Below are 57,671 nucleotides of genomic sequence, written 5' to 3'. Positions count from 1 at the left end.
CCCTGCGCGCTTAACAGGCCAGCAAGGCGTTTTTCAATCGCCGTATCGCGGGTCGCTATCGCGCGCATATTTTTACTGCGCGTGGCTTTATCGTGAACGTCCGCCATCTGCCGTCTCTCTCTGACGCAGCGTCACCGCCTGGTGAATTTTGGGTTCCAGCAGCTTTGCTACCGCGGCAAATACCGGCACCACCACGGAGTTGCCAAACTGGCGATAGGCCTGCGTATCCGAGACAGGTATCCTGAACTGGTACGTTTGCGGCGCCTCAAATCCCATTAAACGCGCGCACTCTCTCGGCGTGAGTCGGCGGGGACGATGTTGTTGGTTGCCAGCATCGTCGAAATTCACTTCGCCTTTCGCCATATCCCAACCACGATCGATCAGAATTTCGGCGCCATCTTTGTAGTAGCGAGCAGATAACGTGCGCGCCACACTTTCCGGATTGTCAGGATAAACCATGCCATAGCCAAAACCGTTTCCCCGCGCCTGGTGCTTTTTCGCGTAGCGATATAAATATTTCCACAGCACCGGCGTCAGGATATATTTGGCTTCGACGACGGGCTCCAGCAGTTCTGCCAGCGTCGGACGGCGCGGTGGATAACAACGGGCGATATTGCGTAACGTAAAATCGGTTTTCAGGTTTAAATCGCGACGGAATCCCACCAACACAATACGTTCCCGATGCTGAGGAAGAAAGTGCTGCCCGTCGATAATTTTCGGATCGTCCGGGCCATTGTCAGCGGCATCCGCCACGTCATATCCCAGTTCATCGAGCGTTTGCATAATAATGCGGAAGGTGTTGCCCTGGTCGTGACTTTTAAGGTTTTTCACGTTTTCCAGCACAAACAGCGCGGGGCGGCGGGCGTCGATAATTCTTACGACATCAAAAAATAACGTCCCCTGAGTCTCGCAGGCAAAGCCGTGGGCGCGGCCCAGCGCATTTTTCTTGGAAACGCCCGCCAGAGAAAATGGCTGACAGGGAAAGCCCGCCAGCAGGACATCATGTTGCGGAATATGCTGGCGAATGTGTTCCGCCGCCTCATCATCGCTGACCCCTTCCCGGTGGCTCAATGTGATATCGCGGATATCTTCATTAAAGCGATGTTGCAGCGGATCGCAAAAATAGTTCGCTTTATATGTCCGTACCGCGTGCTTATTCCATTCGCTGGTAAACACGCACTGTCCGCCTATCGCTTCAAATCCGCGGCGAATGCCGCCGATGCCCGCGAAGAGATCGATAAAACGAAAGGCGTAATGTGGATGATGCGCTGGCGGCGTCGGCAACTCTGTTTTAAGACAGCTGAGTTCATTGTCGCTCAAACGATGCCATGCCGCGTTCATCATTACGCGCTTGAAGATGGCCGGGCTCCAGTGCTGTTCGCCCAGGCCGTTAAGGTGCGCCACCAGCGTTTTAACATCGTAGATTTCCAGCAATTGACTCAGCATCGCCTGGATCTCGCTTCCGGCGTCGTCGGCGATGAGGTTCCGGGCGTGTGTTACTGAAATATTTTCCTGCATACATTTAACCGGCCAAAAATAATTGCCGACAGACTAACATAAAATGACGCGGTTTACGTTTCAGCGGCAGGGGTTACTGATACGTAGCAAACATCTGGATGACCGCATCATCCCGTGTTTCATAGTCGCCTTTCAGCTCAGCGCTCAGTTTCGCCATGTACGACACCAGAAAATCCGCATTACGCTGCGCCAGGTGCTTGCCCCGTTCGGTCTGCATCGTCAGCGGCAGTTTCAGCAGTTTGGTTTTAAAATGGTCGAGCGCGAATTGCTTATCGTTAAGAGGCCGTCTGTTGGCAAAGGGATCGTCGGCATCAAACAGCGCGACGCCCAGCGCGCCGGAGACCGCGAAGACCCGCGCCAGACCAATGGCGCCCAACGCCTCCAGCCTGTCTGCATCCTGTACGATTTTTGCCTCTGGCGTGGTAGGCGCAATTTTTGCGCTGAAGCTATGCGCTTCGATAGCATGACAAATGCCCGCCAGTTTTTCTGCCGGAAAGTCAGGAAAATCCCGCAGAAAAATACGCCGGGTTTCTGCCGCCGCCAGAATGGAAGAACGATGCCGCTGCGGATGATTTTTCGCCAGGCTGACGATGTCATGGAAATAACATGCCGATAGCACCACCAGCCAGTCGACAGGACTGTTTTCCCCGAGCGTTTGCGCGGTTGCCCAAACACGACGAAAATGGAAGATGTCATGGGCGGCATCCTGTTCCTGGTGGTGGTGACGTAGCCAGTCTTCAAACTGCGATTGCCAGTATCCTGAGTCCATACGCCCTCTCTTTATAGCAGACCATTTTTATTACATGCCTGAGCACAGGGTTCGCTATCCTGACATATCCGCCACCACTTTACATCCTTGCGTGCTTGCGCGTTTCTGGCTGAGTGTCGGCGGGATACCCCCTGTTTTTGCGAGGCCGGGTGTACCAGGCAATACTCCCCAGAATAAGCCAGACGACGCCCAGCGAAAGCGCGTTAAGCCATTTTTCCGTTGCGCTGCCAGGAGTGCTGATTGGGCCGAGAACCGGCTCGGTTTGTATGGCGGACATCAGCCACACGCAACGCGCCATCGCCCAGATGAAGTAGCCGCAAAAGGTATAAAAAACCCATAACGCTAATTTACCGCCCATGCTACGGGTGGCGTTGTCCTCCCTGGTACTCAAACTTTACTCCGCTTTTGTGATGTAAGTCATATGACATTAATTACATTATAATGTGATATTAGTCACATTTCGACCATGGAATACCTTATCCACCTGTTCTGGTTATTCATTCCACAAATAGTTTATTCTCAGTTAATGTTGCGTCTGGCGCTGAACCTGCTGTTAAATAAGGGAATGGTAATTGAATCGCACTCTGATGCAGAATAACCCATAACCAGAACAACTTATTTTTACGCACCGCGATAGCGTTTTATTTTATTAGCATTAAATGTCAGAATGATTCGGTTATTAGCCTTTTATCATTTATTTTATCATTACCCACATTACCGGCATTTATGCCGGTTTTTTTTTATGCTTTTTCATAATCAAAGCATCAAATACATATAAAAAACAAATTATATTCACGCCAGCAGCCATCAAATCAAAACACATAACTCATTGATAAAAAATGATAATTATAGACTATATATTCTTAGTCACTTATATATCCTGTATTATAAAAAACCAAATAGAAACAAATTGAAATATTTTAAATATCTTTGTTACATGTTATTTTTTAAATTCCATGAACTTCATAGAATAGTATCAATTTGTAGTTTTGTTGAAGTGGCTACATATTCATATAAATTATTATCATAAGGGAATACATAATGAACAGAAAAGTTCTGGCACTGCTTGTCCCGGCGTTATTAGTGGCAGGCGCAGCAAATGCGGCTGAAATTTATAATAAAAATGGCAACAAACTCGACCTGTACGGCAAAGTTGATGGTCTGCGTTACTTCTCTGACAATGCAGGCGACGATGGCGATCAGTCCTACGCCCGTATTGGCTTTAAAGGCGAAACGCAGATCAACGATATGCTGACCGGCTATGGTCAGTGGGAATACAACATTAAGGTGAACACCACCGAAGGCGAAGGTGCAAACTCCTGGACTCGTCTGGGCTTTGCCGGTCTGAAATTCGGCGAGTACGGCTCTTTCGATTATGGCCGTAACTATGGTGTTATCTACGACATTGAAGCCTGGACCGATGCGCTGCCGGAATTCGGCGGTGATACTTATACCCAGACCGATGTCTATATGCTGGGCAGAACCAACGGCGTTGCCACCTACCGTAATACCGACTTCTTCGGTCTGGTGGAAGGCCTGAACTTCGCGTTGCAGTACCAGGGTAATAATGAAAACGGCGGTGCTGGTGCTGGTGAAGGTACAGGTAACGGCGGCAACCGCAAACTGGCCCGTGAAAACGGCGACGGTTTCGGTATGTCTACCTCCTACGACTTTGACTTCGGGTTAAGCCTGGGTGCGGCCTACTCTTCCTCTGACCGTTCGGACAATCAGGTTGCTCGTGGTTATGGCGACGGCATGAATGAGCGCAACAACTATGCCGGCGGTGAAACCGCTGAAGCCTGGACCATAGGTGCCAAATATGACGCCTACAATGTTTACCTGGCGGCCATGTACGCTGAAACCCGCAACATGACCTATTATGGCGGCGGCAATGGCGAAGGTAATGGCAGTATTGCTAACAAAACCCAGAACTTTGAAGTGGTTGCGCAGTACCAGTTCGATTTCGGTCTGCGTCCGTCCATCGCCTACTTGCAGTCTAAGGGCAAAGATTTAGGCGGTCAGGAAGTCCATCGTGGCAACTGGCGTTACACCGACAAAGATCTGGTTAAATATGTTGACGTCGGTATGACTTACTACTTCAACAAAAATATGTCCACCTACGTTGATTATAAAATCAACCTGCTGGACGAAGATGATGACTTCTACGCAAACAACGGTATTGCAACCGATGATATCGTAGGTGTTGGTCTGGTCTACCAGTTCTAAGACGCTTTATGTTATTCAAGCCCGTGCTTAGCGCGGGCTTGTTATTATAGGGCAAGAATTAAATAACGGATAACGGCGCAAAGACAGGTGACCAGGCTTCATCGGATAGATGAAGACAACGTCGCTCTTTTCAGGCGCTGTCTGCAAGAGAAATAACACCTTTGGGGAAAGGTAAATGCCACTATAGATGATGGATGTCAGCGTCTATAGATGATAATCATCCGGGCATAAAAAAAGCTCCTGTACGGAGCTAATATGAATTATTTTCTAAAATCTAGCGGAACCTGTCCTGAGCGAATGTATAATCCAACATTATCAAAAGTGATCATGGTTGACTTACAAAAAATACATTTCGCGCCAAACGGGTTTTGCTCAGTAACATCGAATGTCGATGTTCTGTATTGTGAACCATGGCAACATGGACACCGGAAGTGAATTTTATTAGTAATATCAGTTGCCTTAAAGCGCCACAACGTTGACCGCTGATGGACCTTTTGGTCCCTGCTCTGCTGAAAACTCCACTTCCTGATTTTCATTCAGAGTGCGGAATTCATTACTTTGAATGGCGGAAAAATGCACAAACACATCTTTGCTGCCATCTTTAGGCGTAATGAAACCAAAGCCCTTTTCAGGGTTAAACCATTTTACTAAACCAGTGATTTTCGTCGTCATAATATTGTTACCTTTTGAATGAGCCCTTGGGCGAAATGGCCTGAAGAAAATTATCAGAGAGAAAAAAACCTAAAGGAGATCTCAAGAGGAACAAATGATGAGAAATATTACAATCACTACTTCAGATAAGTTTGTATCAAACCGCACAACCATTAACGCATGGTTAACTGAACATAGCAAGCTTTAGTTTTGTTAAAAAAATATTAATTGTTTTTTAGCATTATCACGCTGATTGCCATACTCTTTTTATCCATGCCCATCGCTACGGCTGAAACCAGGCGTAAATAAGTTACGTCTCACAACGCCTGCCTGGCAATAAACGCGCCACATTTCCTGATGTCGTAAACCAGGATACATGCGCATTATCGTGAGAGGTTCCTGTGATCTTGTGCGACCAAAAGAACGGGGACGATTTAGCAACTATCTCAGGCATTGATCGCACAAGTTACTTAACACGCAGTAGATCAGAGTATCTTGTGGTGTACCGAGGCGAAAGCATTTCTCGCTTCATAGCCCACTGTTGCGACATCCCCTGCCCGGCGAAGTACAGCGTCCCCTTCCCGTCTTTTGCGTTAAGATGGTCCAGTACTTCCATCAACTTCGCACTACCGGCGCGCGGCGCGTTATCGTCGAAAAGGTTGAGTTGCGCTACGCCCTGGCTGAAGAAGCCACCCAGCATCACCCCCGCTTTCTGGTAGCGATGGCCGTCGCGCCAGATTTTATCCAGACATTTCACAGCCGCATTGATAATGTCACGTGAATCCTGCGTGGGGGTGAGAAGCGTCACCGCGGCGCTGTTACCGTAGTAGGGCTCGTTCAGGGCAAAGGGTGATGTTTTGACGAATGTTGAAATGAAACAGCAGTACTGGTGCTCGCCGCGGAGTTTTTCTGCCGCGCGCGCAGCGTAGCTGTAAACAGCCTGGCGCATTTCCTCATAGTCTGTGACCCGCTCGCCGAAAGAGCGGCTACAAACGATTTCCTGCTTTGCCGGCGCAAACTCTTCAAGCTCCAGACATGGCTCTCCGCGAAGCTCTCTCACGGTACGCTCCAGCACGACATTGAAGTGTTTCCTGATGATCCAGGTACTTTGTTCAGAGAGATCGAGAGCAGTCTTGATGCCCAGGGCATTGAGCTTCTTACTGATGCGTCTGCCGACACCCCAGACATCCTCTACGGGTATCAGGGCCAGCAGCCGACGCTGGCGATCGATGTTCGACAGGTCAACCACCCCGTCGGTCTGGCGCTGCCACTTTTTCGCAGCATGGTTAGCCAGCTTGGCAAGGGTTTTCGTCTGGGCAATGCCTACACCGACAGTCAGGTGCGTGCGCTTCAGGACCGTCGCTCTTATCTCGTGCCCGAAATCTGTCAGATCCCGGCAGTTTCGTACCCCCGTCAGATCACAAAAAGCCTCATCAATGCTGTAAATTTCTACCCGCGGCACCATCTCCTCTAGTGTGGTCATTACCTGGTTCGACATATCAGCGTAAAGCTCGTAATTACTGCTGAAGCAAACAACACCGGATCGCCGGAAGCGTTCTTTCTGTTTGAAGTATGGCTCACCTGCTGCGATACCGAGTTGTTTCGCCTCGGCGCTACACGCGATAACGCAGCCATCATTGTTTGATAACACCACCACCGGTCGGCCACATAAATCAGGACGAAAGACCGTTTCGCAGGAGGCGTAAAAGCTATTAACATCGCAGAGCGCGAACATAATCAACTGACCGCTTTAATGATAAAGGTCACCACCCCGAATATGTCGAGCGTGTCTTCACTGCCGACAGGTATGGGTCGATAGGCGCCGTTCATGGGGATTAACTGCACTGTCGGACGCAACTGCAACCGCTTTACGGTGAACTCTCCTTCAATTGCCGCAATTACAATGTCACCGTGGTCAGCGTTCCGTGAGCTATCCACCACCAGCAGGTCACCGTCGCTGATGCCTGCTTCAATCATTGAATCCCCCGTTGCTTTGACAAAATATGTTGAGCTGGGATGAGAAACGAGCAACTCATTAAGATCGATACGCTGCTCAATATAGTCCGCCGCGGGGCTGGGGAATCCACACGGCACTAAGTAACTGAAAAATGGGAGAGGAATAATTTCGCGCAACTCTGTAGGTCTGAAAAATTCCATAATCCATACCTCGAATACTGTTTTTATATACAGTAGTGTTATTTGAACATGCGCGCAAGATACCGGAGTCGCTACGACTGTTTAAATCTTCGTCGCTTCGTTTGTAAGTTTCTCTCTCAGTTCAAATTATGCGTTTTGTAAATTTTCCGGTTGTATTGTCATGTGTGCATATTTAAGCCAGTCTGGAGGCCAGATTTTCTGTACAGCGTCGACAGTCCCGCAGCGTAAGTTATCGCCACGCGCCAGCGCGTTTCCCTGACAGCAATTAATCTTCTGCCCGGCGCCCATGTCTACAGGGGAACATTTCGGGCAACAGGCCGGGTGCGACGATTACCGAGGACGACGGCGTTAAGTCGCCGCAAGTGACATCACTGTGAATCCCGATGGGGTACAGCGAAATAGCGGGGCAGAAAACCAGGAGTTGACTTATGATCGAAAAGTAAAAATAACACCATCCCTGGCCCCCTCTTCTGGCAGAAAAAGCATAAGATGGCGATACGTTTTTCACGTAATATTCTAACAGAATACTCTAAGTGTATTCTAAGTGTGAGACTGATCGCTGAAAGAAGATGAGCTAAGTGTTTGAATTGTGGCGGAGAGAGGGGGATTTGAACCCCCGGTAGAGTTGCCCCTACTCCGGTTTTCGAGACCGGTCCGTTCAGCCGCTCCGGCATCTCTCCGTATATTGCAATGATGCCAGGTAATTTGGCATTTTAACAGACCCTATTCGGGTAATTTTGTTCAAGTGACGAGTTTACGAGCAAAACGATGATTAAGTGGCCCTGGAAAGCACAAGAAATAACCCAGAACGAAGACTGGCCGTGGGATGATGCGCTGGCTATACCTCTTCTGGTAAACCTCACCGCGCAAGAACAGGCTCGGCTTATTGCGCTAGCCGAACGTTTTTTGCAGCAGAAAAGACTGGTAGCGCTACAGGGATTTGAGCTCGACTCGTTAAAAAGTGCACGTATTGCGTTAATTTTTTGCTTACCGATCCTGGAGCTCGGTATTGAGTGGCTTGATGGTTTTCATGAAGTGCTCATTTATCCCGCGCCCTTTGTGGTAGATGATGAATGGGAAGATGACATAGGTCTGGTGCACAGCCAGCGTGTCGTACAGTCGGGGCAAAGCTGGCAACAAGGGCCCATCATTCTGAACTGGCTGGATACCCAGGACTCGTTCGATGCTTCGGGTTTCAACCTCATTATTCATGAAGTTGCGCACAAACTGGATATGCGTAATGGCGATCGCGCCAGCGGCATCCCTTTCATCCCGTTACGCGATGTGGCTGGCTGGGAACACGATCTCCACGCGGCAATGAATAATATTCAGGATGAAATCGATCTTGTTGGCGAAAGCGCTGCCAGTATAGATGCCTATGCCGCCACCGACCCTGCAGAATGTTTTGCCGTGTTGTCAGAGTATTTTTTCAGCGCGCCAGAACTGTTTGCTCCACGTTTCCCGGCGCTATGGCAGCGTTTTTGCCAGTTCTATCGCCAGGATCCTTCTCAGCGCTTACGGGTAAGCGCTGCCGAAGGCGACTACGGCGAGGAATCCGAACATTAATTCCTCACTTTGTGGGTTAATTAACCAATTGAATTGGCGCGTTAATTTTACTGTTGACACGTTATAGCCGGCCCAGTATTCAACGCCTCGTTGAAACAATTCCTCTGTAGTTCAGTCGGTAGAACGGCGGACTGTTAATCCGTATGTCACTGGTTCGAGTCCAGTCAGAGGAGCCAGATTTAGGAAAGCAGACGTTCACTGACGTCTGCTTTCTGCATTTATATCAACTGATTATCCCCTTCTTCAAGTTTACTCTCGTTTACTAAAAACCACTCGAAGCCATACCCTTTTGCTGGTAAAGCTGGTTTGCCATAATTCTGCCTGTGATATTGACGGAAATCTTTTCGCCTGCACCAGAAATTTATCTGCCATTTCCGCTACCGGCGTCAGACTGCCTGTATCAACCATTTTCACAAAATATTTCACGTCTAAAGTTCATTCTGCCCCCTGCCCTTAATCTCTACGGCGTTATGTCTCAGAATTATTTGCCAAGTGCCTGCCAATTTTTCACGCCTCATCAGGCGCTGGTACATAGCCATTGCGGTAAGGTCACAGCATTTGACTTGTGCAATGACAGACAAAGTTGCGCCATGCCGGGGCAAAGTAGGAATTAGATCAAAACTTCAACGCTTTGTTGTTTTTGTCAGCAAACAAACGCGCAATCTTATTTCCCCCTTTGACAAGCCGATCGCACATCGTTACTATGCGCCCCGTTCACACGATTCCTCTGTAGTTCAGTCGGTAGAACGGCGGACTGTTAATCCGTATGTCACTGGTTCGAGTCCAGTCAGAGGAGCCATTTTCAAGAAAGCAGACGTTCACTAACGTCTGCTTTCTGCATTTCTATCAATTGGTTATCCCCTCTCAGTCGTTCACCCTCGTTCACTAAAAACCACTCGAAGCCATATCATTTTGATGGTAAAAATGCTGGTAATGCTGGTTCGATTTCCCTTTTACCAACAAATGAGGGGGTGTTTTCATGTCACTGACTGATATTAAAGCAAAAAATGCAAAACCCCTTGAGAAGGAATACAAGCTTACTGATGGCTTTGGTATGTTCCTTCGTGTTACCCCTAAAGGTTCGAAATACTGGCAAATGGCTTACCGCTTCGAAGGGAAACAAAAACTCTTCTCTATTGGTGTTTACCCTGCTGTTTCTCTTTCTGACGCAAGACAGCGCCGTGATGAGGCCAGAAGGCTTCTTGCTCAGGGTATTGACCCTAATGCAAAGAAACAGGCAGAGGTTAAAGAGCTTAAAGCCAAACGTGATAATACACGCTCCTTCAGAACAGTAGCCAAAGCGTGGTTCTCCACGAAAACAAAATGGTCTGATGATTATGGTGATGCCGTATGGAAGCGCCTTGAAACTTATGTCTTCCCGGTAATCGGTGACAAAGATGTTGCCGAACTGGATACGGGTGATCTGCTGGTTCCGGTGAAAAAAGTTGAGGCTCTTGGTTATCTTGAAGTTGCCATGCGCATTCAACAATACATTACGGCAATCCTGCGTCATGCCGTCCAGCAAAAGCTGATACGCCATAACCCAGCCTATGATATGGAAGGTGCAGTTCAGAAACCACAAACTGAACACCGCCCTGCACTTGAGCTGGAAGAAATACCCCAGTTACTGAACAAAATTGCCGAATACAAAGGCCGCAGGTTAACCATACTGGCAATACAGCTCAATCTGATGATTTTCATTCGTTCCAGTGAGCTGCGTTTCGCTCGCTGGTCAGAAATTGATTTCAAAAGTAAGTTATGGGTGATACCCGAACAGCGTGAAGCGATTGAAAACGTCAAACATTCAACTCGTGGGGCTAAAATGAAGCGTAAGCACTTAGTTCCCCTTTGTAAGCAGGCCATGAAGATACTCAAAGAGATCCGACAACTGACTTATGAAGAAGGTCATGATGACGGATTAATCTTTACTGGTTGTTATGACTCGTTTAAACCCATGAGCGAAAACACCATCAACAAAGCGCTTCGCAATATGGGCTATGACACAAAGCAGGACATCTGTGGACACGGTTTCCGCACTCTGGCCTGTAGTGCCTTAATTGAGTCCGGGCTATGGTCAGAAGACGCTGTAGAGCTTCAAATGAGCCATAAGGAAAGCAATAGCGTCCGTGCTGCTTATACCCACAAGGCAAAACACCTTGACCAGCGCCGCCTGATGCTCCAGTGGTGGGCTGATTTCCTTGATGCTAACAGCAACGATATGGTCAGGCCGTTTGAGTTTGATTCAAATAAATAAAGGGAAAGGCCGTTCGCGGCCTTTCAACTTCATGCTTAATTACAGTCTATGCTGAATATGATACTGAATCTTTCTCTATCGCTAAACCAGCGATTTTTTCCAGCATTATTTCCCAGAGTGCGTATTTTCTTTTGTGCTCAATAAACAGAGATTTTAAATACTCTTCTGTTGAAGGGATTTTTTCAGTCCATGCAATATCTTTACTGTAATCAATGCTTTTTTTCATATCAGATGCCGCATAGGTGTAGTATTTACTCTGAGAACGACTGATACTGTCCTCTGCCAGCACTCTACGGAGCAGAGTTGCAGAACATGCATAACCATGCCTGTAAAGCTCACTCGATAAGGTACGAACAAAAGAACCGCGTAATAAAGACATCATCTCTGCGATTTCATTTTCACTCGCATTCATGACTTCAGAATCAAGTTTTCCATAACTATCTGTCCCGGACAAGAAAAGAATAACAAACGGAAAGCCTTTTTTCTTTGCTATGCCAGAGAACAAATCCAGTGAGTCATTATTTTTCTCCACCAGATTATAGATATTATAAAAAATAACATCACACCTGTTCTTAAATCCGTCTATACAAATTGTTTTTGCCTGCTGAATCTCGCCTTCTTCAATCAACGCCAGAGCCAACACCTCAGTCCATTTATCACGAAGCCCTGCCTGATCAACTGATTTATCTTCTTTGATTTTATTGAGAACCTGAATGGCCTCCTCAGTACACAGTTCATCAACCAGCAACTCAGCAAACTTAATGATATATTCTGGCTGATTCAGTTTTCTTTTCTCAAAGCATTGCCTGATGAAATCAACATCCCTGATATACAGACTTAACTCAACAGCACCATTGACATCACCTGTCTTAAGAAGACTTTCCCTTAAAACACGAATAACATTGTATCCCAGTTCTTTTTTATACTTATCAAAAATATCAAAGTTAAAATACACATCACCTTTAAGTACGGAAATTATTTTATCCGCTATAACATCAATACTTTTGTCTTTTTGTAGGGACAGGGATTTTAACCATATTTCGACAGCACCATTATAATAGTCCATCCATGATCCATCTGATGTATCAGCAATTTCGCTGACTTTATCAAATGAGAGCAGTAAATCATGGCAAAACGCCTCGGTTTTTTCAGGCAGCGTTGATACCGTCTTTTCAAGTGGAAATATGACATTCCTGTATAGCCCCTCAAAAAAAATCGCTGCTTCATAATAATCATAAAAGCGTTTTGTTTTAATTACCCTTTTGTATTCAGCCTCAGCCTTTTTCAGTGATTCTTCTGGAGTTAACAGATATTCATTAATAAGAAAGGATTTTGCCTGACCATTATCCTCTGCAATATCACAAATTATTTGCATGAGTTGTTCTGCAGGCATTTCCTTGAGTAAAGAAAGTTGTTTCTTGTTCAGTTTAGCCATCATCACATCCTGATAATGTTTGGTAGACGCAGAAAAGCTAATTGTACTAACACGAGGACAGAACATTCAATAAAAGCATTAACATAATGATTTAAAAAGAAATCTGTAGCACGCTGTTCATTGATGAAATGCACTCTTTACCGTAAAATATCCCCCATCACACAGTAACCTGATACAGATACGTGGAATGGTCAATGAACAAACTTTCGCCTGAAATGCCCGAACTGCAATCAATGAATATCACTGCTGATAACATCACCAAGCTTAAATCATTGTTTCCTGAAGCCTTTAATGAAAACGGCATTGATTTTGACGTTTTAAAACAGCTTTTGGGTGAAAATGTAGACGAAAAAGAAGAACGCTATGGCCTGAACTGGCATGGTAAGCGTCAGGCTCGTCAGCTTGCTCTTACCCCTTCCCGTGGCACCTTACGCCCATGTAAAGATGAAAGCGTTGATTGGGATAACACCAAGAACCTCATGATCGAGGGTGATAACCTTGAAGTGTTAAAGCTTCTTCAAAAAAGCTACACTGGAAAAGTTAAGCTTATATATATTGATCCTCCTTACAACACCGGGAAAGATTTTGTTTATCCTGATAACTTCCAAGATAATATGAAAAATTATCTTGAAATCACAGGGCAAACAGAAGAAGGTGTCCGGGTAAGTACAAATGCAGAAACCAGTGGTCGTTATCATACCGATTGGTTGAATATGATGTACCCCCGTATAAAATTAGCCAGAAACTTACTTTCTGACTCTGGCTTTATTTTTATTTCAATCGACGAACATGAAGTCCATAACTTATGTAGTTTATGTTTTGAGATATTTGGAGAAGAGAATTTTATAGCTCTTATAGCTAATACAAACAATCCTAAAGGTCGCTCTGATGATAAATTCATAGCAACTGCTCATGAATATATACTTGTAATGACAAAAAATATAACCCATGCTAAAACTTATGGGTTTGAACCTGATGATAAAATCCTAAAAAGATATAATAAGATTGATGAAGCAGGTGAAGTCTTTCGTGATATGGATTTACGTAAAACAGGTGATGCGGACCGAAGACAAGATCGACCTGATATGTTTTATTATTTCTACTATGATGAAGTAAAAAACAAATTATCTGTCTCTAAAGATCAAAAAAATGATGGTCTTATCGAAATAAAACCTATTCGAGATGATGGTACGGATGGCCGATGGAGATGGGGATTTGATACAGCAAAAACAAAAATCGAGAGTGTATACGCTAAATTTATGCCTACTAAAAAAATGTGGGGCATCATGGAGAAAGACTATCTATCCAAAAGGGATGCGGTAAAAGCCACCTCCTCATGGACACATAGAGACGTAAATAGTGAAAGAGGAAGTGAACAATTTATTGAAATTGGATTCGACAAAGAAGTTTTTTCTAGACCAAAACCTTTAGGCACTCTTCTTCGCATAATAGAAATAGCTACTTACCCTAATGAGGAATGCATAGCACTTGATTTTTTTGGCGGTTCAGGAACTTTTGGTCACGCTGTTTTCACAGCCAATGCAATTAAGAATAGGAAAATCAAATTTGTGATTGCGCAACTACCAGAATTAGTTGACGAAAACACTAAGGAACAAGCCATTGCAGCAGCTTTTTTGAAGAAGCATGGAATGTCTTTAAAAATATCAGAAATCACAAAAGAGCGCCTACGCCGTGCAGGTAAAAAGGTTCGTGAAGATAATCCTGACTGGAATGGTGATGTTGGTTTTCGTGTTTTCAAACTCGATACATCTAATATCCGTCCGTGGGAAGCCACAGCAGAAACCCTTTCAGAACAGATTGATGCCTATGTAAGCCCAATCCTTGAAGGCCGTAATGAAGAAGATCTGCTCACAGAGTTGATGCTCAAACGTGGCATTGACCTGAGTGTAAACATTGAAACCCGTCAGTTTGATGGATTAACCGTTTCTTGTGTTGACGGTGGCAAATTGTTTACCTGCTTTGCTAAACAAATCCCTGCATCTTCAGTAGAAGAACTGACCAAGGGGATCATCGACTGGTATAAGAGTTTAAAAGCTGGCAAAGATACGGTCTGCTATTTCCTTGATGACGCATTTGAAAATAACGTTGCTAAAACAAATCTTTGCGCCATTCTGGAACAACATGGCCTGACTAACCTGCACAGCCTGTAAGGGAATGAGATGAAACTACATTTTGAATCTGACCTTACCTATCAGCAAAACGCCATAACATCGGTCTGTGATTTGTTTGAAGGGCAAGAGAAATGGGAAAGCGAAATGACTGTGCTGGCCCCAGCTCAGGGTGCACTCTCATTTGAAGGCGCAACAGGTTCAATGCCTGTTAACCCACAAATACCCGAAGATGATGTACTGCTTAAAAATCTGAACAATGTTCAGTTAAAAAACCAGCTTCCACCTTCACCTGTGCTCGACAGCCATGATTTTACTGTCGAAATGGAAACAGGGACAGGTAAAACGTATGTTTATCTTCGCACCATGCTGGAGCTGAATAAACGCTATGGCATGAGTAAATTTATTATTGTGGTTCCTTCAGTTGCTATCAAGGAAGGCGTTTATAAAACACTACAAATAACTGAAGAACATTTTAAAAGCCTGTTTGCGGGAGTTCCATACGAATACTATCTGTATGATTCGGCAAAACCTGCGGATGTTCGAAATTTTGCAACCAGTTCTGTTATGCAGATCATGGTAATGACTGTGGGTGCGATTAACAAAAAAGATGTTAACAAGCTCTATCAGTCCAGTGAAAAAACAACTGTGGACGATCTGGATAAGCCCATTGATTTAATCCGTGCTACACGTCCAATTATTATTGTCGATGAACCGCAAAGTGTTGATGGTGGCTTGAACGGTGCGGGTAAAACCGCACTTGATGCTATGCACCCCATGTTCACCTTACGCTATTCAGCAACACATGTTCATAAACATCATATGGTGTACCGCCTTGACGCCATTGATGCTTACAACCAAAAACTGGTCAAACAGATCGAGGTTGCCGGGCTTGAAGTCCAAAATGCAAGTAATAGCCCCTATGTAAAACTGGTCAGTATTAACAATAAGAAGAATAGCATTAGTGCGACTGTTATTGTTGATATAGCCGATAAAAAAGGGAACGTAAATCGTTCAGAGATTACCGTATATGACGGTATGACACTCGATGACGAAACAGGACGTGATATTTATCAGGGTTACCGGATAAGCGAGATCCGAACTGGCAAAGAGGGTTATCTTACACTGGAAACACCTTCTGATACCTACTATATGAAAGTCGGTGATGTCGTGGGGGATATTGACCCTATGCTCATCCAGCGTCATATGATCAGACGTACAATCCGTGAACATCTGGATAAAGAACTTCGCCTGAATACTCAGCAAATCAAGGTTCTTACCCTGTTTTTCATTGATAAGGTTGATTTATATCGTCAGACCAATGAAGAAGGAGTACGTGAACCGGGTGAATATGCCCGTATCTTTGAAGAAGAATATCTTAAAGCAATCAAAAGCCCTGCCTATAAAGATTTACTTCCTTCTCATCCAGAACATGCCAAAGATGTTCATGATGGTTATTTCTCCATTGATAAAAAAGGTGCATGGGCTGAAACAAGCGAAAGCAATAATACAGGCCGTGAAAATGCTGAGCGTGGTTATAATCTCATTATGAAAAATAAAGAGAAGCTTTTGAGTTTCTCGAATCCAGTGAGGTTTATTTTTTCGCACTCTGCTTTGAAAGAAGGCTGGGATAACCCCAATGTATTCCAGATCTGTAGCCTCCGAGAGATGGGAAGTGAACGAGAACGTCGTCAAACATTAGGCCGTGGTCTTCGCCTGTGTGTTAACCAAGAGGGTGAACGTGTTCGTGATGACAGCATTAACATTCTGACAGTCGTTGCCAGTGAAAATTATGAAGCCTACGCTGAACGATTACAGTCTGAAATTGAGAGCGAAACAGGCATACGTTTTGGTGTGATTGAAAAAGATGCGTTCGCCCATCTTATCTTCGCTGATTCCTCACAAGGTTTAGGTATTTCCGGTTCACATGATATCTGGTCTGAACTTCAGACTGAAGGTTATATTGAAAAATCGGGAAAAATTACCAAAACCCTGAAAAAAGAATTATTCGAAAACACTTTTGTTGTTAGTGAGAAGTATGCCTCACTACAGGAACAAATTGAAACTATCCTGCGTAAATCAGCAGGGCGACTCAATATAAACAATGCTGATGAACGTAAAACAATCAAATACCGGAAAGAAGTCTTAAACAGCCCGGAATTCGAAGCGTTATGGCAGCGCATTTGTCAAAAAACGCTGTATCGGCTAGCATTTGATGAAGAAGAATTGATCAAATCCTGTACGAAATCACTTTCTGAAATGCAGCCTGTAGCAAAAGCAATGGTCAGTTTCAGCAAAGCAACAATCAAACAAAGTCAATCTGGCCTTGATGTTAAAGCTCTGTCTAATGGAACAACAAGCTCTGTAGTTGATGTTGCAGAGCAGCCATTGCCAGATATTCTTGGTGTTCTACAGGAAAAAACCGGACTGACAAGACGCAGTTTAAGCACCATCCTGAAAGAGAGTGGAAGACTCGCTGATTTTGCTAAAAATCCACAGCAGTTTATCAGTGAAGCTATAGGCCGAATCAACTACTGCAAACGCCTGTCAATTGTTGATGGTATTAAATATTATCCACTAAAAGGAGAGGTGTATGCGCAAAGTCTCTTTATGGATAAAGAGCTAACAGGATATGCCCGTAATCTTTTTGAAACCTCGTCTAAGTCAGTTTACGAATACGTTCCTAAAGATTCTGAAGTCGAAAGCCGTTTCGCTCAGGAACTCGAAGAACAGGATGAAGTTAAGCTTTATGTGAAGCTGCCGGGATGGTTTAAAATCCCGACGCCACTGGGAACCTACAATCCTGACTGGGCGTTAGTTATTGAAGACAATGGTGAAGAACATATTTACTTTGTTGTAGAGACAAAAAGTAAACACATTGGTCTTGGTCATGAAGAAGATGCGAAGATAGCCTGTGGAACTGCGCATTTTAGTGCTTTAAAAGCAGAAAAAATCAATGCAGCAAAATATGTTCGAGCCACAGCCATTACAGAAATAATGAGCAGCCTTTAAATTATATAAAATGGCCTTTTAGGAGGCCATTTTATAATTCACAAAATAAAAATCTAAAAAAACACATTTCAGCATTTTTTCTTCCGTAAGTAGGAGCAGCTATGGTAACCCCATTCTCTGAAAATATTTATGAATATGGGATTTAATATTTATGAAACAATTTCCAGATTATTTCTCTATAGTTTGAGATTATAAAATTATATACTTCACTTTTTTATTTTAATATCCACTCTTTTTAATGTTATATAATAGAATAACCAACACTCCATATGTAATATAAAATTACCATGTCAGTCTTTTAAAAGAAAAAAGAAAAGATCTGGGATTTTTCCATTCAATCGAACGTGACGCGGAGTAATTATGGGATTTAGTTTATGCATACAGCCTCACATTGTGTTGAATAAACTGTCTGAAAAAGCCAATTATTTCCATTTTTTATTATTTCACAGCTAATATATGGAGTGTTATTCCCTTTATAAAATTTTACATTACTTAAAGAGCATACACTATGAACTCCCATATTAAGTTGATGTTTTGGAGGCTTTAAACTGTATGTTGATATTTTTAAATTAGCATCTATAGTTTCCCATACACCATTAACACAAGATAAAATTTTCCCTTCTGCTGTTCTTCCTTGTAATCCATTAGATTGACATTCTTTGCCAACCTCAGCCTGTCCGTTCAATTGAACAAATTCACCCACCGTAGCGCGTCCTGTGGATTCTAATGTAGCGCCTTTGACGTTTTGGGATGATTCTATGTTTCCAGAGGCTGTAATGTTTCTAAGAGAGCTAATATCAGTCTGAACCCTCATATTTCCATCAATATCTAATATAACATCATTTCCGCGACTAGACGTTGGTGAATGTATCGTTAGTGGATGGTTAGATAGCATTTTTATTTCATAATCTCGACCTAAACCTCCAGAATATCCATCTCCACCAAAACCTATAGCGTCCCCATATCCATTCTTAGCCCACATCCAATTACCGGCTGAGATATTACCGTCCGCATCAATTTTTCCAGTAGCCTTAATGTTTCTTGCCTGTACGTCACCTGTCGTCGTAATGTTGCCAGTGGCATTAAGTGCGGCGACATTGTTGATATTGTGTCCGTCAAGATTTAGATCGCCAGTCATGGGCAAGGTTCCATCCCGTCTTAAATATACAGAATATAACGCACTATTAAAACCAACTCTAAATGCTAACTGTCCAGCGGATGTAATATTATTAAAATTAGCAGACGTTTCTGACCATTGACCACTATGCCCAGAAGCAATAGATGTTGTTTTAGTCATACCGCTATCTATACCTGCTGTTTGCATGGCTTTCCCTAATAAATCATAACGTGTTTTTCCGCCTTCAATCCATGCCGTCGATGTCGTTATAAGACCATTAATAACATAGTTAGGTGAAGTTCCATCTCGTTTTAATATGATTTTATACGAGGATTTATTAGCATTAGTGCCTGTGTAGGTTGAAAGTAGCAAACCTTCGTTAATCAATGTCTGGTAAGTAATTTCACATACTGAACCTGAACAGGTTCTTGGACCCGGATCGGTTCCTGTTCCGGCAGCATTGGATAAGGTTGATAATTTATCATAACGGATATTTATATAGCCATTAACTGCTTCACCGATCTGTTTCATTTGTTGACCGACAGCAGAAGCCATTATACTCTCCTGTTCATTTTTCATATCCTGAAACTTCATAAAAGCCACCATCGTCCCAACACCTAAAACAAGAGTTAACTCTAATAAAGAGAATCCTTTTTTAATTTTCATTTTCATCGCCATTTTTATATTCACGTATTAATTAATTATCAAATAACAAACAAAAATCAAGATGGAAGAAGAACTATATATAGAAGAATAAATACCAATAGATGAATAAAAAGGCCCCTTTAAATAAGGAGCCAAAAATGATTTGATAAAAACTTTTTCAAAGCGCTCAACAAACGATTGATAACCTTTATGAAAATAATCAACACCTTCATTATTTAATAAATCCAATGCTGTTTTTTCTCTTAACTTTTCTATTTTAACATTAAAACCTTCAACATTAGATCTGATATGCTTATACCATTTACAGGCTTTTTCGTAATCATTATCGTCAAAAATATTCATCTTATCTCCTTTGTAACTATTTAACATTCCTTATTATAATCGCTATTATTTGTCAAATGATTATTATCTTTAACGACACATTTAGTACCAAAAACATTCCAGACTCAAAATATTAAGATATAGTTGTCTAGCCTTACAATATCATGATGAATAACTCACTTACATTTCATGATAACCCACCCGAAAGGTGGTGGCTCAGAAATTTTTTCACTTTTCTTAGACAAATATATTTCCTGATTATCCTCAAGAACCGGGTAATTTCTCATTTCATCAACAGTTAAAATTTAAGCGACTAATGCAGCAAAATATGTTCGAGCCACAGCCATTACAGAAATAATGAGCAACCTTTAAATTATATAAACTGGCCTTTTAGGAGGCCAGTTTATAACTCACAAAATTAAAATATAAAAAATACACATTTCAGCTTTTTTTCTTCCGTGAGTAAGAGTAGCTATGGTAATCCCATCCTCAGAAAATCTTTTATGAATATGGGATTTAACTTTTAACCTTTTTTAATTAGGATAAAGGACAGCAATAGATATCAACATGTTCGTCATCAACATCTTCTGCCCATCCCCACATTTTAGATCCTGTCATAATATATCCTGCTGGACAAATTATAGGTTTTTCATGAAGTTGCCCACTGTATTCTCCAAAGTATGAAAAAGCATTAGCCGGGGAAAACCATTTACATTGACTATTATTTATTTGAACCGATCCGGTCCATACACCATTAACACAAGATAAAATTTTCCCTTTTGCTGTTCTTCCTTGTAATCCATTAGATTGACACACTTTTCCAACCTCAGCCTGTCCGTTCAATTGAACAAACTCACCCACCGTAGCGCGTCCAGTGGATTCTAATGTAGCGCCTTTGACATTTTGGGCGGCCTCTATGTTTCCAGAGGCAGTGATATTTCCAGTGGTGCCATTTAATTTAACACCAACTGAATCCCCAGAAGGACTTAATATGTTTATATTCCCACGAAATTTATAAGTTAACAATGCAGAATTAACGCTTGGAAAAAAAACAACAGATGTTCTTTTTTGAGATTCAAACATAAAATTATGATTTCCAGTGCCATCGCCTCCAATTTTTATTGATGCATCTTCATCTTTGCTTTTAGCAATCAAATATCTTCCTGATGAAATATCACCGTCAGCATCAACTTTTCCTGTAGCTTTAATATTTCTTGCCTGTAGGTCGCTTGTCGTCGTAATATTTCCTGTAGCATTGATATTAGCGATATTGTTAATATTATGTCCGTCAAGATTTAGATCGCCAGTCATGGGCAAGGTTCCATCCCGTCTTAAATATACAGAATATAACGCACTATTAAAACCAACTCTAAATGCTAATTGTCCAGTGGATGTGATATTATTAAAATTAGCAGACGTTTCTGTCCATTGACCACTATACCCAGAAGCAATAGATGTTGTTTTAGTCATACCGCTATCTATACCTGCTGTTTGCATGGCATTCCCTAATAAATCATAACGTGTTTTACCGCCTTCAATCCATGCCGTCGATGTCGTTATAAGACCATTAATAACATAGTTAGGAGCAGTTCCATCACGTTTTAATAGTATTTTATATGGAGATTTTTTAACGTTTATACCAGTGTAAGCTGTTGGTAATAATCCTTCATTGATTAATGTTTGATACGTTATTTCACAACCTGAACCATTACAAGTACGGGGACCCGGATCGCTTGACTGACTACTGCTTGACGTCAGCGTAGAAAGCTTGTCATATCTGATATTGATATAGCCATTTACCGCCTCACCTATCTGCTTCATCTGTTGACCAACAGCCTTAGCCATAACATTTTCTTGTTCAGTTTTCATATCCTGAAAACGCATAAAAGCCATCATACTACCGACACCCAGCACCAAAATGAGTTCAAGTAATGAGAACCCTTTTTTATTTTGTTTTTTCATTTTCATCGCCATTTTTATATTCACGTATTAATTAATTATCAAATAACAAACAAAAATCAAGATACAGATAAAAACAAATCCCCAGCCATATTAAAATTAAGCTAGAGATTTGTCAGGACGTGAAATATATAAACCTAAAATTATATTTTTATGATTTTATAGATGAAAGAATCTGATTATATAAGATTATGAGATTTTAAATAAATAGATATATCATCATAAATAGAATGTCAAATCTTTTAATGAAAGTTAACGATAATTATCTGTTGGAACTTTTCCTAAAATACTTGTCAAATAGTTTATATGCATTATCAAGTTTTCCTTCCTTTCATGCTCGCCAGAAATAACATTCCGCTTCTTTTAAATCTTTCTTTATCATCTGGATGTAGGTGAGGTATCTCTAGTAGCATACCTAAAACAAGATCCTTATCCACCGTAAAAACATCACAATCAAGAGCCTTGGCAACTTCAGCCCCTAAAATTATTTTCTGACGTGTTTCTATCTGTTTAGCTTCTTTCTTAGACTTATATTGCAAACGATTTAAACGCATCTGAGCAGATGCTAATTGCTGCTCCAGTGTCTTTTTTATTCGTGGTTTCTTTCTGGTTTGCTCTTTATCTGAAATATCACTCATTTTCTATCCTCTTATAGTTCCATGATACATATATATTTCTTATATATATGTTAGTCAATGAGGATATTTGAAAAATTGGATTATTATTTCTTTTTATACGATGGGAGCTTTTCTTTTAACATATTAAAGCAGTTGATAACATTCTCATGCTCTACTGAAAAATGATCTATACTCCTTTTCAGAAGATCATTGGCAACATCAACGATAAATTGACTTCTTTCACTATGATTATAGACAGTAAATACATCAGCTATCCAATGATAGCAGCAAAGCGTCAACAAAATACAATAGTCTTGATATTCTTTAATACCTGATAAAAAAGTATATCCGTTATAATCTACTTGCCTTGTTCTTCTATAATATTGTCTAAGCGTGGGTTTCATTATTATTAAATTGTTTTTAACTATATCATAGTGAATGTCATCCTGAACGTAGTCGTTTTTAAGAAAGAAGTTATTGCTATGAACATATAATGCATAGGCAATTGTTTCAGTACAGATTCCATATTCCTCGCATAAAGCCTTTGAGACAACAGGATTGTTTTCTATATATCTTATAAACTCACTTTCTTTCAATTTTTTTGTTTTCAATTTTTTCATGTATTACCTCTTATAAAAAATTATAATATCATCATTAATGAATACTTTAACGACGAAATGGCACTGGTTTTCTCCATTCAAACTCTGCCTCAAACCTTTCTTTATTTCTTTCATTTTTGATCTGACAAGATATACGATTGTTGAGGATCTTTTTTCGAGCAATTTTTAAAACTTCTTTCATTTCACATTTTACAAGCTTTCTACCTTTAATTTTCATTTCTTCATATATGGCATTATTGATAAAATCTCTTTCTTTAGCTGATAGTATCTTTAATCTTCCTTGCTCATCCGCATTATTTGAAATGGTATTAATTGTTTCATCTTCTTTTTCTTCCATATCAACTCTACTCTTCTTTTGTTTTTTTGATTTTTGCTCTTTTCTAATCGAGCGGACTTGATCACGAGCAATAAATTTGACAGTTTGTTTTTCTTTTTTATTTAGTGCTTTACCTTTTAACTTAGCGGCTTCTTCCAGAAAATCATCTATTATCTTTTTTTCATTCTCAGTAAGATTTTGTATCCATCCCATTCTTAGTTTTTTTGTTTTACTTTCCATATCATTACCTTTTTATTTATATTTTTTAATTAATACAATTAAAAAACAAAAAACTCAAATTAATCCATGCACCATATTTAATTTATAAGCCTACTTATCTTTCGTTAGTGCCTTGATGAAATGGCACCTACCTACTGATATTTTTAAAATTATTTTTTTGTACTAGTAGTACTAGAATTTTATTAGATTAGGTTCTGGGGTTTTAGATAGCGACTTTCAGTCGTAGTAGTTTTCCGTCAGGAAAACTTAGTTTTTCTGCAAGCTTCACCCCCCTAACCCCCCGTAAAAAAATACTATTGTAATATTTTTTTTAGGTTCGCAGGTTGGCGATTCTCACCGTAGCTATTGAGTTCCAGCACGTTTCCATTACTGGGACACCCCATCGGACTCCTACGGATACATCATGATCATTTAAAGCATTTTCTCGTTTTACTAAAGAAAATTATACTACCGCTTTATAGATTTTAGATGAACGCTTCAAGTTGGTGGCTACCGACTTCCCCCCGTTTATATGCCACCTACAATAACCTAAGAACAAAACAGTTTTTAACACATGATGTCCAAAGATTCTTAGACCTGATACACAGGTTTAACGTTATTGCTTTTGAAGACTAAAATGTTTTTGGAAATGGTATTTGAAAGGCTTGTAAAAAGTTGAGATTTAGATTTGACAAATATGAAAAGATTATTTAATACTTTATTATATTTGTAATCACGTTATTCCTCTAACTGATTACAAGGCTTCAAAAGTCGGCAAAACTTTTTTAGTCCTTAAAAAGTCAACTTTGAAAGTTGGCTTTTTTTGTATCTTTATTTTATTTACAACACAACATTTTACTTGTCAAATAAAACAACCTAACTTTATTAAAAATAAAAAAGACCAGACAAACTTAAATATATTTCGTCAAAAAACACATTTAACATATGATCTCATGGATTTTTATTTTATTTTTACTGTTTAATCAGCAATAACTAAAATGGTTATGATACAAAAGGTGATAACAAAAATGGTGTTTACAAGACTCTGCACAAAAATGCAACAAGCTCTATATGTAATCATGCAACATATACAATCAAAATCATTAACCTAAATCATCTAATATTCCCCACGTTACTTGACTCTCTTTCCTTATGGTTTATTTTTCACCCTTTGCTTTTTCACTCTTATTTTAAGTCCGAACCTACACCATCCATTTTTTTAAAAAAACTGTCGTTATAAGTCTGTTTTAGTGCATTTGGCTTTTCCCGCCTTACGGCGGGAGGGAAATTAACTCTTTTGCCCTTACGGGCGCTCTCTAAAACCATAATCATTAAGATTCGTGTAATACCTCAGCCGTTCATCCGAATCTAGCCCCGTTAATTTCACAGACATTAAAACTAGCGTTATTATTTAACTATAGAAAAGCTTTATACATTGTCGTTATTTTTAGCTCCTTTAGGAGATATAAAAATAAAGCAATGCCCACCTATACACTGCTACGCAGTGTGTGGGGTCTACCGACGGTTGCCTGCCGCAGGCTAACACCGTTTCCTTCGGAAACAAGGTCAACGTCAACACCAGAGTTTTTCTTGCGAAAAACTAAAACCAGCATAGTCGCATTGGAGAGTTATATTTTAGTTTGATATTTAAACTTATATTGAGGTTGTTTTTATTGTATGGCTATTTTTCATCTTGATTTTAAAATTGTGAAACGTTCAGAAGGCAGGTCTTCCGTTGCGAAGGCTGCCTATCATGCTCGTACAAGGATAACAGATGAAAGAACAGGTGATACCTATGATTATAGTCGCCGTACTGATTTGTACGGGCATTTCATATTAGCTCCAGCTAACGCACCAGAACACATCGTAAAAGACTCTACAGCATTGTGGAATGAAGTGGAAAAAGTTGAGCGCCAGAACAATGGTCAAACATCCCGTTATTTCGATGTTGCTATTCCCACCGAGTTAAACAATGACGACAAGAAAAAACTTGTCCTTGAGTATTGTCAGAAAAATTTCGTTGATAAAGGCATGATTGCCGACATCGCTTTTCATGATCTTGATAGCGACAACCCACATGCTCACGTTATGTTGACGTTAAAAGCCATAGGCCCGGAAGGTTTTGGTAAAAAAGAAAGAAGCTGGAACGACAGAAAAATGTCTGTGTTGTGGCGTGAGTCATGGGCATCTATGGCTAACAGCTATCTCGAAGCCGCAGGTTCATCAGAACGTATTGACCATCGTTCCCTTCAGGCCCAGCATGAAGAGGCATTAGAAAAAGCGGCGGCTGCTCTGGACAATGAAGAACAAGCGCTATGGCTTGCTAAAGCCGCTGAAACAAACCGCCCTGCAATGAAACGTATCCATAGTGCCAAATGGCGCAGTAAAGCTGCTCAAGAGCAAAGAGCCGCAGAACAGGCTGTTCGTGATGCTGCCAAGCAAGAAGCCGTTGAAGTCTACAAAACATTCAGCGAACTTGATCTTGAAATCGTCGTTGATGTCAGAAGCTTTACGATTACACATCTTGCTGAACCAGAAGAAATTGTTTTACCAGAAACGCGATCCAGCTCTTCTACAAATGAAGAACAAAGACCTTTACTGGTAGCACCAGCTCCTGATACTCGTTTGCGTGGAGTCAAATCTTACCGTGATAAAACAAAAGTCAGTAAGGTTGTTGCTTGTATTCCGCCATCAATCAGTATTTCTGATTCTGGTACAAATACTATTCTGAAAACATCCACCTCTCAAAACCCAAACAGGGCATCCAGAAGCGCCCCTGACCATGAAAGAAAGGATAAGACTACTCCACGTCAGGATAATATTTTCAAACGTTTCACAACTCTTGTCATAGATTTCTTCAAAGAAAAATTTGTATGGCCTAGATCAAGCAGAGTTAAGCATGATCCTGTCAGTACAGAACATGATAAACGTATTGCTGAAAACTATGTCTTTGATGAAGTATTAGGTCATCATGTTTCTCGTGCTGAATATGAGAAACAAGCTAAGTTTAACAGTGATACTTACAAACCAACACCTGATGAGATTCGACGTTTCCCAAGCCGTCCTAAGCACGAACGAGTCAATGCAGATAATAACATGGATTTTATACCGACTGTTTCAACAATAAATGATAAAAATCATACTCCTCGTTTAAGGCCACCTACACGCCGTGGCCTAGATAAACTATAGAATAACTTATATTGCTGTTATGCAATTAGTAACACAATTTTGTTTATTCATATTAATAAGATCGCATCTGCATAATCATTTAATAGCCTCTATATATTTTATGAAATCATTTTCCCATCCTTTTATTCTGATTGTTTTAGGGTGAGGCGCTCTAATCGTATATTCTGGGAGGTCTGGATGGTATAATCTTACGAAATGTTTTTCTGGCAATCCATTTATGTTTTCAAACATTAAATCTTCATATAAAGACGTTAGTCGATAATCATATTTATGATTTGTGAAGAAAACACATATATCAGGAGTAAGAATATTAATTTCCTCCTTTAATATATAATCAAACGATGATATATCTCTAGCTAGCTCGGTATAATCTGGTGATCCGCAATCAACATCAAACCGATTCAGATTTGACCATGCAATTGCATATGGTTCAATACCAAGCGCTCGCTCTACTTTCCTTATGATATTCCAGAATGGACTGCTATAATATGATACGCCAAAATCGAACTCCTCATATGTTTCAAGCTGTTCATTAATATCGGGAGAGTTGCACCATCCATAGGTTTCCTGTCCTATAACCATCAATTTATTATGCTGATGAAAATAATTTTTTAGCTTTAAAAGGAGGGGGCCATGTAAGTTATTATCTGAATGTTTTTCACGGTAATTATTTAATGCGTTAATGTTGTTGACATATAGCATATTAAGTCTTTTATTCATATTCTTTCCATTTTTAACTAATATCATAATAACATAAATAGTTATTATGATATTATTCGATTTGTAGACAGTCAACCTCTTTTTATAATAGGGTTATTATTTTTTATTTCATCATGGTTACAATAATCACATTCATTTATACTGCTAAAATAATATGAGCATGTATTTTTAAAACATTCTTCCTGAAAATTCCATCTACTACTTACACACGGCTATGCCCTAATACTGAATCAATTATTTCGTTTTAGCGTATAACTTATATGGTAAATTTAAATTTTCTAGTTTCGTTATAGATTATTTCCTTATGATAATTGATAATGATCACATCTTGAAATGTAGCATGTTATTTACAACCTATGATATTTGATCTTAAACGTATAATAAAACTATATTTTCAGCAGCAGCGCTTAGTGATTATTCCTAACAATCACTAAGCTGAGATATAAATTCAAGAGAGGAAACCAATGCAATAAAAAGTAAAACTGCCTCCTAAAGCATCTATGATTAGTTGTTCTCATCTTCACTAACTGAATAATGAAGAAAAAAATGCTCTCAGGCCAGTTATAGCTAAAAAACAAGTACCGACTTCCGGGAGTTAAAGTCCCGAATCCCGGTACTTAAGTTGATAGCTATTTTTCAAATAAACATGTAAATCATTCTTATATAATCCAGCATTGAAAGCTTCAAAATACCATTGAACGTTATTTTGAAAGAACATTTAAATTTGACACTTTGAACCAATCCCTTAAAATAAAATATATACACAATCCACTAAAAATAAGAGGAGTCAACATGACAGACCATATAAAAAAAGAACCGGAAGATGAAACAATTATTGATAGTGCTAAAATTTACGATGCGCTTAGAAAAAATTATTTTGATAGATGCTTCCTTTCTTCTTACTTAGATGAAAAAATAGATGATAACTTACATCCTTTCAGTGACGAAGCATATAATAAAATGAAGTCCTTGCATGATGAAAGAGATAATCTTAATTTTAAAAACAAAATGAAAGAGATTAAAAGGAATTTATCTACATCACAAAAAAAAGAAGTCGAAAAAATAATGAAAAACAAAATAAAATAATTTTTTAAATATCCAGCCATGAAAAACACTTTCTCCGATGAGATAAAGATCATGACTACTTTCTTTATCTGAATATATAGAAGCCTACATTGACTTCTATATCCCATTAAACCTATTAAATATTTTTAACTTCCAATATTCAGAACCTTCCTCTTTCTCTCGAAGATTGGCCTCAAGATTCTTCATGATTAGCGCTTTTACTCCTTGGTTATGTGCTGCCATTACTTTGTTAAAGAGTTCTTTTTCATCTATATCTTCCCGTTTTACTTTTTCTGTTCCATTCACTTTTTTGTAGTAATCGAAATCATCGAATAGATTGTTTATTTGTATTTTAAGTGCCTGTCCCACACACTTTTCATTTTCAATGATCATTACCGCTTCATTATGAAATCCATATGCTATTTCGTATATGAAATCGCAATATAATGATAAGACCGTGCAAATGGCAAAAAACATTGATTCATTTTTTTCGTATAATACCACATCATTCATATCATATTCCTCTTGTAATCGATGTACAGCCCCATTACGGGGCCACATAATCTAAATCAGTGAGTAGATAACAACTCTGCCCATGATTTCTTAATCTATTTTTATTTTGATATTATTTACAAAACTCCCATGAATGCCGGACCAGACGTTCCGCTACCTCTTCAAAGTTTACTTCTTCAAGCTTTCCTTCCAGACATTCACATTGGATAATGATGTAAAAATTTTTACTGATATGCTCAATAACATTGCCGATGAAAACACACATAAAATCCGCATCATATACCAAGTATGAGACATTATCAGAGGCCATATCCTGCATAACCTTCCAACTAGCCTCAAACGAACGCTCTGCAATATTATAAAACGTTTCTGTAGATACACTTTTAATTTCAAAAATTTTACTCATGGTTACGCCTCACTATTAAATGATATTTGTTTTCTTTTTTTTCGCCCCATGAATGAGGCTAAAAATGATTTATTAAATAACCTTTTTATCTTCGTTTGTGATTAACACGTAATGTTATCAACACCACCTCCTTATCAACCATTTTTACTGAATGCCCTTGTTCAAAGTACTCCCATCTGACTACCTTTTTAAAAGATGCGCTTGCATTTTTGATACAATCCTTATAAATACTATCCATGAATGCATCATCCTCCATTAACATCTCTGCTTCATCGGGTCGGACTTCCTTAAGCGTATTCATTTTGATTTCATAAAACAAACCTGCCATATGCATAAATACTTTTTGAGATTCTTTTATCAGTTTTTCACTCATTTCATTACCTCTTATTTTATATTACAGTCTGTTTATTTGCGCTGATTTCTATTCTTTTGTAATAAAGAAGATAATCATCACCATTAAAGCATTTAATCAAAAACTCATGATAACTACTTAGTATGGTTTTAACCTCTGGAACTGATATGTATTTAATCTTTATCTCTTCAGCACTTTCAAACCATTCCTGTAGCGTGAGATTAATAATATCCATTATGAATATCTCCCTGTAAAATCCATCCTTCATTTTTTTCAGAAATTCATCATCACTTAGATTAAAGTATAAGTAATGTATTAACTCGTTATAGGTATTTACAACATCAGTAGCAAAGTTTGCTGTCTCAGCATTACTTGCGGATATTTTAACGGGTATTTCATTCCAGCCTAAACATTTTTCGTTCATATTCACCTCTCTCATTAATAGTTAGTACGATACGCAGAATAAATAACTCTCAGATTCCTTCTCACCTCATCCAAGAACAGATGATATTCTTTCCCTTTATTATCTTTCATTGATTCAGCAAACTCTCGTTTTGTTCGCTCGATCACTTTTCCAATCACTTCTTCAATATAAAGCCGGTCTTTAAAATGACGCTCGTAATCATTTCCCATACAATCAATCATGACCTGAAGATGTTTTCTAAAGTTATTTATTGCCATTTCCATAAATACTTCTGTCTCATCATTCGTAACAGTCACCACACAAGGCAGTACGTTTTTACTTTTCATCTTAACCTCTCATTATTTAATAAACTTTTTTAGATATGATTGCGAGAATCAGAAATGATTTTGTAAATCCATTCATCAATCTCACTTTCAATAAATGCTATAGAGCGCAATCCGGTTTTTACTTGCTTAGGAAATTTACCCGCTCTTATTAAGGTATATATCCACGTTTTACCAAACCCTGTTCTTCTTTTTACTTCTGGCAAACGAATCAGTTTCGGATGTTTATCTGTTTTGTTTTGAACCATATTATCTCCTGTTTTTTTTACGTAATATCTTGGATATTTCGTTTTTTAGTATGTTGTTCGATGGAGATAATTCTAGGATTTTGGCTGGTTCTAAACTAGGGATGTTCACCAACCGTGAGTTTCGCGGAAATTTTTGGAGGGATACGCTTTTTAGGGATGTTCGCAGGTTGTGAACATCCCTTGTGTTTACTTTTTGTTTTTATCCGAGGATTTATCGTTAAGTGTTATCACATCAACGATACCCCAATCCTTCAACATATTGTTTTTAATATAGAAATCATTTAAAACCTTGAAGTACTCATCGTTATCAAGATAACTTTTCGCGTAATCATAATCAGTATCTTTGATGTTCTCACTACTTCTGACCCCATTATTACCATGCAGGATGTCAGCTAAAATGGTGAAAGGTATGTTCTTACCTTCGTTGTAGAGCTGTTCCCATGAGATCAAATCCATCAAAGGGATGACTTTGTAATCAAGTATTCTTTCAAAGGTCTTATGACCAAACCTAAATTTTCGTTTCGGGGGTTTAGGCGTTTTCAGGTGCTTTTGCCATAGAGCAATCAGTACTTTCAGATGTTCTGCGAGATCGTCACTGCTGGCTTCTTCCAAGTCAATTTCAATCAGCATCTTGTTAGCAGGGTTCATGCCTCCTTGTTTCAGATACTCAGAGATGTAGTCGGAACTCACTGCAACAGGGTCTGTTTGCTCTGAAGTCTCCAGCCGATACATAGCCCGCCCATAGTTGAACAATTGAACTCTGGTCATTGGTCTTACAGCATAGCTATGCGACAGTCTGTGATTGTCTGAAATCCAGTCTGATTTAAGTATCACATCACCACATCGGATTGTGGCATCATGGTATATCGCTTGCATTTGATTATCTTTGCCTGCTGTTTCCCATTGTTGTCTTGTTTTGTAAGCCAACATCCGTCTTTCAAGCTCTGCATAGATTTGTTCTAAGGTGAGGTCTTTAAGGCCATCATATCGGCGTACATCAAACCAAGATAACGCTGCCCTGATTTCTTCCATTTCCTTTTGTGTAGTCATTGTTCTACCGATTGCTTTTGTGTTTCCTAAACGTTAGCCCATTCAACATGATAGAGAAAGTGGAAAAGAGGAGCGGGTTTTCAAAATGGTGTGAGCACAGTAAGTGACCTTGGAGGTCAGTGCTTTCACCTTGACTAAACATGATTTATTTAATAAAAAATAACCAATTGTTTTTCATCATTTATTTTAAAAAAAATAACGACAACATCATGTTGATAATGAAAGCAAATTTAGATACGTATAGTCAGATGATTATGGCAACAACCAATTGTTTTTAATTGACATTTTAACCACAAGAAAACAATAATGATGGTAAATATGTTGGTAAAAATATGGCTAAGTTTAACAAAAGCAGTAATAACAGGAGATGTAGATGAAGTTCGAGTCCAGTCAGAGGAGCCAAATTTCTGTTTTCAGGCGTACTTATAAGTCCCTATTTAATTAGGTTTCAATAAGTTAGCGTGAAAACCTTTACCGATGCGTATCTGGTTTTACCTGCGCATCCGGTGAAATTGGTGGTCTGATTTGGGGCCATTTCAGTTCGATAATGGCGTGACCACCCTATATCCCTGTCCAACGCGAAAATCCTCAGTATCAAGCCTTCTGATAATCCCTTTAAGCTGATCGATTCTCACGGTCGGTATCTGCTTGTTAATCCGGGCTTGTGGGTCCAGGCGCTCAAGGAGCGTGAAGTGCGGCGCAATGTTTTCGCCTTCCGGCGCGTTTCCTGACGTAGACGCGATTATCGGCGACAGATCTCCGGCGATGGTGATGAAGCCGCGGCACAATAAGGCCTTAGCGGGATGCAGAATCACCTCCCGCTAAGGCTTCATTCAACCACTTTCCATATCACATAAATATGCCTCTTCCGCTCCTGCCCAACAGCAGGCGACAGCCCATTTCGTTAGCGAAACGGCGGCTCATTAAACGTGCGTAATTTACGTGAGTGCAAACGATCACCTTCTGCGCGTAGTAAATCAATAGCACGAATACCAATTTGCAAATGTTCTGAAATAGCCCCCTCATAAAACCGGTTTGCCTGCCCGGGCAGTTTAATTTCACCGTGTAAAGGTTTGTCAGAAACACAAAGCAGCGTGCCGTAAGGCACGCGGAAGCGATAGCCCTGGGCTGCAATCGTCGCGCTCTCCATATCAATCGCGACCGCACGGCTAAGGTTGAATCGCAGCGCAGATGCGGAATAACGAAGCTCCCAGTTACGGTCATCCGTGGTGACGACCGTTCCCGTGCGCAGTCGCTGTTTCACCTCTTCGCCGGGCATTCCGCTAACCGCTTTGGTAGCGTCGTACAGCGCACGCTGTACTTCCGCAATGCTTGGAATCGGAATATCAGGCGGCAGAACAGCATCCAGCACATGATCATCGCGTAAGTAGGCATGGGCCAGCACATAATCACCAATCGCCTGACTTTCTCGTAACCCTCCACAGTGCCCAATCATAAGCCAGACGTCAGGCCGCAGCACGGCCAAATGGTCGCAAATCGTTTTAGCATTTGAAGGGCCGACACCGATATTTACCAGCGTAATCCCCTGCCCATCTGCCGTTACCAGGTGCCAGGCAGGCATCTGATGCTTCTTCCAGGCCAGATCGGAAATAGCCTCTTCCGGCGCTTCCGTTTCTGCCGTGATCCAAATTCCGCCGGCACAGGAAAGCGCGATATAGGGACTGTCAGGATCAAGAATTTGGCTGCATCCCCAGCGCACAAACTCATCGACATAGCGGGTGTAGTTGGTAAACAAAACGAAGGGCTGAAAATGTTCAACCGGCGTACCGGTATAGTGCCGTAACCGGGCCAACGAGAAGTCAACACGACGCGCGTCGAAGTGCGATAACGGATAGAATTCGCCGGGGTGGAACAGACCGTCTGCCGTCTCATCGCCAATCTGCGCCAGTTCTGTGGTAGGAAAATGGCGCGTTAGCCCGGCGCTCATAGAACGATCCAGCGTCAGAGCCGAGCCATCGATCACATAAGGATACGGGATCTCATGGTGCGAGGCCTCTATCGCAATATGCGCGCCATAATCATGGTAAACGAGGTTAAGCTGTTCCAGAAGATAAGCGCGAAATAGCGCAGGCCGCGTAACGGTAGTGGTATAACAGCCGGGATGAGTAAAGCGTCCAAAAGCGCGTGTTTTAGGCGGGTTCGGTGTCGCGCCATCCCAGCTTACAGACAGCGAAGGATAAACAAACAGTCCGTTAAGCCTGGCATGGGGATCGGGCAGCGTGCCGTTATCAACATAGTCAGCGATGGCTTCACGGAGCGCGTTAACCGACTGCTCGTACAGCTCCTCCAGGCGATCCAGCGCCTGCTCGGGTGTCAGGTTTGTGCCTTTATTTTCCATATTATTCTCCTTAGCGTTCACAGGTGAGGCACGTCATTCGATAGTATGACAGCAAAGGAGGAAACTAAAGGGGTTAGCGTAAGGGCGGCGGCAGTAAACATGAACCCTTTAAAAAGAAAAGAGAACTATCTTAGCGCCACCATCATCGCTCAAAAAGAAGGGTACTGGTACAGCCATTTGTTAAGTTCATTACAATTAGTCATATAACCATTTCCCGGCTTTTGCTGACTCGATCAGCATGCTGATAGTGAAATCTGGGACGGGTACAGGCTCCGTTTTCTTGAACGGATGCCATGAAAAAGGGTGATTAGGAAAATAGGTTTCTATTCTGAAGTTACCTCGCTCGACATTGAGTTTCTCGAAGAATTTATTCATGAGATCTTCGGCTTCAAGTTCATCAATGCTCAGATCAGTATCAAGGTCAATCTCTGGTGTTAATTCCACTTGCTTAATGTTGAACAGATATGTGCCAGCATAAGGCCGTACAAGCTCGTAAACTTGCTGTTCAATATTGTCTAGCATAACTTATCATTGCCCCGAGCAATGGTATTGTAGTCGCGTATAGTGCGATATGCTATTTGTGACACATCTGCGGCAAGGATAATTTCCCCGATCAAAGGAATGGAACGTCCAACAAACGGCGCAATGTTACGAACCATAACACGTCTGGCTGTCCACGGGGTGTAACCGCCTAACCATGTCGGAAGGGATATTCCAAAGGGAAATTTTGACTTTTTAAACACTGCACGTGCAGTCCTGGACGCGTATGATGTGCCTTTAGTCGCTCCAGCGGGTTTCGCCCTTGTCCAAAGATTATTACGACCTGATACCAGAGCAACAACAGCCCCGAAATCTGCAACACCAATCCCAAACTGGCTTGCGGTATTCTCACAGAAAATCATAACAGAAGTTCGGCAGCAGTCAGATTGGATTTTCCTGCATAGAAGTATGTTCCATTTAGTTCTTCTACTGTATCCATTAGAAACTCTATAGTTACTATTTTGGTTTACTTATTGTACATCCTTGTTTCGAATGAAAGAAATCAATCTTTTGGGAAAGAACGGATCAAGATCACGGGAAATATCTGAAATCAGATGAAAGAGACAGTCGCGATTCCCACCAGGGGCATCACCTGGCAAGCTTGTGTGATCGCTCCGTTTGAATCGAACACCTCTATATGTCAGCATACTGATACGGGTTTAATCTTGCGGATAGCGGTATCGGTTAATGCCATAGGTGGGGGCTCCATTTTCTCAGCGAACCGCGAGGCCCCCGATTAAGCCCCCAAAAACTATGGATGTCAAAAAACCCGGCAGACCTTCTCAGGCCAACCGGGTAAAGATAAGTTCTTATTTTTTAAACGTCTCCGGACTCGCCAGGATGTCCCGAAACTAAAATCTGGCTCCTCTGACTGGACTCGAACCAGTGACATACGGATTAACAGTCCGCCGTTCTACCGACTGAACTACAGAGGAATCGTGTGAACGGGGCGAATATTAACGAGGTGCCCCTGGCTTGTCAAAGCCTGTTTTCACAAAAAAAGTTCGTTTGCTGCTTTATTCCACACTTCGGTTAAAATTCACCGTTTCCTGATGATTTTCACAGCAAAAAGCTCTTACTCCCTCTTTACGCGCGGGTATCTCCACAGCCAGCGCCCGCTTATCAGACGCCAGTAAAACAGTGCGCCACGCACGGCCCAGTCAAGAAACATCCCCAGCCAAACCCCTACAACCCCCATACCCAGCACAATACCAAGCGTATACCCTGCCACAACGCGACAGCCCCACATCCCCAGCATCGATACCCACATCGCAAATCGCACATCGCGCGCGCCTTTAAAACCCGACGGCAGCACCCACGCGGCAGCCCAAATTGGCATAAAGGCAGCATTAAGCCAGAGCAGAACTTTCACTACCTCTTTTACGTCCTGCTCCTGGGTATAAAATGAGGCAAACAGACCCGCGAACGGCGCTGTTCCCCAGGCGATTGCCGTAAGTACGATAGTCGACATCCAGAATACATGGCGCAATTGACGCTCTGCCTGACCAATTTGCCCGGTACCAAGACGCTTACCGGTGATAATAGTCGACGCCGAACCAAGGGCGTTACCCGGCAGATTGATAAGCGCCGCCACGGAAAAGGCAATAAAGTTACCCGCAATAACGTTAGTGCCCATTCCGGCGACAAACATTTGCGTCAGTAGCTTGCCACCGTTGAACAGCACTGATTCAATGCTCGCCGGAATACCGATACCCATCACTTCCCAGATAATGCCGAAATTCAACGGCTTCAGATAGCTTTTCAGCGGAATGCGCAGCGCCGGATTAAAACCAATCATCAGCACCCAAATAATCGCTACCGCGCCGATGTAGCGCGAAATGGTTAATCCCAGCCCCGCACCGGCAAAACCCAGCCCTTGCCAGGAGAAAGCCCCGTAAATCAGGATGCTGCTGATGACAATATTGAGAATGTTCATCCCGCCGTTAATCATCAACGGGATTTTCGTATTCCCTGCCCCACGCAGCGCGCCGCTACCGATTAGCGCAATTGCCGCAGCCGGATAACTCAGTACCGTCAGTTCAAGGTACGTTAACGCCAGCCCCTTTACTTCTGGCGTCGCCTCGCCTGCGACAATATTAATAATTTCACTGCCGAAATAATGAATGACCACTGCCAGCACAACGGCAAATAGCGTCATAATCACCAGCGACTGGCGCGCCGCCGCCCTTGCCCGTCGCCTATCGCGCTTGCCGAGGCTAAAGGCGACCACCACCGTAGTACCAAGATCGATAGCCGCAAAAAAAGCCATAATTACCATATTAAAACTGTCGGCAAGCCCCACGCCCGCCATTGCTTCCTTGCCCAACCAACTGACGAGAAAAGTACTGAGCACGCCCATTAGCAAAACACAGGTATTTTCCAGAAAAATGGGGATAGCAAGTGGGGTGATTTCACGCCAGAACAACACTTTGTAGCTCTTGCGTTTGGCATACCAGGGCGTACGGACGACAACCTGGCGTAAGGCAGTGGAGACGTTCAAAATGGACCTTAAAGAAGAGAGTTGAAACCACATTTCAATAATGAGCGAGAAATCGTAAGGCTGCAAAGCTTTTTGCAGAAAAAATGTCTGCAAATGCAACAAAGTGATGAGATAACCCGCAATCGAATCTGTAAGGGGTTAAATGGGGTTTGACAAAAATTTTTCCGCCGCTAATATACGACCCCACACGATTCCTCTGTAGTTCAGTCGGTAGAACGGCGGACTGTTAATCCGTATGTCACTGGTTCGAGTCCAGTCAGAGGAGCCAGATTTTAGTTTCGGGATATCCCTGCGAGTCCGGAGACGTTTAAAAAATAAGAACTTATCTTTACCCGGTTGACCTGATAAGGTTTTCCGGGCTTTTTGGCATCCATAGTTTTTGGGGGCTTAATCGGCGGCCTCGCGGTTCGTTGAGAAAATGAAGCCCCTGCCATGACACTCACTACTAATACAGATGTTCCAGCCCATGAAAACCAGCAATGTGGCAGGATATTTAAAGGCCAGACCTGCCTGCGCTAATGTTGACCGGCATTCCGGAACGGCGCTCCAGCACCTCATTAACCCGCGAAGTATCAACGTCATCCCCTTTGATAAACGTGCGCAGCACTGGCGTAACGGGCAATGGAACTTTTTTGTCTGACTCAAATTCAGCACGGTTGCGAGAAAGCGGTTCGTGTACCTCCAGCCAACGACTGCCATCCGGCTCTACCGAAAATTTAACGGGCCTGTCGATAATCTGAACGCGGGTTCCTACAGGAACATGGTCGAATAAATATTTAATATCGTCATTGCGTAAACGGATACAGCCCTGACTGACGCGAAGGCCAATGCCAAAGTTAGCGTTAGTGCCATGGGTGGCATATAACCTGCCGATATATATTGCGTATAGCCCCATAGGGTTATCCGGCCCCGCAGGCACCATCGCGGGCAGCGTTTTTCCCTCTTTAGCATATTCCCGACGCGTATTAGCCGTTGGCACCCAAACCGGGCCATCTTGTTTGCGTTCAACCGCAGTTACCCAGTTGCGCGGCGTTTCACGGCCAGCCTGACCAATACCAATGGGTAGTACCTCAACCGTATTCGTGCCTGCGGGATAATAATAAAGGCGCATCTCGGCGACGTTTACCACAATACCTTCACGAACGGTGTCAGGCAGAATCAACTGCTGCGGCACTACCAGTGTGGAACCAGACTGAGGTAAAAACACATCCACGCCGGGATTCGCTTCAAGCATATTACTCAACCCCTGACCATAGCGGGCGGCAAATGACTCTAAGGGCTGAGTATTGTTCTGAGGTACGGCGATTGTGACAGGCTGTCCTACCAGACGACTGCCTTCGGGCGGCAACGGATAGCTTATAGCCAGCGAGAAATGGCTTACCAACAAGACGAAAAACGGAAAAAAAGGTGTGATACGACGCATTATATCCCTTCCTTTGTCGCGGCAGGTGTGCGTTAAGTATAGCTTTTTTCTCACATGGCTGGTGTTGTGCGCCCGGGTTATGTTGCGTTTGCGTTCCCCTCCGGCAGGACAATATTACTGGCCGCCAATTCCCCCATATTGTGGAACATGGCGCACGCGGCTTCCACGATCGGCATCGCCAGCGCCGCGCCGCTTCCTTCACCTAACCGCATCGCCATATGCAAATAGGGTTCCATAGACAAATGCGCGAGCGCGATGCGGGCGCCCTTTTCCGCCGAAAAGTGCGACGGGATCAGATAAGGTCTCACCGCAGGCGCAATCTGACAGGCCGCCAGCGCTGCCGAGTAGGAAAGAAAGCCATCCAGCAATACGGGTAAGCCACACCTTGCCGCGCCAAGCATCACGCCGGTCATCCCGACCAGATCAAACCCCCCCACCTTCGACAACACATCAATGCCGTCGCGCGGATTGGGCTGATTAATCGCAATCGCCCGCCGCACGACGTCTACTTTATTATCGATGCGGGAAGGCGGAAGATTCGCGCCAATCCCCACCACCTCTTTTGCATCACTTCCTGTAAAAACGCTGACCATCGCGGCGGCTGGCGTAGTGTTCGCCATTCCCAGCTCCCCAACGCCAAATAAGGTCACGCCGCGTTTCGCCAGGTCGCAGGTATAGCGGGAAACCTCCAGCAAAAGCGCCTCAGCCTGAGAGCGACTCATCGCCGGGCCAACGGCAATATTTCCGCAGCCGCGCGCGACGCGCATATCAACTACGCCCGGAATAGGTTCGGCATCAATACCGACATCAATGACATGCACCTTTGCACCAGCCTGAGCGGCAAGCACACATACGCCGGTTGTTCCCTGCGTCATATTCGCCGCCTGAATCGCCGTCACGATTTTGGGCGAAACCGCTACGCCTTCATCCCAGACGCCATGGTCGGCGCACATCACCAGCACCGCCTTTTCACCTACCTGCGGCGTACCGTTAAGACCCGGCATTCCCGCGAGCTGAACGGCTAAGGTTTCCAGTCTGCCCAAGCTACCCGGCGGTTTGAGCAGGCCGTCAATATGTTGCTGCGCACGCGCCATCGCCTCGGCGTCCGGCGCAGGAATGTCACGGAATAAAGCGTGTAGTGTCTGCATAAGATGTCTCGTCCGTAATAATCGGCTCATAACAGAGCCAGCAGAAAGATCAGTTCGCCAAGTTCGATCGCCGCGCCCAGCGTATCGCCGGTTTGACCGCCAAGCGTACGTTTAAGCAACTGGCCAAGGATGAAAATCGCCGCGAGTGTGACCACCATTGTGGCCAGGCCTTGCATACCAAGCAGTAATACCGTGGCGACGATTACCGCCAATCCCAGAGTAATGCAGGTTTGCCGTCCGCTGACTTTACCGATAAATACATTGCCAAGCCCCTCTTCACGGGCGTAGCGATGACGGTACATCAATAAAACAGCGCTGCCGCGTCCGGCCGCACAGGCCGCCGCCAGCGCCGCCAACATTGGCGTTCCACGTAACGCCAGTTCGCTGACCACCAGAATTTTTGCCAGTAGCACAAAAATAAGCGCCAGCCCGCCATGGGTTCCCAGACGACTATCGCGCATAATCTCCAGCATTCGCTCGCGGCGGCGCGCGGAAAAAATGCCATCGCAGGTATCGGCCAGCCCATCCAGGTGAAAACCACCGGTCAGCAGCGCCAGCGCCAAAATACAGAACAACGCCGCGAGCGGAATACCGCACCAGGGTTGCAGGAGGATGAAAATCAGGCCGCTAATCCCCCCCAGAATCAACCCGATAAAGGGAAACATCACGATCCCACGCGAATACTGCTCGAAATCCAGTCCCTGCGACCAGCGTGACGGCACGGGCAAGCGGCTAATAAAAGCGAGCATGGCCCAAAACAGCTTACTCATTTAATTTTGACTCCAATACCTGAGACCACCAGCCAGACCTCATCCGCCGCTGCCGCCAGTCGTTGGTTGACCCGACCGGCAATATCACGAAAATGGCGCGCCAGGCGGTTTTCCGGGACGATCCCCATTCCCACTTCATTTGTCACCAGTACCACTTTCGCCGGGCAGCGCTGGCAGGCTGCAATTAAAATCTGAATTTCATCGTCAATGGCGCGCTCCATCGCCGCGTAATCCCACTGTTCGGGATCGTTTTCGCCTCCCAGCGCAAACAGCAGATTCGTCACCATGGTGGTAATACATTCCAGCAAAATCGCGTCGTCAGGGGCAAGATCCGCGGTAATCAACGTATCAAGATGCCGCCAGCATTCTGCGGTCCGCCAGTGTGCCGGCCTGCCATCTTTATGATGCTGAATTCTCGCCGCCATCTCGTCATCAAGAATCTGCGAGGTGGCGATATACAGTACCTGCGGCGCATCGCTAATTAAGGCTTCAGCATGACGGCTTTTACCACTACGCGCCCCGCCCGTCACCAGAATCATCATACCGGCTCCTGATGCTGTTGCATGATGGTGTAAATTTTATCAATATCAATATGTTGCCGCATCGCTTCCGCCAGCAGATCAAATTGCCGCGCTTTATGCTCCGCATAACAAAAAGTCGTTTCCCACGGCGCAAGCCCTTTTCGCGCCCGTAACCCATTGACCACCGCACGGGTAAAGGCATCGCTGTCAAACAGACCGTGAAGGTAAGTGCCAAACGCCAGTCCGTCGGCGGTGACCGCGCCATCCGCCACAGAGCATCCATTTTTCTGTAACGTCATGGCCGTACAGCATCCTTCCTGCAGCACCGTTTCCCCCATGTGGATTTCATAACCGCGTACCGGTAGCCCCGCCGCGGCAGCCAGCCAGCCGGGCAGCTCGCCTGACATTGTCGCGTTAACCTGCGTCGTGGTTTTATCCTGTGCAAAGCGAGTGATCGTATTAAGCAGTCCCAGGCCCGGCTGCGTACCCAGCCCCGACTCCACCTCATCCACAATAGTGTCGCCCAGCATCTGGTAGCCACCGCAAATTCCCATCACCGGCACGCCCTGCCGATGTGTCTGCAATACCGCATCCGCCATCCCGCTTTCGCGCAGCCAGGCGAGGTCGCTCAGCGTATTCTTACTGCCCGGCAGGATCACCAGATCAGCGTCAGTCAACGCTTCCGGGCGGCGAATATAGCGTATGCGCACATCCGGCTGCGCCGCCAGAGCGTTAAAATCCGTAAAGTTAGAAATATGTGGCAGTTGCACAATGGCAATAGTGATATCACGGGGGGCGTTACCGCGATATTTATCGTTTTGCAGCGCGACGCCATCTTCATCTTCCAGATCCACATCCAGCCATGGCATCACTCCCAGAACCGGGACGCCGGTAAGCGATTCGATTTGTTCGATACCGGAATAGAGTAGCGCCACGTCGCCGCGGAATTTGTTGATAATGACGCCCTTTACTCTGTCACGCTCCTGTTTGTGCAGTAGCGCCAGCGTGCCATAAATAGCGGCGAATACGCCGCCCCGGTCGATATCCGCCACCAGAATAACCGGACACTGGGCCATTTCCGCCATTCCCATATTGACGATATCGCGATCGCGCAGATTGATTTCCGCCGGGCTTCCGGCGCCTTCCAGCACAATAACGTCATATTCCTGCGCCAGGCTGTTATAGACCGCAAGGATTTGCTCACGCAAACGCGGTTTATAGTCATGGTAACTCACCGCATCCATATTGGTCGCCACTTTCCCCATCAGCACGACCTGCGCCTGGCGATCGCTGGTCGGTTTGAGCAGCACCGGATTCATACGCACATCTGGCGTGATCCCCGCGGCTTCCGCCTGAAAAATCTGCGCCCGCCCCATCTCTTTACCATCCGGCGTAATACCAGAATTAAGCGCCATATTTTGCGATTTAAACGGCGCGGTACGCAGACCATCCTGATAAAAAATGCGGCATAAACCGGCCACCAGCACACTTTTGCCGACGTCGGATGCCGTCCCCTGCAACATAACTGCCTGCGTCATGACGCCTCCCTGAATGCGCACTTTTGCATTCGATGAAAAAACTCCGTTTCTGTTTTACACAGCGGCAGTCCCAGTTGAGTATGAAGTTTGACCAGCCAGGGCTGGGTTAGCCCCGCGTGTTCCATCGCTTCCGTACACGCGAAAACCTCGCCAGGCGCGCCATGCATCAGGATCTGGCCCTGGCGTAACACGTATACGGCATCGCTAATTTCATAAATAAGATCGATATCATGGCTGGAGATAATGACATGATTTCCCTGCGCCACAATCCGCCTGATGATAGCAATCATCTGAGTGCGCCCTGCGGGATCAAGACCAGCAGTGGGTTCATCCAGCAATAGATAGCGCGCCTGTAGCACCAGCGCTCCGGCGATAGCCACACGTTTTTTTTGTCCATGACTCAAACACTGAATGGGCTGATGGCGAAAATGTTGGGCGTCAACCAGCGTTAGCGCCTCGTCGACGCGGCGCGTGATTTCCGCCTCCGGCACACCCAAATTACGTAAACTAAACGCAATGTCGCTATCGATATCAGTATAAAAAATCTGCTGTTCAGGGTCCTGAAAAACCGTCGCAACTTGCTGGCGCAGCGCCAGTAGTCCGCGCTTGCTGTAATCCAACGGTTTTCCCTGCCACAATACGGCCCCTTTTTGCGGACGCAACAGGCCGCTCAGGTTCATAAAAAGCGTAGACTTCCCACAACCGTTCGCGCCCACCAAACCGGTAACAGGCGAGAGCGAAAAATCCAGATTTAACCCTTTAAGTACCGGCTCATCCTGATAACGAAACCACAGGTCTGAAGTGGCAAGCATAATAGTCCTTACAGGTGAAAATCACCCTGATACAGTTTGATATCCAGCGTGGTGGTCATTTGCTGATAACGCATTAACACCCGCGTAAACAGGAGTCCAGTCAGCATTGCCAGAGATCGATAGCCGTTCGGCAGGCTGCAATAACCAAAACGCAGCGTTTGCGCACGACGGATTGCCACCGCCTCATCCAGAAGAATAAAGAGAAAGCGCCACGTTAACAGGATTTGCTCGGTAAGCAGGCGTGGAATATGCGCGCGCTTAAGCAAGCTAATTAACTGCGGAAACGGTAGGTTCATCACCAGCCACAACGTCGCGGACAGCGCCGTCAGGCTACGCCAGAACGTTTCATTCGCCGTAACCACGCCCGCACGGGTAATCCCGATCCAGTACGGCCCAACAGATATGCCAGCCAGCAGCATTTGCGGCTCGCGGCTGATGCTGAAGATAATCGTTATCACGCCGACCAACAAAAATCCAAAAGGTATCGCCATCCATCGACACCAACGCCAGAGGGATATGCGCAATAGCCAACAGCTCAATCCGGCAATGATCAGCAGCTCAATGCCCTGCCCTACAGGCGGCAGAACAAACGCCAGTATCATCATCGCCAGCCACAGCAAAAACTTGCGCTGCGGCGCAACGTGTGCCCAGCGGCTTTGATAGCTGAGTCGATCAAGCCCGGTCATCACGGCGTTGTTTACCTTTGCAATACCCCAGGATATAAAAAATCACCGCCGCGCCAAGAGAGCCCTGAAGGGTAAACAGCAGGCTTTCAATTTCACCGCTGGCGGGTTCATATAACGGCTGAAACCAAGGTTTATACTGCGGCGCAAGAGCCTGAATCTGGCTTTCCGCTTCGCCGTCTGAACCGCCATATTCACCGCCATGGTTAATAAAAAACGGCAGAATCACCAGCGCCACCACCATCGCTAACAACATCAACGTTTTTTTCATTTTAATGTCCTTGTACGGTAATCACTTGCCGTTTGGTTAACTGGTCATAAATCATGACGGTTAATAAACCTTCAGCAATAGCGACAGGAATCTGTGTGAGGCAGAAAATCCCCATAAACTTCACAACAGACCCTGTCGCTCCGGCATGGGGATCGGGAAACGCAACGCCAAGCTGGACTGAAGTCACAAAATAGGTTGCCAAATCCGCCAGCATCGCGCACAGAAAAACGGCGACATCGCGGCGCAGTCCGGCACGGCAGGCCATTTTCCACACCAGATAACCGACAACCGGGCCAATCACCGCCATCGACATTCCGTTTGCGCCAAGCGTCGTCAGGCCGCCGTGCGCCAGCAATAGCGCCTGAAACAACAGCACAACCGCGCCGAGAATCGCCACCACCCCAGGCCCGAACAAGATAACCGCCAGACCAACGCCGGTCGGATGTGAACAACTCCCCGTTACCGACGGAATTTTGAGCGGGACAGGACAAAAATAAACGCGCCGCACAGCGCCAGCAGTACCTTCTGATGATTATCCTCCTGCACAATACGCCGTAAGCGTACCAGCCCATACCACAAGCAGGGTAAAAACAGTAACCACCAGGCCAGCGCCCACACTGGCGGTAAAAAGCCCTCCATGATATGCATCGCAAACGCCTGTTGCGGGACAACCATCAGCAATAGCGCTGCAGCCAGTCCACTGAAAGACAACTGTCTAAGCTGCTGTTCAAGTTTCATTCTGCATACTCCCACTGTTTATTGACCAGAATGGTCGAAAAATAGGGCAACGCTCGATCATCGTTGACCTCGTGGAGGTGGCGCCAGCACTGCTCGCCGGGCAGCGTGGCCTCGGACATCATTAAGGCGCATTCCAGCAGGCCAGCCTGCGCCAGCAACGCTTTAATACGGGCGAATCGGCCATACACTTTCATCAACACCAGGCTATCATGCTGTTGTAGCGCCTGGGCTATTTCCGCTTCCGGCGCGGTACAAGAAATAACCGCCAGCGATTGCCGTTCTATGGCGAGCGGCATTTTCGCGCGGGCGGCTATCGCGGCGAAGGACGTGACGCCGGGGACAATCTCCAGCCACTCCGGGCAGCCGATTCTCTGGAGTAAAAAAATCCAGGTACTGAATAGCATCGCATCGCCCAGGGTAATAAAACCGACCTGTTTACCCGCTTCCACCTCTGCGGTAAGCGCGGCGGCAACCTCGTTCCAGACCGCTTCTTTCTCGGCGCCGTCAGCGCTCATAGGGAAATGGCAACAACGTACTTCCGTCTGCTCGCCGAGATAGTCGCGCACAATCGACAACGCCAGACTATCGCCCCCCTTACGACCGGCGGGCGCATACAGAATGTCCAGCGAGCCAAGAATCCGCGCTGCGCGGACGGTTATCAGGTCGGGCGCGCCTGGCCCGGTACTTAATGCGTATAATTTACCGTTCATGCCGCCTCCTCTACCGCCATGTTCAGCGCCTGGTGCAAATGCGCGACAAACATCGCCCGGATAGCCGGGTTTTCTCCCAGCCCGCTCAGCCACGGCGTCGCCGGAATGCCCGCCGCGTTAAAGCGCATTTTCCATGAGTCGCCGTCGTCTGAAGCCATATCATTTATGGCGTGATCGCCCGCCACCAGCATTAATGGCATCAAATGTATGCCGGTGACGCCTTCGTCACGCAGGCTGTCGATCAGGATGTCGACCTCCGGGTAGCTTTCTACAGCGCCGACGCGCGCCGGGAAGCGCTGCGCGGTCATCATATGATCGAGGCAGGCATAAGCTGCGAATGCATGATGGCTGGCGCCGTGGCCCATAAAAACGACTTTCTCCGTTTGTCTGAGCGATGGCATCTGTTGTCGCAACGCCTGCATTAGCTGCACATAATCGTTATGGCTGCTCAGCAGCGGCACGCCCAGCGTCAGGCGAGTAAATAACGGACGCAAGATTTGTACTTCACGGACAATTTTTTCATATTCGTCGCCGTTAATAATGTGCAACGACTGAATCGCCACGTCCTGATATCCCTGTGCTGCAAGCTTTTGCAAAGCCTGTAATGGCGTATCGATGTCGATACCGTCACGCTGGCGAAGCTTGCGAATGATCATTCCGGAAGTGAAGGCGCGAAACAGGTCGCGATCGGGACAGGACTCCGCCAGATCACGTTCGCACGCCACAATGTTTTTTCACAGGTGTCGTGATAGCTGGTGCCAAAACTGACCACCAGAAGCGCTTTTTTCATTTTTACTCCTTAGCTGCGGCCAGCCAGCGCGATAAACGCTGCGCAAAGGCGGCCTAGCTTTCCAGTAACTCATCACCCGTCACGAGCGGCGTCGGGCGCGCAATAACGATGCAGGGAATGCCCGCATCCAGACAGGGCTGAACTTTTTCCTGATATCCCCCTCCGCGCCGGACGCTTTGGTAATGACCACGTCAGCCCGGCACTGGCGGTAAAACGCGGCGTTAAAATCAGCGCTGAACGGCCCACACAGTGCGAAAATTTCTCCAACGCCGAACCCCAGTTCGCTGCAGCGTTGAATCACCTCCGCCACGGGCAGTACGCGCGCCAGCAACGTTTTTTCCGCCAGCCCGGCACGCCAGACGGCCAGATCTTTACTGCCGGTCGTCAGTAACACGCGCGGACCAAAACGCCTCGCTATCTCGCAGGCATCGGCAATACTGCGCGCCGTATAGAGAAGCGGATGCGTCAGATTGCTAAGCTGCTCCGGACGCTGATAACGACTTAACAACACGTCCGCCGTTTCACAGGCGCGAAGGAGGTTATGGCTGACCATTTCTGCATAAGGATGCGACGCATCTATTACCCAGCGAGTACGGTTTTCTTTTAGCCATGCGACCATCTGCCCGTACTCCAGACGACCACAGCGCACCTGTCCTTTAATGTCGCCAGCCAGCGCTTTTCCGGCTGGCGTCGCCACAGATAAGGTGTACGCGACGTTCGCCGCACCCAGTTGTCGGCATAACGCGCGCGCATCGCTGGTGCCGCCCACCACCAGCACCTCCCCCTCATTCACAGCGTGTAACCTCGCGGCGTTATCATCAGCCCATCCTGAACATAGGTCGTTTTATTACCAACGATGACCAGACTGGTCATATCTACCGGTTCAAAATCCATATCGCCGAGCGTGGTCAGCCATTTTTCCTCTTTCTTACGTCCGGCGGATTTCACCACGCCAACCGGCGTTTGCGCGCTTTTACTGGCGGCAAGCAGGTCAAACGCGCGCGCCAGATGCCCTTCGCGCCCGCGGCTGCGCGGGTTGTAAAAACAGATAACAAAGTCTGCCTCTCCGGCGGCAACGATGCGTTTTTCAATAACCGGCCACGGGGTCAGCAGGTCGCTGAGGCTGATATGGCAGAAGTCATGCATTAGCGGCGCGCCCAGTAAAGAGGCGGCGGCGATGCTGGCGGTCATGCCAGGAATGAGCCGCACCTCGACGTCCAGTTTCTGCTTGCTCACCAGCTCCAGCACCAGTCCCGCCATGCCGTAAATACCGGCGTCGCCGCTGCTAATCAGCGCTACGTTATGCCCGGCCTGCGCCAGTTCAATAGCCGCCTGGCAGCGTTCAATTTCCTTACACATGCCGGTCTTGATCACCTGTTTGTCGCCGGTGAATGCTTTAACCAGATGGGTATAGGTTTTGTAGCCCACGACGATTTCCGCCGCCTGAAGCGCCTCAATCGCCTCCATCGTCATCATTGCCTGTGAGCCAGGGCCAATTCCGATTACGCTTAACATCAGTGTGAAACTCCCAAAGTAATAGTGACGCCCTGTTCGCGCAGGGTTTCGCCTAACAATTGACCCTGGCTTAATAACCACGCAGCCGGGCCGGATACGCTGCCAACGCCCACCGTTTTTCTGACGAAGCCAGAACCGGGAAAATGGTGTTCGAATTCGCGCAACGCTTCGGCGGTAAAGGTTTTAAAAGGCACGCGGCAGCAGGAGGCGAGCTGAATAAGCCCCGGCTCCCCTTTTTTGAGCGTGACGCTGCCAATCGCTTTTAACGCCAGCGGATCGAGTTTCTGCGCTTCAAGCTGACGCGCCAGTAATGTCGCTAACAGGGGAAATGGCGTATCGCGGCGACAGCCAATTCCCGCCACCACGCGCTGGGGCACCAGTTTCCAGTGCAGTACGGGAAGCTCAGGGAGGTCATTACGCAAAGAGACGCAGATAAGCGCATCCAGTTCAGGCAACCGCTGCAAATCATCAACAGGGATAAAACCGCGAATATCACACTGGCCGATCTCTTCCGTTAGTTCGGCATCCCACCATAACCCCACACGTTGATGACTGACCAACATCTGGTTAACGGTTTTTACCGCCGTTCGAAGATCGGACATGCGGGCGTTAAGCTGGAAAGCTAAGGTGTCCAACGCGGACATCTCATTGACATCCGTTGCCGTGGTAATCACCGGATCGGCGCCTAACATTCCTGCCAGGTAGCGCGTCAAGGCATTGGCCCCGCCCGCATGACCGGAAAGCAGGCTAATGACATGCTGACCACGTTCATCAATGACGACCACCGCCGGATCGCTGAACTTGTCGTTCACTAACGGCGCCAGGACACGAACGGCAATGCCGGTCGCGCCGATAAAAATAAGCGCGGTATAAGTGGTAAAAGCCTGCCGGGCGGTATTAGCGAATCCGCCATCGAAGGGAATAAATCCCTCTTCCCGCAGTTTTTCACTGGTAAAGCAGGTTAACGGCAGCATCGCGGCGAGTCTCTTTGCCAGCGCCACGCCGCCGGGCGTCAGGCAAAACAACGCAATGGATTCAGGCTTTACGGTATTCATGGCTAAAGTCCGCTGCATAAAGTCTTGAGTAGTGATACTCCTTACCCAGAAAATTCCCGACCAGGATTAGCGCCGTCTTACGGATGCCAGCATCACGTACTTTGTCGCTAATATCCGCTAACGTGCCGCGAACGGTCTGGCTTTCCGGCCAGGTAGCCTTATAGATGACTGCGACAGGCGTAGTTGCCGGATAACCGCCGGCAATGAGACGTTCCGCCACCCGATGAATACGCTGAACGGAGAGATAAATCGCCATCGACGTCTGGTGACTGGCGAACGCCTCCAGTTGTTCGCGCGCCGGTACTGGCGTACGCCCTTCCAGACGGGTAATAATGAGACTCTGCGATACCTCCGGTACGGTATATTCCACACCCAGCTCCGCCGCAGCGCCGAGAAACGCGCTGACGCCAGGCACTACCTGCCAGTCGATACCACGGCGGGTTAACTCTTCGCCTTGCTCACGCACGGAGCCGTACAGCGAGACATCGCCCGTTTGCAACCGCACCACCGTTTTTCCCGCTTTCACGCCCGCGGCCATCAGCTCGATAATCTGCTCAAGATGCAGTTCGGCGCTGTCGTAGCGTTCTGCCTGCGCGGGGCAGTAATCCAGCAGTTCGGTATTGATCAGCGAACCGGCATAGATAACTACCTGCGCCTGTTGCAGCAGGCGGTAGCCTTTAAGCGTGATCAGCTCGCGATCGCCCGGCCCGGCGCCGACGAACCATACACAGCGTGGATCAAATGTCTCTGACATGGTTTTCTTCCTTCTGACAGGCTATAACAAAAACAGGGTTGTTCGGTTTGAAATAGTGTCCCGCCCCCAGCGGCGTTAACGATGAAAGCTGAAGCTGTACACAGTCCATTCGGCATGCGCCGATGTGCACAAGATGCGCCAGCGCGCTATGGAGGTTTTCCTGCAAGATAAAGGTCATCACCAGACGGCCACCGGGATGCAGATGGCCCATCGCCCAGTCAATCAGCGCCGTCAGATGCCCGCCGCTGCCGCCCATAAACACCGCATCGGCTTTCCCGGTTATGGTCATTGGCGCTTCGCCGGGGAGAATATCGATATTGCCGCAGGCAAAGCGCTGACGATTCTCATCAAGCAGCCGTAGCGCGGCAGGATTACGCTCAATAGCCGTCACCTGCAACGAAGGAAATTGCAGCGCCGCTTCAATTGAGACGCTTCCCGTTCCCGCCCCGACGTCAATCAGGTGACTGGCGCGGTGGAGCTCAAGTTTCGACAGTGCCAGCGCCCGTACCGCCTCTTTGGTCATTGGCACGTTCTCGCCGCGCAGAAAAAGCTCATCTTTCATCCAGGATCACCACTGCATTCATTTCATAGTCGGCGTTGACCGCACTGACGGGTAGCCAGTGGATCCGCTCATTTTCCATCGCCAGATTTTCACCAATCACCATCAAGCGATGCCCTTTACCACGCGCGACCAGTTCCCGCGCGATTTCCCGCGGCCCGCAGCGGGCATCCGTGACCATCGCCACTTTGCGATGGTTCGCCAACTGCTCGAAGCTGACGCAACGACCGTGGCTACTGGTCAACCACATGTCATTCATATCAATTCCAGCCTGTGCGCACAGATACTGTACGGCGCTGATGCCAGGGATAATGCGAACCTGTTCGATACCAAAATGCGCCACCAGGCGTGTACCGATGCCATAAAACAGCGGATCGCCGGAGGCCAGCACCACGATCCCTTTATCCCGACGGGCGGCAATCCATGACAACAACGCGCCAATATCCGCGCCCAGCGTAAATCGTTCGCCGCCAAACGCCGGAAACTGCGCCAAATGCCGTTTACCGCCTGCCAGCGCATCGGCGTGGTCTATCGCTTCCAGCGCCGCAGGCGTCATCAAATGCCGTCCAGCGGGCCCCATTCCCACGACCGTTAGCATTGCAGCTCCTTAGCAATCTCGTCGACGGGACGATTACTGCCGAGAATATGGTTATCAAAAGAAAACAGGATGGCGTCGCAGACAGGCGGCGTTTTGGTAAAACGCAGCATCTGCATGACTCGCAAACAAATACGCCTGGCAAGATGGTTATAGATATGCCCGAAGCCATATGCTTCAATGTGCTCCATTGCCGCTTCAGTGGTATCGCAATCGCCGACCAGGGTGAGTAACTCCAGCGGCGCGCCCAGTAAAGCTAAATGCGCGACCAGCGTTTCCATGCGCGCATCGGCGATATGGCTATGGGTATGAAAGATCCCGGCGGCGATTTTGATCAATTTTCCAGGATGACCCACCAGCACTATCTGGCAAAATCCCAGCCGTACCGCCTCTTCAATCATGTAGCCGACAAAATTGCTCATGGTGACGACCGCCTGTGTGTCGACGCCCATTTGTTCGCGAACAAACCGTTCGCCGTGGTTGCCCGGCACGAGTATCACCCGCGTTAATCCTGACGCCCGTTTGATCTCCAGTTCCAGCGATAGCGAGCGTTTCCAGCTTTCTTCCGACATCGGCGTCACAATACCGGTAGTGCCAATAATGGAAATGCCGCCAAGAATGCCAAGCCGCGAGTTATAGGTTTTCTGCGCCCGCACTTCGCCTTCCGGGGCAAAAATCTCCACATCAGCCCCACGCGCCGGGCCTATCGCTTCGCGCACCGCAGATTCAATGGTATGGCGCGGCGTACGATTGATGGCAGCGCTCCCGAGCGGCAGTCCAACCCCTTTACGCGTTACCGTACCAATACCTTCGCCGCCAGTGAGCGTAATCTCACCGCTGTCGTTGAGCGTAACGCGGGCAAAAATCAGCATCCCGTGCGTGGCATCCACGTCATCGCCGCCATCTTTACGAATTGCGGCTATCGCCTGCTGGCCTTCAATGTGCGGCGACTCCACGTTCAGGCATAGCGTGACGCCCGACGGCGTGACGATGGAGACCTGATGAATCAGATGTTGACGTAATACCATCAGCTCGGCGACTTTTGCCGCCGCCGTCGCGCAGGAACCGGTGGTATATCCTTTACGTAACGCTTTACCGTGGCGCCAGACCGGCGCGTCAAAAGAAAGCTCGCTCATCAGGCCTCCCGGAGGTGATAGAGCAGCGCATTGACGATAGCGGCAGCCACGTTACTGCCGCCTTTACGCCCTAACGCGGCAACCGCGGGAAAATGGCTATGGGTGAGCGCCTCTTTGGACTCCGCCGCGCCGACAAAGCCTACCGGTACGCCCACCACGCGCGGATCGCTGATATAACAGCGACACTCGCCGCCAAACGTCGCCAGTAATCTTTTATTAATGCCGGACAGCGCCATCGTGGTATCGGTATAAATAATGCACGGTTGGCGTAGCGCATCACAAAGCTGCTCCAGCGCATCGGCAGAGAACCACAAAATGTCCAGCCAGTCGAAATCGGCGGTGGTATGAATAACCCGCTTGATAATGGCCTCATGGAGCGGACTGGCGAAACGGTAATCAGGACGCGTTTCGCGAATAATGTCGCTAATAATGGTGAAACTGTTGGCCTCAATGGTTTGGGGCTGCTGGATATAATGCATACTGTCGTCCTCAGGCCACGCCAGATAACCCGCACCGCGCCGCAATAAACAGCGCCAGCGCCAGGGTTGAAGCGACCCACATCAATCGAATCGTTCGGGAAATATCGTCCACGGAAATACCGCGCTGCGCGTCGCCGATCCAGGGCTTGTCCACACGCTCGCCAAAGTAGTTATTTGGGCCACCGAGCTGGATTCCTAAGGCGCCAGCCACACACGCTTCCGACCAGGCGCAATTTGGGCTACTGTGGTTATAACGGTCACGCCAGCCAATACGCAGCGCCCGCCAACCACTCAGGCGACACAGTCCTGCCGCAATGCCCAGCAACAGCCAGCTCAGTCGGGCGGGCAAATAGTTCGCTACGTCGTCCATACGGGCGCTGACCATACCAATCGCCCGGTATTTTTCATGTTTGTAGCCCACCATTGAATCCAGGGTATTGACGGCTTTGTAGGCCATCGCCAGCGGCGCGCCGCCGAGAAAGAGGAAAAAGAGCGGCGCGATAATGCCGTCAACGGTGTTTTCTGCAACCGTTTCCACCACGGCGCGATAGATCTGCGCTGGCTGAAGTTGCGACGTATCGCGCCCGACGATCCAGGAGAGTTTTATTCGGCTTTCCGCAAGGTCGTTCTCCCGCAACGGTCGTTCAACCTCCTGCGCGGCGCGGGCCAGAGAGCGTCCGGCCAGCGTGGTAAAGATCATCCAGACTTCGACGCTCCAGCCAAACCAGGGGTGAATCCGCTGCGCCAGCGCCAGTACGCCCCATGCCACGCCCCAGGTCACCCCGACAACCACAACCCACATTACGCCGCCGCCAATCCGCAGCGCTTTATCGCCGGGACAATAGCGACGCACAATACGCTGCACAAACGTAATTAATCGGCCTATCCAGCGTACCGGATGGGGCCAGTGTTGAGGGTCGCCGATGATAAAATCCAGCACCCAGGCGATACACCAGGCAAGGATCGTCATAATACTCGCCTCGCCGCCGCCAGCCAGTGCTGCAACATTTCCGGACGCTGGGCGAAATGGACGTGCAGATAGCTGGCAAACGTGTTGCCTGTCTGCCAGCCGCCAGTCCATTCTTGTAACACGCGGCCATCGCGAACCTTACGACAGGCCATAACGGCGGGTGTTTCGGGGATAAAATCTGAGTAGTGAAATTCATGGCCGCGCACTATCTCGCCAGGCACCGCCAATAGCGTTGGCTGCATAGCCTGCGCCTCACAGTAACCAAAGCGGGTAAGTCGCTTACCCATTTTGCTGTGACCGGGGATAATATTCGCCATCTGATGAATTTCCCCGCCGCTATCCTCCAGAGTGCTCCCCAGATACATCAGACCGCCACACTCCGCGTAAATCGCCACGCCGCGCTGATGCGCCGCCCGCAAATGTTTTAACATCGCCGTATTTGCCGCCAGATCCGCGGCGTATAATTCAGGATATCCACCGCCCAGCCAGATCATCTGACAATCAGGCAATGCGCGGTCATGCAGTGGGCTAAAACGCACAATGTTAACGCCGGCACGCTCCAGCAAATCGATGTTATCGGGGTAATAAAAGTTAAAGGCCTCATCATCCGCCAGAGCAAGCGTCAGCCCTGCCCCCGCTGTGTTATCGGGGCGTTCAGGCCACATTCCCGCCGGAAGCGCTGATAACAGGCTCAGCGAGAGTAGCGCATCCACATCCACTGTTTGTTCCAGCGTGGCGGCAAAATCATGCCATGATTGCTGATTGACGAGGGATTCTCTGGCGGTAATCAACCCCAGGTGGCGTTCAGGTAATGCGACGCCGTCGCAAGGAGGGACATACCCCAGTACCGGCAGTGAGCAATAATGTTCAATGGCATTTTTGAGGAGCTGATAGTGGGCGTCGCTAGTGACGCGATTCACAATCACGCCCGCGAGGTTGAGGGTCGGGTCGAAGTGCTGAAATCCCATAACGATAGCCGCAAGCGACGTTGAAACAGCCTTGCCGTCCACCAGTAGGATGACCGGGCAACCAAGCTGTTTGGCCATCGCGGCTGTGCTGCAGTAATTGGGGTCGACGCCATAGCCGTCATACAGCCCCATGACGCCTTCAATGACAGCGATATCCGCCTGCCGCATTTGTTCGCAAAATAAGGCGTTGAGAACAGGAGGAGGAAGCATGAAACTGTCAAGATTACGGGACGCCACGCCACAGATAGCGGTATGCCAGCCGGTATCAAGGTAATCTGGCCCAACTTTAAACGGCTGTACGCGCAGCGCGCGTTTTTGCAGCAGCCTCAACAAACCAAGCGTCACCGTGGTTTTGCCGCAACCGCTTCCTGTGCCTGCAAGAATAAAGCGTGATGCCTTGCCGCCATTACCCTGATCCTGTTCAGGGTGGTAGGGGTATACAGGTACGCGCATGTTCAGTCTTTCGACTGTACGCGTCTTCGCAACCCACTTCCCACCGAAGTTGTTGGTTATCACCGACAGGCAGGTCTTCTGGCTTAGCGTCCTCCTCGCCCGTCCTTCCCAATCTTGCGATCAGTGGTCTTTACGGGGTCGTCAGCATCACAGCAGCGGGGGCTGCGGGGGATTTTCACCCCCTTCCCTACCACAAATGTGGCAAACCTGTTGGTTTACGTTATGGCTGTACGGCACACCCATAACGGCAATTAATAATGTGCTACGTTTTACATTTCTGTGAGCAATAGCCTGAGCGGTTGCTCATCTGACGTTAATCTACTCATCCTTACCGGTATATTGACGATAAAACGTATCGACAAAGCGTAATAAAACTTATCTTTCCTGACACTGTACTTCATCACAAAAATAAAAACTGGTGCAGTTTATGCCCTAAATTTTATTATTTTGTTGCGCTATGACAATTTATTGTTACACCAGATAAATTTTCTTTCTGAAATGATTAAGATACAAAACACTATCAAAAATCGGCAATAGCAAAATATTGCTATTTATATCGATGGAGGATGAGAATTCTCATTTATCTGCTGACGATAAGCCTGCGGCGTAACCTGATAGGTCTGGCGGAAGACTTTGCAAAAATAACTGGTTTGCGAAAAGCCTAAATTACGCGCAATACTGGCAATACTCCAGTCACTATGGCAAAGCAATTCTCTGGCGCTAACCATTCTCTGGCGGTTCACCCACGCATTAAATCCGATTCCCTGATATTTCTTGAATAGCTTACTGAAGTAATAGGGGCTGAGATAGACATGTGAGGCGACATCCTCAAGACGAAGATCGTCGGACAAATGCGCATCAATATAGCGAAGCGCTTTTTTCATTTTACTGTCATGCGGAGTGGGGCCACGAGTGGTTTTATTTGCCTCCGATTGCTGCGGATTGTCTTTGATAACCACGAAATTGAGCTGTTTTTTCAGGCAATTCTCAACTATCAGTTTAAGAAGATCGGCGGAAGCGATAACGCGTGAATAGTCCATCTCTGGCACATTCCGAAATTCATTCAAGAGCTCAGGGTCAGCCTGCCAGCGATCGTCGACATTAAGAATGTTTACCAGCTCCACGTCATTACTTAAACGAACCTGCCCGCATAAAACAAAGCCAACTAAATGCCCTGCGATTACCAGCGGAATAGAAAAATCCGTTAGACCGGCATGACAACGATAAATACAGGGTTGATCGGACTTCGATGCCTCCAGTCCCCCGCAGCGATCGCTCATACGACAACGTGTACTATGCTGGGGATGCTGCCGCATCAACTGACAAAACGGCGTGAAATTGAATAGCTCAGATATTTCATCACCATGAATATTGACAACCACAACCGCCAGACCGGTGGTGGCTTGTGCAAAATCCTGTGCGATTTTATTAATGAGTTCTGAGTTCAGAGCGCTCGCAGAAATCATGATAAAACCCCTCAGTTAATTTATTGTTATAAACAAAACACATTATTTACATTCACTTTTTATTAGCATTATCCTGGCCCTGATAAAAAGTACAATGACAATATCAAAAGTCTCCCATTGCTGGGAGACGTTTTGATCAGTTCGTGAAAGCAGATCACGAAATTATCTCACCTGTTTTTACGATACATCATTGCTGTGAATCTGGTTCGCATTTTCTTACAGTTTACAGCGGTTACAAGGTAAATTCTTACCAATAAAATAGCGATATATGGCTGCTCCAGCACAGGCGCCGATAACAGGCGCGACAATCGGCACGATAAAATAAGGGATCTCTCGCCCACCGCTCATCGCCATGTTCCCCCACCCCGCTAACCATGTGAACAGTTTGGGACCAAAATCACGCGCCGGGTTCATTGCAAAACCGGTAAGGGGTCCAGTAGACGCGCCGATAACGGCAACCAGTATCCCAATAAGCAAAGGCGCAAGCGGCCCTTTAGGAATACCATTGCCATCATCCGTCAATGCCATGATCATGCCCATCAGGATCGACGTAATGACCACTTCCACCAACGCAGCCTGCCATACATTTAGCGCTGCGGCCGGATAGGTACTGAAAATGCTGGCTAATTGCAAACTTTCGACGCTACCGCGCACCATATGATGCGCAGTCTCAAATTCAGTAAAAAGGCTACTATAAAGCACATACGCCAGCAGATCGCCGCCAAAAGCGCCGGCAAACTGGGCAATAATATAAGGCAATACTTTCTGTTTGGGGAAGCAGGCAAACAGCCACAGCGCAATCGTCACCGCAGGGTTAAGATGTCCGCCGGAGATTCCGGCAGTAAGGTAAACGGCCAGTGAAATTCCAAGCCCCCAAATAATGCAAATCTCCCATAATCCGAGGCTGGCGCCTGCGACTTTGAGCGCGCTCAAACAACCGATACCAAAAAACAAAAAGAGTCCGGTGCCTAAAAATTCCGCACCACATTGCGCCTTTAGAGAATCATTCATGTGACACCTTCTGAGCAAAGTTCGTGTCCTGGCCAGCGCAAGTTTCGGCTGGCGGTAGAGTACAG

The 57,671-nt window shown here is 46.1% G+C and carries 54 protein-coding genes, 5 tRNA genes, 5 pseudogenes and 1 riboswitch (1 of these 65 cut by a window edge); of the genes and pseudogenes, 11 read left to right on the top strand and 53 right to left on the bottom strand.

Annotated features, from left to right (window positions below):
- From AAYN39_RS22160 to drpB, 4 genes are all read right to left on the bottom strand, one after another.
- Positions 1-107, bottom strand: partial view of a very short patch repair endonuclease gene (locus AAYN39_RS22160; RefSeq protein ID WP_000785981.1) — the start only. The gene continues 364 nt to the left of window position 1, outside the view; the window shows 107 of its 471 coding nt (coding positions 1-107); it begins with the start codon at positions 105-107; the stop codon falls past the left edge of the window.
- Positions 88-1,518 carry a DNA cytosine methyltransferase gene (locus AAYN39_RS22155; protein WP_001157299.1) on the bottom strand — a complete coding sequence of 477 codons (1,431 nt, stop codon included), beginning with the start codon at positions 1,516-1,518 and terminating at the stop codon, positions 88-90. The genes AAYN39_RS22160 and AAYN39_RS22155 overlap by 20 nt, the downstream gene beginning before the upstream one ends.
- Before the next feature lie 73 nt (positions 1,519-1,591).
- On the bottom strand, positions 1,592-2,287 hold the full coding sequence (locus tag AAYN39_RS22150; protein ID WP_000377043.1) for a phosphohydrolase: 696 nt from the start codon (positions 2,285-2,287) through the stop codon (positions 1,592-1,594).
- Positions 2,288-2,366: 79 nt separating this feature from the next.
- A complete protein-coding gene (gene drpB, locus AAYN39_RS22145) occupies positions 2,367-2,678 on the bottom strand; it encodes a cell division protein DrpB (RefSeq protein WP_000107435.1) in 312 nt (103 codons plus the stop codon).
- Positions 2,679-3,328: 650 nt separating this feature from the next.
- Between drpB and ompS1 the strand changes: the two genes are divergently transcribed.
- Positions 3,329-4,513, top strand: coding sequence for a porin OmpS1 (ompS1, locus tag AAYN39_RS22140; RefSeq protein ID WP_001080666.1), 1,185 nt, complete (start codon positions 3,329-3,331; stop codon positions 4,511-4,513).
- A 260-nt stretch (positions 4,514-4,773) separates the two neighbouring features.
- Here the strand turns inward: ompS1 and AAYN39_RS22135 are convergent, their stop codons facing one another.
- The 5 genes from AAYN39_RS22135 to AAYN39_RS22115 form a co-directional block, all read right to left on the bottom strand.
- Positions 4,774-4,962, bottom strand: coding sequence for a hypothetical protein (locus AAYN39_RS22135; RefSeq protein WP_024131163.1), 189 nt, complete (start codon positions 4,960-4,962; stop codon positions 4,774-4,776).
- A gap of 10 nt (positions 4,963-4,972) precedes the next feature.
- Positions 4,973-5,185, bottom strand: coding sequence for a cold-shock protein (locus AAYN39_RS22130; RefSeq protein WP_000208507.1), 213 nt, complete (start codon positions 5,183-5,185; stop codon positions 4,973-4,975).
- Between the two features lie 445 nt (positions 5,186-5,630).
- Positions 5,631-6,899, bottom strand: coding sequence for a Y-family DNA polymerase (locus AAYN39_RS22125; protein ID WP_000457648.1), 1,269 nt, complete (start codon positions 6,897-6,899; stop codon positions 5,631-5,633).
- 2 nt (positions 6,900-6,901) lie between these two features.
- Positions 6,902-7,321, bottom strand: coding sequence for a translesion error-prone DNA polymerase V autoproteolytic subunit (locus AAYN39_RS22120; protein ID WP_000394197.1), 420 nt, complete (start codon positions 7,319-7,321; stop codon positions 6,902-6,904).
- A gap of 590 nt (positions 7,322-7,911) precedes the next feature.
- A tRNA-Ser gene (locus AAYN39_RS22115) sits at positions 7,912-8,001 on the bottom strand.
- Positions 8,002-8,089: 88 nt separating this feature from the next.
- Between AAYN39_RS22115 and mtfA the strand changes: the two genes are divergently transcribed.
- From mtfA to AAYN39_RS22095, 4 genes are all read left to right on the top strand, one after another.
- Complete coding sequence (gene mtfA / locus AAYN39_RS22110) at positions 8,090-8,887, top strand: DgsA anti-repressor MtfA (RefSeq protein ID WP_000598924.1); 798 nt, start codon at positions 8,090-8,092, stop codon at positions 8,885-8,887.
- Positions 8,888-8,987: 100 nt separating this feature from the next.
- Positions 8,988-9,063: transfer RNA gene (locus AAYN39_RS22105), tRNA-Asn, on the top strand.
- A 547-nt stretch (positions 9,064-9,610) separates the two neighbouring features.
- Positions 9,611-9,686, top strand: a tRNA-Asn gene (locus tag AAYN39_RS22100).
- Positions 9,687-9,866: 180 nt separating this feature from the next.
- Positions 9,867-11,141, top strand: a complete 1,275-nt coding sequence (locus AAYN39_RS22095) for an integrase arm-type DNA-binding domain-containing protein (protein ID WP_000059632.1) — start codon at positions 9,867-9,869, stop codon at positions 11,139-11,141.
- Between the two features lie 46 nt (positions 11,142-11,187).
- Here AAYN39_RS22095 and AAYN39_RS22090 read toward each other — a convergent pair whose 3' ends face one another.
- Positions 11,188-12,576, bottom strand: coding sequence for a hypothetical protein (locus AAYN39_RS22090; RefSeq protein WP_001096461.1), 1,389 nt, complete (start codon positions 12,574-12,576; stop codon positions 11,188-11,190).
- A gap of 194 nt (positions 12,577-12,770) precedes the next feature.
- On the opposite strand from AAYN39_RS22090, the gene AAYN39_RS22085 reads away from it, so the two are divergent.
- Positions 12,771-14,747, top strand: coding sequence for a site-specific DNA-methyltransferase (locus AAYN39_RS22085; RefSeq protein WP_001038193.1), 1,977 nt, complete (start codon positions 12,771-12,773; stop codon positions 14,745-14,747).
- A 9-nt stretch (positions 14,748-14,756) separates the two neighbouring features.
- Positions 14,757-17,717, top strand: a complete 2,961-nt coding sequence (locus AAYN39_RS22080) for a DEAD/DEAH box helicase family protein (protein WP_000766114.1) — start codon at positions 14,757-14,759, stop codon at positions 17,715-17,717.
- A 367-nt stretch (positions 17,718-18,084) separates the two neighbouring features.
- Here the strand turns inward: AAYN39_RS22080 and pilV are convergent, their stop codons facing one another.
- The 6 genes from pilV to AAYN39_RS22050 all read right to left on the bottom strand — a co-directional run bounded on the left by pilV (position 18,085) and on the right by AAYN39_RS22050 (position 23,573).
- Positions 18,085-19,506, bottom strand: a complete 1,422-nt coding sequence (gene pilV, locus AAYN39_RS22075) for a shufflon system plasmid conjugative transfer pilus tip adhesin PilV (RefSeq protein WP_100501997.1) — start codon at positions 19,504-19,506, stop codon at positions 18,085-18,087.
- A gap of 21 nt (positions 19,507-19,527) precedes the next feature.
- Positions 19,528-19,842: a hypothetical protein gene (locus AAYN39_RS22070; protein ID WP_001019842.1), complete on the bottom strand. Its 315-nt coding sequence runs from the start codon at positions 19,840-19,842 to the stop codon at positions 19,528-19,530.
- A gap of 516 nt (positions 19,843-20,358) precedes the next feature.
- Positions 20,359-21,783: a hypothetical protein gene (locus AAYN39_RS22065; protein ID WP_000744514.1), complete on the bottom strand. Its 1,425-nt coding sequence runs from the start codon at positions 21,781-21,783 to the stop codon at positions 20,359-20,361.
- A gap of 311 nt (positions 21,784-22,094) precedes the next feature.
- Positions 22,095-22,418, bottom strand: a complete 324-nt coding sequence (locus AAYN39_RS22060; protein ID WP_001280266.1) for a conjugal transfer protein TraD — start codon at positions 22,416-22,418, stop codon at positions 22,095-22,097.
- An 83-nt stretch (positions 22,419-22,501) separates the two neighbouring features.
- Positions 22,502-23,017, bottom strand: a complete 516-nt coding sequence (locus AAYN39_RS22055) for a hypothetical protein (protein WP_000734387.1) — start codon at positions 23,015-23,017, stop codon at positions 22,502-22,504.
- Between the two features lie 46 nt (positions 23,018-23,063).
- Complete coding sequence (locus AAYN39_RS22050) at positions 23,064-23,573, bottom strand: hypothetical protein (protein ID WP_000444413.1); 510 nt, start codon at positions 23,571-23,573, stop codon at positions 23,064-23,066.
- A 1,656-nt stretch (positions 23,574-25,229) separates the two neighbouring features.
- Here AAYN39_RS22050 and mobQ point away from each other — a divergent pair.
- The gene (gene mobQ, locus AAYN39_RS22045; RefSeq protein WP_000964109.1) at positions 25,230-26,741 is read left to right on the top strand and encodes a MobQ family relaxase; all 1,512 of its coding nucleotides are present in this window, start codon (positions 25,230-25,232) and stop codon (positions 26,739-26,741) included.
- Between the two features lie 75 nt (positions 26,742-26,816).
- On the opposite strand, the gene AAYN39_RS22040 is transcribed toward mobQ, so the two are convergent.
- A complete protein-coding gene (locus AAYN39_RS22040) occupies positions 26,817-27,461 on the bottom strand; it encodes a hypothetical protein (RefSeq protein WP_001042532.1) in 645 nt (214 codons plus the stop codon).
- 792 nt (positions 27,462-28,253) lie between these two features.
- Between AAYN39_RS22040 and AAYN39_RS22035 the strand changes: the two genes are divergently transcribed.
- On the top strand, positions 28,254-28,547 hold the full coding sequence (locus AAYN39_RS22035) for a hypothetical protein (protein WP_000129503.1): 294 nt from the start codon (positions 28,254-28,256) through the stop codon (positions 28,545-28,547).
- A 96-nt stretch (positions 28,548-28,643) separates the two neighbouring features.
- Here AAYN39_RS22035 and AAYN39_RS22030 read toward each other — a convergent pair whose 3' ends face one another.
- The 9 genes from AAYN39_RS22030 to AAYN39_RS21990 form a co-directional block, all read right to left on the bottom strand.
- Positions 28,644-29,039, bottom strand: a complete 396-nt coding sequence (locus AAYN39_RS22030; RefSeq protein ID WP_001000809.1) for a hypothetical protein — start codon at positions 29,037-29,039, stop codon at positions 28,644-28,646.
- 112 nt (positions 29,040-29,151) lie between these two features.
- On the bottom strand, positions 29,152-29,445 hold the full coding sequence (locus AAYN39_RS22025) for a hypothetical protein (protein ID WP_000034418.1): 294 nt from the start codon (positions 29,443-29,445) through the stop codon (positions 29,152-29,154).
- An 85-nt stretch (positions 29,446-29,530) separates the two neighbouring features.
- Positions 29,531-29,818, bottom strand: a complete 288-nt coding sequence (locus AAYN39_RS22020) for a hypothetical protein (RefSeq protein WP_001291071.1) — start codon at positions 29,816-29,818, stop codon at positions 29,531-29,533.
- Between the two features lie 16 nt (positions 29,819-29,834).
- Positions 29,835-30,221 carry a hypothetical protein gene (locus tag AAYN39_RS22015; RefSeq protein ID WP_015606140.1) on the bottom strand — a complete coding sequence of 129 codons (387 nt, stop codon included), beginning with the start codon at positions 30,219-30,221 and terminating at the stop codon, positions 29,835-29,837.
- Positions 30,222-30,235: 14 nt separating this feature from the next.
- The gene (locus tag AAYN39_RS22010; protein WP_000837630.1) at positions 30,236-30,547 is read right to left on the bottom strand and encodes a hypothetical protein; all 312 of its coding nucleotides are present in this window, start codon (positions 30,545-30,547) and stop codon (positions 30,236-30,238) included.
- Between the two features lie 29 nt (positions 30,548-30,576).
- A complete protein-coding gene (locus AAYN39_RS22005) occupies positions 30,577-30,792 on the bottom strand; it encodes an AlpA family transcriptional regulator (RefSeq protein ID WP_000250489.1) in 216 nt (71 codons plus the stop codon).
- Positions 30,793-30,978: 186 nt separating this feature from the next.
- Entirely contained in the window at positions 30,979-31,842 is an 864-nt protein-coding gene (locus AAYN39_RS22000) for a DUF6387 family protein (protein ID WP_001515479.1), read from the bottom strand.
- Positions 31,843-32,378: 536 nt separating this feature from the next.
- Positions 32,379-32,657: a hypothetical protein gene (locus tag AAYN39_RS21995; RefSeq protein WP_000600594.1), complete on the bottom strand. Its 279-nt coding sequence runs from the start codon at positions 32,655-32,657 to the stop codon at positions 32,379-32,381.
- Positions 32,658-32,746: 89 nt separating this feature from the next.
- Positions 32,747-34,201: an AMP nucleosidase gene (locus AAYN39_RS21990; protein WP_000428186.1), complete on the bottom strand. Its 1,455-nt coding sequence runs from the start codon at positions 34,199-34,201 to the stop codon at positions 32,747-32,749.
- A 45-nt stretch (positions 34,202-34,246) separates the two neighbouring features.
- Here AAYN39_RS21990 and AAYN39_RS21985 point away from each other — a divergent pair, with 45 nt between their 5' ends.
- Positions 34,247-34,408, top strand: a complete 162-nt coding sequence (locus AAYN39_RS21985) for a hypothetical protein (protein WP_001634510.1) — start codon at positions 34,247-34,249, stop codon at positions 34,406-34,408.
- On the opposite strand, the gene AAYN39_RS21980 is transcribed toward AAYN39_RS21985, so the two are convergent.
- From AAYN39_RS21980 to AAYN39_RS21965, 4 genes and pseudogenes are all read right to left on the bottom strand, one after another.
- A complete protein-coding gene (locus AAYN39_RS21980) occupies positions 34,397-34,723 on the bottom strand; it encodes a DUF1493 family protein (protein ID WP_000886449.1) in 327 nt (108 codons plus the stop codon). The two genes, AAYN39_RS21985 and AAYN39_RS21980, sit on opposite strands and share 12 nt — an antisense overlap.
- Positions 34,717-35,180: pseudogene (locus AAYN39_RS21975) on the bottom strand (STM2901 family protein). The gene AAYN39_RS21980 and the pseudogene AAYN39_RS21975 overlap by 7 nt, the downstream one beginning before the upstream one ends.
- Before the next feature lie 420 nt (positions 35,181-35,600).
- Positions 35,601-35,676: transfer RNA gene (locus AAYN39_RS21970), tRNA-Asn, on the bottom strand.
- A gap of 140 nt (positions 35,677-35,816) precedes the next feature.
- Positions 35,817-37,274 carry an EmmdR/YeeO family multidrug/toxin efflux MATE transporter gene (locus AAYN39_RS21965; protein WP_001760573.1) on the bottom strand — a complete coding sequence of 486 codons (1,458 nt, stop codon included), beginning with the start codon at positions 37,272-37,274 and terminating at the stop codon, positions 35,817-35,819.
- Between the two features lie 159 nt (positions 37,275-37,433).
- Between AAYN39_RS21965 and AAYN39_RS21960 the strand changes: the two genes are divergently transcribed.
- Positions 37,434-37,509, top strand: a tRNA-Asn gene (locus AAYN39_RS21960).
- Positions 37,510-37,734: 225 nt separating this feature from the next.
- Here AAYN39_RS21960 and ldtA read toward each other — a convergent pair.
- The 23 genes and pseudogenes from ldtA to pduF form a co-directional block, all read right to left on the bottom strand.
- Positions 37,735-38,664 (bottom strand): L,D-transpeptidase, encoded by a 930-nt coding sequence (gene ldtA / locus AAYN39_RS21955; RefSeq protein WP_001252821.1) that lies wholly within the window; start codon positions 38,662-38,664, stop codon positions 37,735-37,737.
- Between the two features lie 77 nt (positions 38,665-38,741).
- Positions 38,742-39,812 (bottom strand): nicotinate-nucleotide--dimethylbenzimidazole phosphoribosyltransferase, encoded by a 1,071-nt coding sequence (cobT, locus tag AAYN39_RS21950; RefSeq protein WP_001193966.1) that lies wholly within the window; start codon positions 39,810-39,812, stop codon positions 38,742-38,744.
- Positions 39,813-39,838: 26 nt separating this feature from the next.
- Positions 39,839-40,582: an adenosylcobinamide-GDP ribazoletransferase gene (cobS, locus tag AAYN39_RS21945; RefSeq protein ID WP_000039987.1), complete on the bottom strand. Its 744-nt coding sequence runs from the start codon at positions 40,580-40,582 to the stop codon at positions 39,839-39,841.
- A complete protein-coding gene (cobU, locus tag AAYN39_RS21940) occupies positions 40,579-41,124 on the bottom strand; it encodes a bifunctional adenosylcobinamide kinase/adenosylcobinamide-phosphate guanylyltransferase (RefSeq protein ID WP_000973185.1) in 546 nt (181 codons plus the stop codon). Before cobU ends, cobS begins: the two co-directional genes overlap by 4 nt.
- The gene (locus AAYN39_RS21935; protein WP_000189676.1) at positions 41,121-42,641 is read right to left on the bottom strand and encodes a cobyric acid synthase; all 1,521 of its coding nucleotides are present in this window, start codon (positions 42,639-42,641) and stop codon (positions 41,121-41,123) included. Before AAYN39_RS21935 ends, cobU begins: the two co-directional genes overlap by 4 nt.
- Positions 42,638-43,453, bottom strand: coding sequence for an energy-coupling factor ABC transporter ATP-binding protein (locus tag AAYN39_RS21930; RefSeq protein WP_000881535.1), 816 nt, complete (start codon positions 43,451-43,453; stop codon positions 42,638-42,640). Before AAYN39_RS21930 ends, AAYN39_RS21935 begins: the two co-directional genes overlap by 4 nt.
- 8 nt (positions 43,454-43,461) lie before the next feature.
- A complete protein-coding gene (locus tag AAYN39_RS21925; protein ID WP_000147138.1) occupies positions 43,462-44,139 on the bottom strand; it encodes an energy-coupling factor ABC transporter transmembrane protein in 678 nt (225 codons plus the stop codon).
- On the bottom strand, positions 44,126-44,407 hold the full coding sequence (locus AAYN39_RS21920) for an energy-coupling factor ABC transporter substrate-binding protein (RefSeq protein WP_000753216.1): 282 nt from the start codon (positions 44,405-44,407) through the stop codon (positions 44,126-44,128). Before AAYN39_RS21920 ends, AAYN39_RS21925 begins: the two co-directional genes overlap by 14 nt.
- Position 44,408: 1 nt before the next feature.
- Positions 44,409-45,145: pseudogene (cbiM, locus tag AAYN39_RS21915) on the bottom strand (cobalt ECF transporter S component CbiM).
- Positions 45,142-45,855 carry a cobalt-factor II C(20)-methyltransferase gene (locus AAYN39_RS21910; protein WP_001013551.1) on the bottom strand — a complete coding sequence of 238 codons (714 nt, stop codon included), beginning with the start codon at positions 45,853-45,855 and terminating at the stop codon, positions 45,142-45,144. The pseudogene cbiM and the gene AAYN39_RS21910 overlap by 4 nt, the downstream one beginning before the upstream one ends.
- Positions 45,852-46,645, bottom strand: a pseudogene (locus AAYN39_RS21905) (sirohydrochlorin cobaltochelatase). Before AAYN39_RS21905 ends, AAYN39_RS21910 begins: the two are co-directional and overlap by 4 nt.
- Before the next feature lie 53 nt (positions 46,646-46,698).
- A pseudogene (locus AAYN39_RS21900) lies at positions 46,699-47,438 on the bottom strand (cobalt-precorrin-6A reductase).
- On the bottom strand, positions 47,435-48,160 hold the full coding sequence (locus tag AAYN39_RS21895) for a precorrin-3B C(17)-methyltransferase (protein ID WP_000953643.1): 726 nt from the start codon (positions 48,158-48,160) through the stop codon (positions 47,435-47,437). Before AAYN39_RS21895 ends, AAYN39_RS21900 begins: the two are co-directional and overlap by 4 nt.
- Positions 48,160-49,215 carry a cobalt-precorrin 5A hydrolase gene (gene cbiG, locus AAYN39_RS21890; RefSeq protein WP_001098913.1) on the bottom strand — a complete coding sequence of 352 codons (1,056 nt, stop codon included), beginning with the start codon at positions 49,213-49,215 and terminating at the stop codon, positions 48,160-48,162. Before cbiG ends, AAYN39_RS21895 begins: the two co-directional genes overlap by 1 nt.
- Positions 49,196-49,969 carry a cobalt-precorrin-4 methyltransferase gene (locus AAYN39_RS21885; RefSeq protein WP_000004870.1) on the bottom strand — a complete coding sequence of 258 codons (774 nt, stop codon included), beginning with the start codon at positions 49,967-49,969 and terminating at the stop codon, positions 49,196-49,198. Before AAYN39_RS21885 ends, cbiG begins: the two co-directional genes overlap by 20 nt.
- Positions 49,953-50,531, bottom strand: a complete 579-nt coding sequence (locus tag AAYN39_RS21880; protein ID WP_000650991.1) for a decarboxylating cobalt-precorrin-6B (C(15))-methyltransferase — start codon at positions 50,529-50,531, stop codon at positions 49,953-49,955. Before AAYN39_RS21880 ends, AAYN39_RS21885 begins: the two co-directional genes overlap by 17 nt.
- A complete protein-coding gene (locus tag AAYN39_RS21875; RefSeq protein ID WP_000958833.1) occupies positions 50,521-51,126 on the bottom strand; it encodes a cobalt-precorrin-7 (C(5))-methyltransferase in 606 nt (201 codons plus the stop codon). The genes AAYN39_RS21880 and AAYN39_RS21875 overlap by 11 nt, the downstream gene beginning before the upstream one ends.
- Positions 51,120-52,259 carry a cobalt-precorrin-5B (C(1))-methyltransferase CbiD gene (gene cbiD, locus AAYN39_RS21870; protein ID WP_001292925.1) on the bottom strand — a complete coding sequence of 380 codons (1,140 nt, stop codon included), beginning with the start codon at positions 52,257-52,259 and terminating at the stop codon, positions 51,120-51,122. Before cbiD ends, AAYN39_RS21875 begins: the two co-directional genes overlap by 7 nt.
- Positions 52,259-52,738 carry a precorrin-8X methylmutase gene (locus tag AAYN39_RS21865; protein WP_000558990.1) on the bottom strand — a complete coding sequence of 160 codons (480 nt, stop codon included), beginning with the start codon at positions 52,736-52,738 and terminating at the stop codon, positions 52,259-52,261. Before AAYN39_RS21865 ends, cbiD begins: the two co-directional genes overlap by 1 nt.
- Before the next feature lie 10 nt (positions 52,739-52,748).
- Positions 52,749-53,708 carry an adenosylcobinamide-phosphate synthase CbiB gene (gene cbiB / locus AAYN39_RS21860; protein WP_000153666.1) on the bottom strand — a complete coding sequence of 320 codons (960 nt, stop codon included), beginning with the start codon at positions 53,706-53,708 and terminating at the stop codon, positions 52,749-52,751.
- Positions 53,705-55,083: pseudogene (locus AAYN39_RS21855) on the bottom strand (cobyrinate a,c-diamide synthase). The gene cbiB and the pseudogene AAYN39_RS21855 overlap by 4 nt, the downstream one beginning before the upstream one ends.
- A 96-nt stretch (positions 55,084-55,179) precedes the next feature.
- A riboswitch (cobalamin riboswitch) is annotated at positions 55,180-55,355 on the bottom strand.
- A 325-nt stretch (positions 55,356-55,680) separates the two neighbouring features.
- Entirely contained in the window at positions 55,681-56,595 is a 915-nt protein-coding gene (gene pocR, locus AAYN39_RS21850; RefSeq protein WP_000622328.1) for a regulatory protein PocR, read from the bottom strand.
- A 216-nt stretch (positions 56,596-56,811) separates the two neighbouring features.
- On the bottom strand, positions 56,812-57,606 hold the full coding sequence (gene pduF / locus AAYN39_RS21845; RefSeq protein WP_001000027.1) for a propanediol diffusion facilitator PduF: 795 nt from the start codon (positions 57,604-57,606) through the stop codon (positions 56,812-56,814).
- Positions 57,607-57,671: the final 65 nt, after the last annotated feature.

The sequence above is a fragment of the Salmonella sp. K21076 genome, assembly GCF_039650795.1.
In the GTDB taxonomy this organism is placed as follows: Bacteria; Pseudomonadota; Gammaproteobacteria; order Enterobacterales; family Enterobacteriaceae; genus Salmonella; species Salmonella enterica.
This window is presented reverse-complemented; position numbering and strand designations above follow the sequence as displayed.

Coding starts and splice junctions, on each gene's coding strand:
- cobS (WP_000039987.1), bottom strand. CDS start 40,582: ATGAGTAAGCTGTTTTGGGCCATGCTCGCTTTTATTAGCCGCTTGCCC.
- AAYN39_RS21910 (WP_001013551.1), bottom strand. CDS start 45,855: ATGAACGGTAAATTATACGCATTAAGTACCGGGCCAGGCGCGCCCGAC.
- cbiD (WP_001292925.1), bottom strand. CDS start 52,259: ATGAGCGAGCTTTCTTTTGACGCGCCGGTCTGGCGCCACGGTAAAGCG.
- AAYN39_RS22125 (WP_000457648.1), bottom strand. CDS start 6,899: ATGTTCGCGCTCTGCGATGTTAATAGCTTTTACGCCTCCTGCGAAACG.
- AAYN39_RS22050 (WP_000444413.1), bottom strand. CDS start 23,573: ATGGAAAGTAAAACAAAAAAACTAAGAATGGGATGGATACAAAATCTT.
- AAYN39_RS21875 (WP_000958833.1), bottom strand. CDS start 51,126: ATGCTAACGGTCGTGGGAATGGGGCCCGCTGGACGGCATTTGATGACG.
- mtfA (WP_000598924.1), top strand. CDS start 8,090: ATGATTAAGTGGCCCTGGAAAGCACAAGAAATAACCCAGAACGAAGAC.
- cbiG (WP_001098913.1), bottom strand. CDS start 49,215: ATGAATACCGTAAAGCCTGAATCCATTGCGTTGTTTTGCCTGACGCCC.
- ldtA (WP_001252821.1), bottom strand. CDS start 38,664: ATGCGTCGTATCACACCTTTTTTTCCGTTTTTCGTCTTGTTGGTAAGC.
- AAYN39_RS22120 (WP_000394197.1), bottom strand. CDS start 7,321: ATGGAATTTTTCAGACCTACAGAGTTGCGCGAAATTATTCCTCTCCCA.
- pduF (WP_001000027.1), bottom strand. CDS start 57,606: ATGAATGATTCTCTAAAGGCGCAATGTGGTGCGGAATTTTTAGGCACC.
- AAYN39_RS22130 (WP_000208507.1), bottom strand. CDS start 5,185: ATGACGACGAAAATCACTGGTTTAGTAAAATGGTTTAACCCTGAAAAG.
- AAYN39_RS22060 (WP_001280266.1), bottom strand. CDS start 22,418: ATGAGTGATATTTCAGATAAAGAGCAAACCAGAAAGAAACCACGAATA.
- AAYN39_RS22055 (WP_000734387.1), bottom strand. CDS start 23,017: ATGAAAAAATTGAAAACAAAAAAATTGAAAGAAAGTGAGTTTATAAGA.
- AAYN39_RS22085 (WP_001038193.1), top strand. CDS start 12,771: ATGAACAAACTTTCGCCTGAAATGCCCGAACTGCAATCAATGAATATC.
- AAYN39_RS22010 (WP_000837630.1), bottom strand. CDS start 30,547: ATGAAAAGTAAAAACGTACTGCCTTGTGTGGTGACTGTTACGAATGAT.
- AAYN39_RS21980 (WP_000886449.1), bottom strand. CDS start 34,723: ATGCTAGACAATATTGAACAGCAAGTTTACGAGCTTGTACGGCCTTAT.
- AAYN39_RS22095 (WP_000059632.1), top strand. CDS start 9,867: ATGTCACTGACTGATATTAAAGCAAAAAATGCAAAACCCCTTGAGAAG.
- AAYN39_RS21935 (WP_000189676.1), bottom strand. CDS start 42,641: ATGACGCAGGCAGTTATGTTGCAGGGGACGGCATCCGACGTCGGCAAA.
- AAYN39_RS22000 (WP_001515479.1), bottom strand. CDS start 31,842: ATGACTACACAAAAGGAAATGGAAGAAATCAGGGCAGCGTTATCTTGG.
- cobT (WP_001193966.1), bottom strand. CDS start 39,812: ATGCAGACACTACACGCTTTATTCCGTGACATTCCTGCGCCGGACGCC.
- AAYN39_RS22020 (WP_001291071.1), bottom strand. CDS start 29,818: ATGAGTGAAAAACTGATAAAAGAATCTCAAAAAGTATTTATGCATATG.
- AAYN39_RS21990 (WP_000428186.1), bottom strand. CDS start 34,201: ATGGAAAATAAAGGCACAAACCTGACACCCGAGCAGGCGCTGGATCGC.
- AAYN39_RS21920 (WP_000753216.1), bottom strand. CDS start 44,407: ATGAAAAAAACGTTGATGTTGTTAGCGATGGTGGTGGCGCTGGTGATT.
- AAYN39_RS21965 (WP_001760573.1), bottom strand. CDS start 37,274: ATGTGGTTTCAACTCTCTTCTTTAAGGTCCATTTTGAACGTCTCCACT.
- AAYN39_RS21930 (WP_000881535.1), bottom strand. CDS start 43,453: ATGCTTGCCACTTCAGACCTGTGGTTTCGTTATCAGGATGAGCCGGTA.
- AAYN39_RS22090 (WP_001096461.1), bottom strand. CDS start 12,576: ATGGCTAAACTGAACAAGAAACAACTTTCTTTACTCAAGGAAATGCCT.
- AAYN39_RS22025 (WP_000034418.1), bottom strand. CDS start 29,445: ATGAGTAAAATTTTTGAAATTAAAAGTGTATCTACAGAAACGTTTTAT.
- AAYN39_RS22155 (WP_001157299.1), bottom strand. CDS start 1,518: ATGCAGGAAAATATTTCAGTAACACACGCCCGGAACCTCATCGCCGAC.
- cobU (WP_000973185.1), bottom strand. CDS start 41,124: ATGATGATTCTGGTGACGGGCGGGGCGCGTAGTGGTAAAAGCCGTCAT.
- AAYN39_RS22005 (WP_000250489.1), bottom strand. CDS start 30,792: ATGGTTCAAAACAAAACAGATAAACATCCGAAACTGATTCGTTTGCCA.
- AAYN39_RS22070 (WP_001019842.1), bottom strand. CDS start 19,842: ATGAATATTTTTGACGATAATGATTACGAAAAAGCCTGTAAATGGTAT.
- AAYN39_RS21985 (WP_001634510.1), top strand. CDS start 34,247: ATGACAGCAAAGGAGGAAACTAAAGGGGTTAGCGTAAGGGCGGCGGCA.
- AAYN39_RS22080 (WP_000766114.1), top strand. CDS start 14,757: ATGAAACTACATTTTGAATCTGACCTTACCTATCAGCAAAACGCCATA.
- cbiB (WP_000153666.1), bottom strand. CDS start 53,708: ATGACGATCCTTGCCTGGTGTATCGCCTGGGTGCTGGATTTTATCATC.
- AAYN39_RS21925 (WP_000147138.1), bottom strand. CDS start 44,139: ATGACCGGGCTTGATCGACTCAGCTATCAAAGCCGCTGGGCACACGTT.
- AAYN39_RS22150 (WP_000377043.1), bottom strand. CDS start 2,287: ATGGACTCAGGATACTGGCAATCGCAGTTTGAAGACTGGCTACGTCAC.
- AAYN39_RS21865 (WP_000558990.1), bottom strand. CDS start 52,738: ATGCATTATATCCAGCAGCCCCAAACCATTGAGGCCAACAGTTTCACC.
- AAYN39_RS22015 (WP_015606140.1), bottom strand. CDS start 30,221: ATGAACGAAAAATGTTTAGGCTGGAATGAAATACCCGTTAAAATATCC.
- AAYN39_RS22065 (WP_000744514.1), bottom strand. CDS start 21,783: ATGAAAAAACAAAATAAAAAAGGGTTCTCATTACTTGAACTCATTTTG.
- AAYN39_RS22035 (WP_000129503.1), top strand. CDS start 28,254: ATGACAGACCATATAAAAAAAGAACCGGAAGATGAAACAATTATTGAT.
- pocR (WP_000622328.1), bottom strand. CDS start 56,595: ATGATTTCTGCGAGCGCTCTGAACTCAGAACTCATTAATAAAATCGCA.
- AAYN39_RS22030 (WP_001000809.1), bottom strand. CDS start 29,039: ATGAATGATGTGGTATTATACGAAAAAAATGAATCAATGTTTTTTGCC.
- AAYN39_RS21885 (WP_000004870.1), bottom strand. CDS start 49,969: ATGTCAGAGACATTTGATCCACGCTGTGTATGGTTCGTCGGCGCCGGG.
- AAYN39_RS22040 (WP_001042532.1), bottom strand. CDS start 27,461: ATGAATAAAAGACTTAATATGCTATATGTCAACAACATTAACGCATTA.
- AAYN39_RS21880 (WP_000650991.1), bottom strand. CDS start 50,531: ATGAAAGATGAGCTTTTTCTGCGCGGCGAGAACGTGCCAATGACCAAA.
- ompS1 (WP_001080666.1), top strand. CDS start 3,329: ATGAACAGAAAAGTTCTGGCACTGCTTGTCCCGGCGTTATTAGTGGCA.
- mobQ (WP_000964109.1), top strand. CDS start 25,230: ATGGCTATTTTTCATCTTGATTTTAAAATTGTGAAACGTTCAGAAGGC.
- pilV (WP_100501997.1), bottom strand. CDS start 19,506: ATGAAAATGAAAATTAAAAAAGGATTCTCTTTATTAGAGTTAACTCTT.
- AAYN39_RS21895 (WP_000953643.1), bottom strand. CDS start 48,160: ATGTTAAGCGTAATCGGAATTGGCCCTGGCTCACAGGCAATGATGACG.